Source organism: Pedobacter hiemivivus, assembly GCF_004331685.1.
Lineage (GTDB): Bacteria > Bacteroidota > Bacteroidia > Sphingobacteriales > Sphingobacteriaceae > Pedobacter > Pedobacter hiemivivus.
Map to the genome: position 1 here is coordinate 1 of NZ_SJSM01000014.1, position 57671 is coordinate 57671.

General features: G+C 39.1%; 38 protein-coding genes (1 of these 38 running past the window's edge). 16 read left to right on the forward strand and 22 right to left on the reverse strand.

All coding sequences use genetic code 11. The features are described from left to right. Positions 1-737 precede the first annotated feature (737 nt). From uxaC to EZ444_RS18860, 5 genes are all read right to left on the reverse strand, one after another. Positions 738-2138, reverse strand: a complete 1401-nt coding sequence (gene uxaC / locus EZ444_RS18840; protein WP_131610701.1) for a glucuronate isomerase — start codon at positions 2136-2138, stop codon at positions 738-740. A gap of 53 nt (positions 2139-2191) precedes the next feature. Beyond that, on the reverse strand, positions 2192-3844 hold the full coding sequence (locus EZ444_RS18845) for a UxaA family hydrolase (protein ID WP_131610702.1): 1653 nt from the start codon (positions 3842-3844) through the stop codon (positions 2192-2194). Beyond that, positions 3844-5361: a tagaturonate reductase gene (locus tag EZ444_RS18850; RefSeq protein WP_131610703.1), complete on the reverse strand. Its 1518-nt coding sequence runs from the start codon at positions 5359-5361 to the stop codon at positions 3844-3846. The genes EZ444_RS18845 and EZ444_RS18850 overlap by 1 nt, the downstream gene beginning before the upstream one ends. A gap of 138 nt (positions 5362-5499) precedes the next feature. Further along, positions 5500-7185: a glycoside hydrolase family 28 protein gene (locus EZ444_RS18855; protein WP_131610704.1), complete on the reverse strand. Its 1686-nt coding sequence runs from the start codon at positions 7183-7185 to the stop codon at positions 5500-5502. A 268-nt stretch (positions 7186-7453) separates the two neighbouring features. Then, positions 7454-8404, reverse strand: a complete 951-nt coding sequence (locus EZ444_RS18860; protein WP_131610705.1) for a pectinesterase family protein — start codon at positions 8402-8404, stop codon at positions 7454-7456. Positions 8405-8572: 168 nt separating this feature from the next. On the opposite strand from EZ444_RS18860, the gene EZ444_RS18865 reads away from it, so the two are divergent. After that, on the forward strand, positions 8573-9586 hold the full coding sequence (locus tag EZ444_RS18865; RefSeq protein WP_131610706.1) for a LacI family DNA-binding transcriptional regulator: 1014 nt from the start codon (positions 8573-8575) through the stop codon (positions 9584-9586). Positions 9587-9592: 6 nt separating this feature from the next. On the opposite strand, the gene EZ444_RS18870 is transcribed toward EZ444_RS18865, so the two are convergent. From EZ444_RS18870 to EZ444_RS18925, 12 genes are all read right to left on the reverse strand, one after another. Further along, complete coding sequence (locus EZ444_RS18870) at positions 9593-10996, reverse strand: glycoside hydrolase family 28 protein (RefSeq protein ID WP_225874772.1); 1404 nt, start codon at positions 10994-10996, stop codon at positions 9593-9595. 44 nt (positions 10997-11040) lie between these two features. Beyond that, positions 11041-12078: a pectate lyase gene (gene pelA, locus EZ444_RS18875; RefSeq protein WP_205945307.1), complete on the reverse strand. Its 1038-nt coding sequence runs from the start codon at positions 12076-12078 to the stop codon at positions 11041-11043. 25 nt (positions 12079-12103) lie between these two features. Then, positions 12104-13126, reverse strand: coding sequence for a pectinesterase family protein (locus EZ444_RS18880; RefSeq protein ID WP_131610707.1), 1023 nt, complete (start codon positions 13124-13126; stop codon positions 12104-12106). A gap of 15 nt (positions 13127-13141) precedes the next feature. Further along, complete coding sequence (locus tag EZ444_RS18885; protein WP_205945308.1) at positions 13142-14815, reverse strand: glycoside hydrolase family 43 protein; 1674 nt, start codon at positions 14813-14815, stop codon at positions 13142-13144. Positions 14816-14829: 14 nt separating this feature from the next. After that, positions 14830-16326, reverse strand: coding sequence for a polysaccharide lyase domain-containing protein (locus EZ444_RS18890; RefSeq protein WP_205945309.1), 1497 nt, complete (start codon positions 16324-16326; stop codon positions 14830-14832). 23 nt (positions 16327-16349) lie between these two features. Then, a complete protein-coding gene (locus tag EZ444_RS18895) occupies positions 16350-17102 on the reverse strand; it encodes a rhamnogalacturonan acetylesterase (protein WP_131610708.1) in 753 nt (250 codons plus the stop codon). 106 nt (positions 17103-17208) lie between these two features. After that, positions 17209-18219, reverse strand: coding sequence for a pectinesterase family protein (locus EZ444_RS18900; protein ID WP_225874773.1), 1011 nt, complete (start codon positions 18217-18219; stop codon positions 17209-17211). 17 nt (positions 18220-18236) lie between these two features. Next, positions 18237-19691, reverse strand: coding sequence for a pectate lyase family protein (locus EZ444_RS18905; protein WP_205945310.1), 1455 nt, complete (start codon positions 19689-19691; stop codon positions 18237-18239). Positions 19692-19892: 201 nt separating this feature from the next. Further along, on the reverse strand, positions 19893-21497 hold the full coding sequence (locus EZ444_RS18910; protein WP_165503662.1) for a DUF5123 domain-containing protein: 1605 nt from the start codon (positions 21495-21497) through the stop codon (positions 19893-19895). 20 nt (positions 21498-21517) lie between these two features. Next, positions 21518-23371 (reverse strand): RagB/SusD family nutrient uptake outer membrane protein, encoded by a 1854-nt coding sequence (locus EZ444_RS18915; RefSeq protein WP_131610711.1) that lies wholly within the window; start codon positions 23369-23371, stop codon positions 21518-21520. Between the two features lie 11 nt (positions 23372-23382). Continuing rightward, positions 23383-26595, reverse strand: coding sequence for a SusC/RagA family TonB-linked outer membrane protein (locus EZ444_RS18920; RefSeq protein WP_131610712.1), 3213 nt, complete (start codon positions 26593-26595; stop codon positions 23383-23385). A gap of 222 nt (positions 26596-26817) precedes the next feature. Further along, a complete protein-coding gene (locus tag EZ444_RS18925; protein WP_131610713.1) occupies positions 26818-31206 on the reverse strand; it encodes a hybrid sensor histidine kinase/response regulator transcription factor in 4389 nt (1462 codons plus the stop codon). 236 nt (positions 31207-31442) lie between these two features. Here EZ444_RS18925 and EZ444_RS18930 point away from each other — a divergent pair, with 236 nt between their 5' ends. From EZ444_RS18930 to EZ444_RS19000, 15 genes are all read left to right on the forward strand, one after another. Further along, positions 31443-33935 (forward strand): TonB-dependent receptor, encoded by a 2493-nt coding sequence (locus EZ444_RS18930; RefSeq protein ID WP_131610714.1) that lies wholly within the window; start codon positions 31443-31445, stop codon positions 33933-33935. Between the two features lie 277 nt (positions 33936-34212). Then, complete coding sequence (locus EZ444_RS18935; protein ID WP_131610715.1) at positions 34213-35142, forward strand: outer membrane protein assembly factor BamD; 930 nt, start codon at positions 34213-34215, stop codon at positions 35140-35142. 1 nt (position 35143) lies between these two features. Beyond that, on the forward strand, positions 35144-35470 hold the full coding sequence (locus tag EZ444_RS18940) for a DNA-directed RNA polymerase subunit omega (protein WP_131610716.1): 327 nt from the start codon (positions 35144-35146) through the stop codon (positions 35468-35470). A 44-nt stretch (positions 35471-35514) separates the two neighbouring features. Next, positions 35515-36714 carry a bifunctional phosphopantothenoylcysteine decarboxylase/phosphopantothenate--cysteine ligase CoaBC gene (gene coaBC, locus EZ444_RS18945; protein ID WP_131610717.1) on the forward strand — a complete coding sequence of 400 codons (1200 nt, stop codon included), beginning with the start codon at positions 35515-35517 and terminating at the stop codon, positions 36712-36714. Next, complete coding sequence (porD, locus tag EZ444_RS18950) at positions 36711-37616, forward strand: type IX secretion system protein PorD (protein ID WP_131610718.1); 906 nt, start codon at positions 36711-36713, stop codon at positions 37614-37616. Before coaBC ends, porD begins: the two co-directional genes overlap by 4 nt. Positions 37617-37714: 98 nt before the next feature. Further along, positions 37715-38098, forward strand: coding sequence for a BlaI/MecI/CopY family transcriptional regulator (locus EZ444_RS18955; protein ID WP_131610719.1), 384 nt, complete (start codon positions 37715-37717; stop codon positions 38096-38098). Between the two features lie 4 nt (positions 38099-38102). Then, positions 38103-39728 carry a M56 family metallopeptidase gene (locus tag EZ444_RS18960; RefSeq protein ID WP_131610720.1) on the forward strand — a complete coding sequence of 542 codons (1626 nt, stop codon included), beginning with the start codon at positions 38103-38105 and terminating at the stop codon, positions 39726-39728. 97 nt (positions 39729-39825) lie between these two features. After that, entirely contained in the window at positions 39826-41487 is a 1662-nt protein-coding gene (gene recN, locus EZ444_RS18965) for a DNA repair protein RecN (protein WP_131610721.1), read from the forward strand. A 60-nt stretch (positions 41488-41547) separates the two neighbouring features. Next, entirely contained in the window at positions 41548-42366 is an 819-nt protein-coding gene (locus EZ444_RS18970; protein ID WP_131610722.1) for an enoyl-ACP reductase FabI, read from the forward strand. 60 nt (positions 42367-42426) lie between these two features. Then, positions 42427-43662 (forward strand): carboxypeptidase-like regulatory domain-containing protein, encoded by a 1236-nt coding sequence (locus EZ444_RS18975; RefSeq protein ID WP_131610723.1) that lies wholly within the window; start codon positions 42427-42429, stop codon positions 43660-43662. 84 nt (positions 43663-43746) lie between these two features. Then, positions 43747-44340 carry an RNA polymerase sigma-70 factor gene (locus EZ444_RS18980; protein WP_165503663.1) on the forward strand — a complete coding sequence of 198 codons (594 nt, stop codon included), beginning with the start codon at positions 43747-43749 and terminating at the stop codon, positions 44338-44340. Between the two features lie 82 nt (positions 44341-44422). Next, entirely contained in the window at positions 44423-45415 is a 993-nt protein-coding gene (locus tag EZ444_RS18985) for a FecR family protein (protein WP_131610725.1), read from the forward strand. Between the two features lie 147 nt (positions 45416-45562). After that, positions 45563-48775 carry a TonB-dependent receptor gene (locus tag EZ444_RS18990; protein ID WP_131610726.1) on the forward strand — a complete coding sequence of 1071 codons (3213 nt, stop codon included), beginning with the start codon at positions 45563-45565 and terminating at the stop codon, positions 48773-48775. A gap of 26 nt (positions 48776-48801) precedes the next feature. Beyond that, on the forward strand, positions 48802-49887 hold the full coding sequence (locus EZ444_RS18995) for a hypothetical protein (RefSeq protein ID WP_131610727.1): 1086 nt from the start codon (positions 48802-48804) through the stop codon (positions 49885-49887). 157 nt (positions 49888-50044) lie between these two features. Continuing rightward, positions 50045-51118 carry a PA0069 family radical SAM protein gene (locus EZ444_RS19000; protein ID WP_131610728.1) on the forward strand — a complete coding sequence of 358 codons (1074 nt, stop codon included), beginning with the start codon at positions 50045-50047 and terminating at the stop codon, positions 51116-51118. Here EZ444_RS19000 and EZ444_RS19005 read toward each other — a convergent pair. The 5 genes from EZ444_RS19005 to EZ444_RS19025 form a co-directional block, all read right to left on the reverse strand. Next, a complete protein-coding gene (locus EZ444_RS19005) occupies positions 51093-52094 on the reverse strand; it encodes an FAD:protein FMN transferase (RefSeq protein ID WP_165503664.1) in 1002 nt (333 codons plus the stop codon). The genes EZ444_RS19000 and EZ444_RS19005 overlap by 26 nt on opposite strands. Before the next feature lies 1 nt (position 52095). Further along, on the reverse strand, positions 52096-53415 hold the full coding sequence (locus tag EZ444_RS19010) for a Gfo/Idh/MocA family protein (RefSeq protein ID WP_131610729.1): 1320 nt from the start codon (positions 53413-53415) through the stop codon (positions 52096-52098). 42 nt (positions 53416-53457) lie between these two features. Next, positions 53458-54423: a formylglycine-generating enzyme family protein gene (locus EZ444_RS19015; RefSeq protein WP_131610730.1), complete on the reverse strand. Its 966-nt coding sequence runs from the start codon at positions 54421-54423 to the stop codon at positions 53458-53460. 213 nt (positions 54424-54636) lie between these two features. Then, positions 54637-57180 (reverse strand): ATP-dependent Clp protease ATP-binding subunit, encoded by a 2544-nt coding sequence (locus tag EZ444_RS19020; protein WP_131610731.1) that lies wholly within the window; start codon positions 57178-57180, stop codon positions 54637-54639. A gap of 370 nt (positions 57181-57550) precedes the next feature. Beyond that, positions 57551-57671 carry the end of an FAD-dependent oxidoreductase gene (locus EZ444_RS19025; RefSeq protein WP_131610732.1) on the reverse strand. It continues 1526 nt past the right edge of the window, so 121 of the gene's 1647 nt are visible here — the last part of the coding sequence; its start codon lies beyond the right edge, outside the window — the gene reads right to left on this strand; it ends in the stop codon at positions 57551-57553.

A 57671-nucleotide genomic window follows, 5' to 3' on the forward strand; every position in this document is an offset into this window, starting at 1 on the left:
AAATAGCTTTGGTTTTCATGTACTTTGAAACTGTACTATCTTACCTCGCTATGCTTTATAAATGACATCTCTTTAATGAACTTCTCGAATCGCCTCACGGGTCTTCTTTATATTTCTTCGTTTATTATTCTTCAGTTTCGTTCCGGTCTTAATGTTCCGAATCTCAGTTTCAAATCCTCAACGTTTCAATCTTTTTTATTCTGTTAACAAACTCCGTTTGGTAACTCCCGTTCTGTTTGGGATTGCAAAGGTAGAAATCTTTTTGGTTTTGTCAAGCTTTTTATTAAACTTTATTTCTTTTATTTTTCGAGCCTTTTAAACACTCATAAAGAAACACCAATCTCTTTTTCTAACCCTTCAGTTCAACCTTCATCCTTATCCTTTTCTTACAAACCCTTCCTCCGAAGCGGGATGCAAAAGTAGGAAAATTATACGCCCCCGCAAACTTAAACACACTATTATCTCCGTTAAACCCATAAGTACCTGCAACACAACCAGAAAAACTGAAAGCTATTTTAAAAAAGAAGGATCATGAAATTAGCGTATTAGACCAACTGTATAGCGAAACCCGTATTAGACCCATTGATATTCCTTTAAAAATCCTATGACTGTAAACGCGTGCCCGAAGAACTCTCGAAGGGTACTACAGTAACCTTTTCAGCTCTATAACCTTAACCCACAAAAAAGCCCTTACGATACTTCTACCATAAGGGCCTATCTAAAATTGAAACTGAGTATTAAAAGTTGAAATACGATTTAGCGTTATTATAACAGATATCTTGCACTAACTGTCCAATCCACTCCGTATTGTCCGGCAATTCACCTTTCTCTACGTCCTCTCCAAACAGATTACATAAAATACGTCTGAAATACTCATGGCGCGGATAAGAAAGGAAACTCCTTGAATCGGTAAGCATACCTACAAAACGGCTCAATAGTCCCATATTAGACAATGTATTGATCTGTTTAATCATCCCATCCTTTTGATCCAGGAACCACCATCCCGATCCCCATTGCACTTTTCCGGCAACAGTTCCGTCGTTATAATTTCCAATCATAGTTGCCATCAATTCATTGTCGGCAGGATTTAGGTTATACAAAATAGTCTTAGCCAGTCTGTTTTGCGAATCAAGGTTATTTAAAAACTTAGAAAGCTGTTTACCCTGACTAAAATCACCTATTGAATCAAAGCCCGTATCAGGCCCTAGCTGGCTTAGCAACCTATTGTTATTGTTTCTTAAAGCACCAAGGTGATATTGTTGTACCCACCCCTTCTCATGATCCCAAAGGGCAAATTCAAACAGCAAAGCCGATTTAAACTTCAGCACCTCCTCTAAAGTTAATGCTGCATTAGCTCTAATCTTAGTAAAGATAGATTTAACCTCTGCTAAAGTATAGTCCTCTGCATAAATCTGCTCCAAACCATGGTCAGAAACCGTACAGCCATTAGCAGCAAAATAATCATGGCGCGATTTCAAAGCTGAAAGATAAGTATCCAAATCATTGATCTCCCCACCTGTCAATTCCGCAAGCTTATCGATATAAGTATTTAATCCTGCTACATCATCCGCATTCATAGCCTTATCTGGTCTAAAGGCCGGGAATACCTTTATATCTACCCCATCATTCTTGATTTTCTGGTGAAATTCCAAGCTATCAAGCGGATCATCAGTAGTACATAAAGTCTCCACCTTCATTTTGCGAAGTAAGTTCTGAACAGAATACTCCGGACGTTGAAGTTTAGCTGTACACTCATTATATATACGTTCTGCATTATCGCCAGACAATACTTCATGTATATCAAAGTAACGCTGTAGTTCCAGGTGTGTCCAATGGTATAATGGATTTCTTAAAGTATAAGGAACCGTCTCTGCCCATTTTTTAAATTTCTCCAGGTCGGTTGCTCCCCCAGTGATATAATATTCATCCACACCATTTGCCCGCATAGCACGCCATTTATAATGGTCGCCCGCCAACCAAACCTGTGTAATGTTTTCAAAATTGATGTCGTTTGCAATCTGCTCAGGAATCAAATGATTATGATAATCAATTATCGGCATTTGCTTGGCATAATCATGATACAGCATCTCGGCCGTCTTAGTTTCTAATAGAAAATTATCGTCTAAAAAATTCTTCATCTAACGCTATTTATATATAGTATATATATGTTAATTATTTATATCAGGTTTCCTTACAAGGAAACACCTCTTTTCCATGGAATAAAATCATCCTGAATATGGCGCACTGCACTTACAGTGGTTGTGCCACTTGCTACACCAATTACATAATCTAAAATTCGACTACCGGCCTCTTTAATGGTTTCATCGCCATCAATAATAGGTCCTGTATCCAAATCAATGATGTCACTCATCTTGTTAAACAATTTGGTATTGCTCGATATTTTAATCACCGGAGCAATAGGATTACCAGTTGGCGTTCCCAATCCCGTGGTAAAAAGTACCACGTTGGCTCCCGATCCGACTTCGGCAGTCGTGGACTCCACATCATTGCCTGGTGTACACAATAAGTTCAATCCCGGTTTAGATACTTTCTCTGGATAATCCAATACAGCCACAACTGGAGAGGTCCCTCCTTTTTTAGCTGCACCGGCAGATTTAATAGCATCAGTAATCAAACCATCTTTAATATTACCTGGTGAAGGATTCATATCAAAACCTGAACCAGCTTCGGTAGCTCTTTTGCTGTAAGTTTTCATCAGATGCTCAAAACGCTCGGCATCCTCCTTATCTACGCAACGATCACTCAGGTTTTGTTCTACACCGCAAAGTTCCGGGAACTCGGCAAGAATCACTGATCCACCAAGTGCAACCAGTAAATCAGAGGCATAACCAATTGCTGGGTTTGCGGATATTCCAGAGAAACCATCAGAACCACCACATTCCAAACCAATACAAAGGTTACTTAACGCAGCAGGTTTTCTTTCGTTGGCGTTGGCTTGTATCAGACCTGCAAAAGTTTGTTTAATCGCCTGTCCCAACAATTCCGATTCTTTGCCTATCGTTTGCTGATCTAGAATATAAAGTGGTTTGTCAAAATTGCGACTTCTTTTTTCTATTTCTTCTTTAAGGATGCTTACCTGTGCATTCTGACAACCTAAGCTTAAAACCGTTGCACCGGCAACATTTGGATGGGTAATGTAACCGGCCAACAAACCACAAAGGGTTTCAGAATCCTGACGAGTACCACCACAGCCACCTGTATGTGTTAAAAATTTAATACCATCCACATTTGGAAACATGCGGTTTTGCTTTGCAACGTTTTCCGAGTAGGTCAGCTCAGCATTTAAAATATCATTTACGCTGGCTCCTTTTTCGTAAAGGGACATCAATTCTTTGGCTTGCACCTGGTAGTTTTCATTTCTGCCATAGCCAAGATTGTTCATCAATGCTTCCTGTATCACTTCGAGGTTCCTGTTTTCGCAAAAAACCATGGGTATCACTAACCAGTAATTAGCCGTCCCCACCTGCCCATCTGTACGATGAAAGCCATTAAAGGTCCTATCTTTCCATTCAGTAATGTCTGGTTTCTCCCAGTTGATGTGCGCATCCGTCGTATTAAACTCCGTTGCAGCGTGTTTGATATTACCAGTAGTTATAATAGACCCTACCGGAATATCTATTTGGGCTTTACCTACCAAAACACCATACATGATCAACTGATCACCAACCGCCATATCTGTAGTGGTAAACTTATGCTTTGCAGGTACATTGTCGGTCAGCAAATAAGATTGACCTTCGTAAATTACCTCTTCCCCTTTCACAAGATCCGTAAGCGCAACCAGTACATTATCCTTAGAGTGAACCTTTAATATTCTTTGTTTCATTATTTTGATACTTGTAATGATTGATCAATACTAGCCAAGGCATTGGCCACACCATTTTTCAATATATTGTTATAATTCTCTTTTACAGTACGATTAAAACCATCAAGCACAGAGAGATCAGTTCCCCATAACGCAGCGTTGGCCAATAATAAATCTACATAATCTGCCTCACTTTGTTGGGCTACTTCATAGAAATATGACGCTTCATCATCAGTAATCAAGTATTCTTTGCCTTCGTAACTTCCAAAATACTGGTTACCTTCTTTTCTGGCTACTTTCATAAACAATAGGAATGCGGCAAAACCAAAGGCAATATGACTCGGTACTTTATTGTTTATTTTATAATAGTTTAGCAATACAGGCAGCACCCTGATTTTCATTTTCATGGTATACTGAAAAGTAATATTGATCCATAAGTGCTCAATATTGGGATTTGCAAAACGATCAATTACTGTATTTGCAAACGCTACAGCTTCTGCTTCGGCTACATCATAGGGTATAGCACCTACTATTTCCTGCATCATCAGCTCTTTGACATAGTTGCGGGTAGCCTCATTGTTCATTGCCTTAGTTACGGTATCTATACCCGACAGGTAGGCTATCCCTGAGGTCAATGTATGTGATCCGTTTAATAAACGCACTTTCAATTCTTTAAAGATCTCAATATCGGGTCTAACAATTACCCCTTGATCTGCACCTTCCAATCCTAACAAAGCAGAAACCTTCTCGTCACCTTCAATTGCCCACAAGCGATAAGGCTCGGCCATAATGATCAGTTCATCGGTATAACCAAGCGCTGCTTCTAGTTTTGCTAGTGCAGCAGCATCTGGTTTACCTGGAACAATACGGTCTACCAACGAATTGCAAAAACGAATATGTGTACTTAACCACGTCTTAAACGCCTCTTCTAATTCGTTAAAGGCTGCAAGCTCAAATACAATCGCTTCTAGCTTCTTTCCATTATCTGAGATCAATTCTGTAGCAATTACAGCAAGATCAGCTGCCGCCGTCGAGCCTAAAGCTTTATATCTGGCATATAAAACAGCTAATAGTTTAGCCGGAAATGATACCGGTGGTTTTTGAGCTATACTTTCTTTTACCAATTGTATACCCACTTCGGTGGTATTGGATACGATGATGTTTAATTCTGGGGCACTGGCAATTTCCAATATCGCATCCCAATCCTGATCTGCAGTGAGTACGCGACTGATAGCGGATGAAATGATATTTTCCTCAACCGGTTGTCCGTTTTCAATCCCTCTTACGCATATTGTATATAAACTATTCTGTGCATCAAATTCTTTTGTACCGCCTTTGCTAGTGGATTTAACTACTACTACTCTGCCATTAAACAAGCCATTCCTATTGGCTTTATCTATAAAATAATCTGGTAATCCGCGCAATAGAACACCTGTTCCAAATTGCAATACCTTTTCAGGAAGGTTAAATAGTTCTTCTTTTGGAAGGATTAAACCGACAGCTTTAATGTCGTTTAACGTATCTTTTGATAAGTTCATATTCAGTTTTTAATACGGTCGTAAAACAAGTCTACGTAATTATTATAAGTTAGAAACGTTGTTCAAGCGTAATTATTTACGCAAACGTTATCGATAACGATTGCGTAAAATCGTCGTAACACTTCTTTACTATCTTATTTATTTTTTTATTTGCAATACGCCTGCTGCAGCACCATGACCAAACTCAGTTTTCAGTTTCGACTTTGTCGTATTGGTTTCTGACAAAATAATATCTGCATTTCTATCACCATTTATCCTGAACAATAAATCAGCATTGATATAGCTTATATTTTTCAATCCAATAGATTTCCCGTTTTGGATATAGATTAAAGGTAGTGCATTCTTTATTTCCAGATGGGCATTAGAAATATGTATGTTCTTTGCTTCCTGTATGTCAATTCCGGCTTTGGCTTTAGCAATCAGATTATCTATGTAAATATCGCTGATGCTCATTTCCGGCAAGCCCCTAACAAATACCGCCTTCTCCGCACCGTCACAAACTATATTCCTGATGTAAAACTTCCTGAACACAGGTGTCTCTTCGGTAACCGGCAGCAACTTCAATTTGGGGGTTTCTCTTGTTTCGCCTGCCAAAGGTATCGGATCAACCGCAGCATAATACATATCGAAAAGAATGGCTTCACCAGCAATATCTTTCATGTTGATATTCTTGGCATAGATATTTTCTACAATACCTCCACGACCTCTGGTTGTTTTAAAACGAAGGCCAATATCTGTCCCGATAAACGTGCAATCTGAGATAAAGATATTTCTTGCTCCGCCAGACATTTCACTGCCAATTACAAAACCACCATGTGCATGGTATACTGTGCTGTTGCGAATGATTACATTTTCTGTCGGCATACCACGCTTGCGTCCGGCAGCATCACGACCTGATTTGATGCAAATCCCATCATCACCTACGTCAAATGTACTACCTTCTACGAGTACGTTTTTACAAGACTCTAAATCTAGTCCGTCGCCATTTTGGGCATACCAAGGATTTTTGGCATATACATTTCTGATGGTTAAATCCTCTGTCATTAAAGGATGAAGGTTCCATGCTGGCGAGTTTTGGAAAGTTACCCCCTCCAGCAAAACACGTTTGCAACTGGTCAGCACCATTAAGTTGGGACGTAAAAAGTCTTTAATTTCCGCATAAAAATCAGCATTCTTCTCCTTGGTAATCAGACCTGGATCTTTCATCTTAGAACCTTTAAGTGATTTTTCTGAAGGATACCAAATCTTCTTATTCTCACTCAATATTCCACCAGACGCCAACAAGTCTTTCCATTGGCTTTCAGTAAGCTTATCTTTTTTCACCATCCGCCATGCATCTCCTGCTCCATCAATAATACCAAATCCCGTAATGGCAATATTTTGCTGACCAATGGCCCATATTGGAGATTGATTACGCATCTGAGGTATGCCTTCCCAACTGCCCTCCACCAAAGGATACTGATTAAAATCTTTCGTAAACTGTAGCAAAGCATTCTTTTTTAAATGCAAGTTTACATTACTTCTCAATTCTATCGGTCCGGTAATCCATAAGCCTTCCGGGATAAGGACAACGCCGCCACCACGCTTATTGCAATCTGATATCGCTTGATTGATGCTATTCGTATTCAAGGTAAGGCCATCATTTTTTGCGCCATATTTAAGGATGCTAATGGTATCTTTTTTAAAAGAAGTTGCAGCCACTACTGGCAGGTTATCAAAAGAGTACCCTTTTGCAGCATTTGTATTTTGCGCAACGGCATTAAACGAGAAGACAAATAGAGGAACTGCGAATATAGCAGATACTACTTTTTCATACTTAAACATAAGATTTATATTTGATTTTCACTCAATAAAACAAGTCTACGCAGTTTTAGATAAGATTGAAACTAAAAAGGGGAAAATAACTGCGCAATCGTTGCCAAAGACAAAATAGGGATATGCCTCTGAGACTGCCTGATCTTAGGCTCCCTGAAAAGGGAGCAAAGCTCAGAAGGTCTCTTCGGCATACCCAATTTTGTAACTAAACTTAATTAGTGATCAGTAACTTCGTTTATCGAGTACGGACCAAATTTAAGTAGCAGGATCCCAATGTTTAAATAGTAGGATCCCACCCTCTGAATATTTGTGTGATGGTATAGTCCTTAGCTGCTTCGTCGCTGAGCTGGTACGACCAGGTTACTCTTTTTTCAGGTTGCGCTCCTATTCCTTTGTTTTTATATTCTGCATAGAAAGCTGTTTGCTCATTACTTTCTTTGCCCCAGTTGTGCCAACCTTCAAGTTTTATAACGGGGCTTAGTTCACAGTTTAAAAAAACGGTTTTTGCAGCTGGACGCCATGGCCGCCCTAGATACACTGTTCCATCTGGTGCAGAGCCACCGATTTTACAATTCATAAATACATAGCCATATTTAGTGGTGTCGGGCGTAGCAGCAGCAGTAACATAACCTTGTTTCTTGCAGAAGATTTCACATTCATCAAAGATTGCAGTGGCCGAACCAAATATAAAATCAACTGTTCCGCTGATAAAGCACTTATAAAAATACTGTCTACTTCCTTTTCCGTAAGTGTAGAGCGTATCCTGAAAACCAAGCATCCTACAATTCATAAAGCGAGCCCTATCCCCGGCAATCCAAAGGGCAACTGCCTGACCAACCGGTCCGGCACTATTCTCAAAGGTGATATTTTCAGCAGTAAAGTCATCGGCGTAAATGAAGAATGACGAGGATCCGGAAGTACCTATATTTTCTCCGAAACTATTTTTCTTTTGCGCGTAGTCATCGTAGGTAAGCACTGTTTTATCCAGACTTTCGCCTAGCAATTTCACTTTTCTCTTAGATGCTGAAAGGTTTAGTTTTTCTTTATAGACTCCATTTTTAATGAGTATGGTAGTCGTTATATTTCTAAAATCAGGAACAGCACTTATGGCCTCTTGTACGGTCTTAAAATCTCCAGTCCCATCTTTTGCCACCACAAAATCGGCTTTTTGGGCAAAAGAGGTATAAAAACACATTAGGCAGGTAAGGCATAAAAGTAATCTTTTCATTTTTCAGGTCGTAGTAAGTTTGGTTAGTTCTCTGTACAACAAATTACAGTGTTTTTGTAATAGATTGTTTAAGTCAGTCGGTTTAATTTGCGCAATCGTTCCCGATATCATTACTGCCACCAACTGATATTATAAGAATAACGTTATATTGCATCTTATTTAGTTTTTATGTTCGAGCCACCTACCTTAAAAGATATCGCTAATGCCCTGGGACTATCCACATCTACAGTTTCCAGAGCTTTAAGGGATACTTATGAGATTAGTGCAAAGACAAAAAAACTAGTCTTTGAATATGCTGAAAAGATAAACTATCAGCCTAATCCGAATGCTTTAAGTTTAAAAGAACGAAGGACAAAATCGATTGGTGTGGTGGTGAGTGAAGTCGCCAACCATTACTTTTCTCAGGCCATCAATGGCATTGAATCTATTGCATACGACAGAGGGTATCACGTCATCATTACGCAAACCCATGAATCGTATGCCAGAGAAAAAATAAACGTACAACACCTTGCATCCCGTTCTATTGATGGTTTGCTAATTTCTCTTTCTGCCGAAACCTCCGACACTGCTCATTTAAAATACTTACATGAAAGAGGTATGCCCATGGTCTTTTTTGATCGGGTTCCTAATGACATCCATACGCATAAAATCACGGCAAATAACGAACAGGGCGCTTTTGAGGCTACATCACATCTGATTATATCTGGCTACAAGAAAATTGCCCACCTTACCAGTTCTGATCATCTATCCATCAGTATTGAGCGTTTACGTGGGTATACTGCTGCGTTGAATAAATATAATATCCCAGTAAATCCTGATTATATCAAACATTGTCCACATGGTGGCATGTTTCCTGAAGAAACAGAACGGGCAGTTTTAGAACTGGTTAACTTAAAGGATAAGCCAGATGCAATTTTTATAGCTGGCGACCGCCTATCCATTGGTTGCCTTGAAGTATTGAAAAAACTGAATGTCAAAGTTCCTGATCAAATTGCACTAGCAGGGTTCAGCAACTCTGATGTGCTGAACCTGTTCGAGTACCCGATCAGCTCTGTGCGACAACCGGCATTTAAAATGGGAGAAACTGCAACAGAAATGCTGCTGCAGCTTATAGAAAGTAAATATCCCGTAACGGACTTTGAGAATAAGGTGATTGATACCGAATTATTTACCCGCAACTAACAACCTTTACTTTGTCATCAACTTACCGTTGATCGTTACATTTTCTAACTTAAAATTCTTCACGTGATCGATCTTCATCGGCGTTTTTACACCGCGAATGTTACAGTTGATCATCCTTAAGTTTTCAACCGGTGATTCTTTATAAGCGTTTACGAAAATAGCGTAGTCGCCACCTTTCTCTACATCAATATTCTCCACCCATATGTTTCTAATCACGGGCATAAAATTACCGGGCTTCTCATAAAACATATTACAAGTAACCGCAGCATCTCGATAGGCACCTACTTTGATGTCTTTCATAAACACGTTTTCAATAATACCACCTCTGCTAGAGCTTGTTTTTAATCTTAAAATCCGATCTAAATTTGGACTGTCCATGATACAATTGATAGCAAAAATGTTTCTAGCTCCACCTGATATTTCACTTCCAATTACCACACCACCATGTCCATCTTTCATCTCACAATTTTCTATAATGTGATTTTCGGCCGGTCTTCCAATTCTACGACCGTCCTGATCTCTTCCTGATTTAATAGCAATGCAATCATCGCCGGTATCAAAATAACAGTTCCTGATGAGTACATTTTTACAAGATTCTGGATTAACACCATCCGTATTAGAACCGTGGGCAATAATCCTTAGGTTTTCAATGGTCACATTTTCGCACAATACAGGATTTACATTCCACATTGGCGAATTAACCATCTTTACGTCAGCGATCAGGATGCTGTTACAGCTATAAAGCTGGATAAAATTAGGGCGTAAAAAGTCGCCTTCACCAAACACCCGAGTTTTAGGATTGGTTTGTTTATGATTTAAATCGTGTAACACATCTCTTGCTTTAACTTGCTTTGATGGTTTACCCACATTCCATGCATACCAATCTTTATAAGTTGCATTGCCATCCAATATTCCTTTACCTGTAATGGCAATATTTTTCTGCCCGTAAGCGTAAATAAATGCGGAGTAATTCATCAGCTCCATTCCTTCCCATCTGCCAAACACAATTGGATAGTGCTTAGGATTTGCACTAAAAATAATCTTTGCATTGTCTGCCAAATGCAGGTTTACATTACTTTTTAAGTGAATGGCACCTGTTAAAAAATTACCCAAAGGAACAACAACCCTTCCGCCACCATTTTTAGCACAATCGGCGATGGCTTTTTTAAAAGCTTCCGTATTCAACGTTTTCCCATCCCCTTTAGCACCATATTTAGTGATCAAAAAATCCTTAGCAGGAAAAATCGGTGCGTTGATCAGTTTTCTGATCCGCGCCATTTCCGCTAATGGCTCTGCAGTAGTTTTCCAAATTGTAACTGGTTGTTGTGCGCTTGCATCCAACACCAGCATTGCAAAAAATGTTGCCAGCAAGCCCTTCAGCTTATACTTAGCATTTGTCATAAACCCCATGATTGTACTTAATTAAAAACCATTAAAACAAAAATCTCTATTACTTATTTACTATTTCTCTTTAACCACTCTGAATAGCCCTTATCCAGCACTTTTTTGGGCCAATTCCCATACCAGGCATACCCATTACGTCGCTCGTAACCGATATCTTGAATGGAATATTTTACAATACCGTCCCTGTCACAAAAGAAAGGTCGATTGGTTCCAATCTCATAATACCTAGCCCATATCGTGGATGCCGGATCAGCTACCACTTGTCTATCTTTGCCCAATTCCGTACCTGGAGCCGGCACATCAATTACCTTATAGCCTGAGATTTTTACGGTCTGAAACCATTCTACAGCTGCATTTACAGCATCCTTGATTTGCTTTGAAGGATTTGGCTGGCTCATTAGAAACTCAACAATTTCATCACTTTCAGAGCCACTTATAGAAGGTAGCTCGTAAGCTCTGGCCTTTGCTGGTTCTAATGTCCGTTCATCATACTGTTGACACCAGGCCGTAAGTTTACCGTTTACTTTAATTTGCGTTTTTAGTATACAGTCAATCCCCTTCTTAATCGCATTGGCACTAGGCTCTATTAACTTTGGACTAACTACATCCAAGTCATTTTTACTTAGCACCACATCTTGCAGGATATTCAATGCATTGATCATAGCATTGTCGTTATAGGTAATGTGCGCTCTATAAAGATGCTTATCCGGGTAATACTGTGGCCATCCTCCATTTTGATATTGGGCTTTTAACAGATAGCGAATACCATTCTCGGCAGCAGCCAGATACTTTGGATTGTTATCTTTTTTATAAGCCTTAACCAAATACCTGATTTCTTTGGCTGTAGAGCCATTGTCAATATTGGCATCATCTCTCGCAGCTTCTTCTGCTATTTCAGATTTTTGGCTTTCCGAAAACTCAACATCATACTTAAAAGCTTTGCCTTTGAACTGTTTAGACCAACCGCCATTCCCACGTTGGAACAACAGCATATTGTCTGCCTGCAAATCCTGAGCATTAACCTCTACAAAAAACAGGCAGGCCATACAAGCCAACACAATCTTTGCTATATTTTTATACGATTTCATTGTTTTTTTTCTTTTAATAATGATTTTAAATTCCTGACAATGGGTCCCAATTATCCGCGCTGCCTAGTATATTTTTAAGTGTATAAGATTTTACTGCTTTAGCATTTAACTGGTGCGACCAAGCTACACGGGCTTTTGCAGCTGCCCCCGGACCTTTACTCCCAAATTCCGCATAATAGGCTGTTTTCTCTTTATCAGGAAACATAGCATCCCCCTTCCAAGGGTTCCAACCTTCTGATGTAATGTGACTACCTAACTCACAGTTTATAAAAACCGTTTTTGCATAAGGCCTCCATGGTCTACCCAGATATACTTTTGTTACTTTTTCTACCGCTTTAAGTGTGCAGTTAAAAAGCACAAAGCCAAATTTCTGATTCGCTCTGGTAGCGGCAGCAGTTACATAAGAATTACTCAGGCTATTGATGGTATAGTTTTGAAAAACTGCTGTTGCTTCACCAAAAATAAAATCTGTAGTGCCCTCTATGTAACAATCCTGGTAAAACTGACGGCTTTTCTCTGTCGCAGCATAAAGGGTATCCTGAAAACCCAATAGTTTACAGTTTTTGGCCACAAAGCGATCGCCCTCTACATGCAATGCTACTGCCTGTCCTACTGCACCAGCCGTATTGGCTATAGTCAGATTTTCCATACTCAAGTCATTTCCCTGTACCAATACGGTATAGGAAGTATAGGTGGTAAACTTGTCTTTACCAAAAGCATCTTTACCTTGTGGATAAACCTTCCCAGAGAAATCATTGTTAGTGATGATGGTATTTTCTTTATCCTCTCCAATCAACGAGATATTTGTCTTCCAGGTTGGAATAACCAGCTTCTCCTTATAGATTCCTTTTTTAATAAAAATCTTTACGCTCTTCCCTCCTAAATCACGTACTGAATTTACAGCTTCCTGTATCGTTTGATAATTACCACTCCCATCCTGGGCTACAGTAATCTCTTTTGGAAAAACCGCTGACTGTGCCAAGAGTTGCGTTACCCAGCATACAAGGGATAGTACAATTAATGACAAATTTTTTAATAAATATTTCATCTCTATTATATGTTTTTAGTTGACTGGTTCTATTCTGAACCAATCGAAATCAGCGTACCCTGAATCATTAATTTTCACATCTCTGGTACAGAAAAGGCCTACTTTTGCACCTATCCATTGCCCCGGCGTTGCCACAAACTCGTTCCCGGCATCTTCAAATTTCTGCCCATCTAAGCTATAGCTGAATTTACACTTCCCACCTTTAACTACGGTTACACGCAAGTAAAGTGTAGCCCCAGTCAGTTTGCTTAATGTTGTTTCTACTTCTTTCCCACCTTTGTGAGCATTTTTACCAACAGAATAAATCAGATAATTGCCATCCTTTTTACTTTTAATAGAAAGATTAGCATAACTCTGTCCCATAATGATCAATCCTGCTTTTTCATTTTCAATCTTTGTATTAGGTGAAAATGTAAGCTTTGTAGTTGTTTTAAATTCTTCTGTTGGAAATTTCTGTAGTAAAATATTAGGTACATCCCAATAATTCCTTGCACTATCAGGTACTTGATCCGAATACAACCTTAATGTACCTTTTTCAGCATTCAGGAATGACCAGGTTGCTTTTGGATTCGCCTGCCATTGCCATTGAGGTCCCAAAGCTCTGCCGTTAAATTCATCACTTTCTACAGGAGTCTGAATTGGATAAATCTTGCCTACATTCGGCTTTTTATATGTCATTACCGGCTCACCTATTCCATCTCCATCTTTGTCAATACCTATTACCGGCCAGTCGTTTATCCATTTCATAGGTTGCAGATGTACAACCCTACCATATGCATCTTTATCCTGAAAATGCAAAAACCAGTCTTCACCAGTTTGAGTATTTACCCAAGCACCTTGGTGTGGGCCATTCACAGTACTTTTACCTTGATCCATTACTACTTTACGTTGGTAAGGGCCATATATATTTTTGGAGCGTAACACCAATTGCCATCCTGTAGAAACACCACCTGCTGGTGCAAAAATGTAGTAATAACCATTGCGCTTATAAAACTTTGGCCCTTCAATAGTAGGGTCAGTTTCATGTCCGTCATATACAATTACACCAGCATTAAACGTTCTTGTACCTTCAGCATTCAATTGCTTCACCGCAATTACACTTTTTATCCCTGCACGACTACCTGCATAAGCATAGGCCAGATAAACTTTACCATTGTCATCCCACAGTGGACAGGGATCAATTAAACCTTTACCTGCTTCAATAAGTTCTGGCTTAGACCAAGGACCTGCAGGATTCTTTGCCTTGGTTACATAAATCCCAAAGTCTGGATCTGGAAAATAAATATAAAACTCATTGTTGTGGTAACGTATAGCAGGAGCCCAAACACCATTGCCATGTTGGGTTTTAGCGAAATGATCAAAAGGAGGCTGACGGTCAAAAACATGGCCAATGATCTTCCAGTTCACCAAATCTTTAGAATGAAGAATTGGCAATCCAGGGACCGCATCAAAGCTAGAGGCAACGAGGTAAAAATCATCACCCACCCTAATTGCGTCCGGATCAGAATAATCCGCATCCAAAATTGGATTCTTGTAAGTACCATTGCCCTGATCAGCTACCCATACTTTTGAAACATAGTTAGACATGATTTCTTCTTTAACAACTTTGCTTTTTTGCTGAGCATCGGCATCATGAATAGTGGCTAAAGTAATTCCTGCAAAAAGTAGTGTGTTATATAAATGGTTCATCGTTCTATTGGTTATTATTTTAATTGGTTTTCAAGAATGGTTGCTACCAGGCTATTGATGTATACTTCTATATTGTCATAAGCAGTGCTCAAATTCCGTCCGCTAGCATTGGCTACTTTAGAATCAAGGCCTTTGGCTTTTTCCCATTCATCAGGCATACCATCACCATCCGTATCTAACAAGGCTGGTAAACTTTGTAGCAATGGCCAACCATCAACGTCTCCTTGGGTATCTATAATTCCGTTAGTGCTTCCATTAGAACCTACTTTATAAAAGGTTTTATTGCGGGCATGTAAAACGGTGCGGGTATCTATAGCATCTCTTTTTAACACTGCACCTGCATAATCCAGCACCTTATCATAAGCTGCTAAAGCCGTATGTGTGGTTACATTGTTGTCAATTGCCAAAGGTGTATTAAGCTTAATCGCCAATTTATCCGCGTCCGAAACCGTACCATAGCTACTATGAAACTGATTGGCTACCCCATAAGTCCAATTGTCACCCGTAGCAGTTGCACGCTCATTTACATAATTGCCATTCACATAAAACTTACCCCAGATATCGTAAACCTCTGTACCTGGAATTTTATTCTTGTCGATAGAAACGATTCTATCTTTTTTAGTACTTGCCGGTCCTGGTTTATAATAGTTATTGATGATGTTGATGTTCATTGCTTCACCACCGTAGGCATTATTAGTCGGTCCCCAATTGTAAAAAACATTATTTCTGATATCTACCAGATCGGTTAAAGCAAAAGCCTTTCCTGCTTCTTCCCCATACCTTGGATTACGACTATCATGGTTGGCCATTAAATTATGATGAAAGGAAGCATTTTTTCCTCCCCATACTCCACCGTAACCATGCGCACCTTTACCATGTACAGAATTCCTTAAGCTTTCTGCAATCAAACACCACTGAAGAGTAAAATTCTCATTTGCATAAAAGGAAACGCATTCGTCCGTAGACCAACTCATGGAACAATGGTCTACAATAATATTTTTTTGGAATCTCCCTCCAAAAGCATCGCCTTCCTGCTTCTCTGTATCTCCCATTCTAAAGCGCAAATACCTTACAATTACATTGTCTGCACCTACGTTAACTTCATAATTTCTCAGGCAAATACCATCACCCGGAGCCGTTTGTCCGGCAATGGTGATGTCTTTATTTCTAATCACCAATCTACTTTGTAAGGCTATCGTACCCGAAACTTCAAAAACTACAACACGAGCACCAATTGCATCTATGGCTGCTCTTAAGCTGCCCGCTCCTGCATCATTAAGGTTGGTTACTTTGATTACTTTACCCCCTCTACCACCAGTTGTGTTACGCCCAAAACCTTCAGCCCCCGGAAAGGCATAAGCAGATTCAGCAACAGGCGTAGGTCCTGTTGTAGTATCCTTTTCTTCTTCTATTGAAGGAGCTATCTCTACTTTTTTCTTTTTTCCGCAATTGGTAAAAGTGAAAGCAATGAGCAGCATCACAGTGCTTAACAATAATCTTCTAACGATCATTTGAAATAATATTTTTAATAACGTTAACGTTTTACAATTCTATTGGCTAGCTCCAAATTCAGCTTTTTCAATTCTAACAAGACCAATTCGGCCATTCTACGTGCTCCGTACTCATTAAAATGCGTATTGTCATCCACTCCTGCCGGATAATTAGGATGCTGTCCGGGCGTTAGCTTATTAAACAACAACTTCGAATTCTCTGTGCCCATCTGTTGTAATAATACCATACTCTCTTTATCCAAATCAATCAAAGAAACTTGCTTGTCTTTAGCCACATTCCTTACAATTTCAGAATATACCTGGTGACTTTCCTTCACATTGCCGTCTACATCAAAACTGCGGCGGGCTACAGGTGTAATCAATATTGGAAAAGCTCCTGCTTTTAGGCTTTCGCTGACGTATTTCTCCAGATTAGTTTTAAATTCTTCTTCTGTCGTATAGGTCTTTTTTGTTTTTACCTCATCATTATGCCCAAACTGTATAAATACATAATCACCCGCTTTTAAGCTATCTGTTACCGATTTCCAACGCCCCTCTGTGATAAACGACTTGGTACTGCGACCATTCTGTGCACGGTTATCAACACTCACCGACTCATCAAAAAAGTTAGCAAAGGGCATCCCCCATCCAGTTTCCGGATATTTGGAAACTAATTTTACCGACATGGTCGAATCTCCAACCAGATAAACTTTGATCTTTTTGACAGGCATGTTAAATGCCATTAGCAGTACGCAAGTAAAAAGAGTGAGATATTTAAACTTGTTAAATGTGGTCATGTTGAATATAATTTGGTTAAACAATCATACGAACTAGAAAATGCTTATTGGCGATGTGATGATACTAAATTTGTGCAATCGTTATCGGGAAAAGCTTTCTCAATCGCTAAAAAGGCTTCCAGGTTCCTAAAATCTTTTCTAGCGTATATTCTTTTACTTGTTCGTCTGTTAACTGTTTAGACCATGATTGTCTTTGTCCTGCTTTATACCCATCGCCAGTACTTTTATATTCTGCATAAAAAGCTGTAGCTTCATTAGCCACGTCTCCCCAGTTGTTCCAACCTTCAGGCTTAATGTGTCCCGCCATTTCACAATTTACAAATACTACATTGGCATTAGGTCGCCATGGCCTACCCAGATGTACACTTGCAGTACCAGAAGTTCCCGTTAATTTACAATTGAGATAAACATAACCATATTTTTTACCCGCTGGTGTAGAAGCGGCAGTTATATAACCACTTCTTAAACTATGCAGCGTACAGCGATCAAATACAGCGGTAGAACCACCAAACATATAATCTACCGTGCCAGCAATGTAACAGTCTTTTAAATACTGAATGGTATTATCGGCTGCATAATAAGTATCCTGAAAAGCTAAAAACCTACAATTGTTAAAAGCGGAAAAATTACCTCCAATGTTAATGGCCAATGCTTGACCAGCATCTATCCCTGCGGTATTCTCGAAAGTTAAGTTCTCGGCTTTAAAGTAATCGGCCTTAATAAATACTGATGCCGAGCCAGACGTTCCATACTTTATACCATTTCCATCTAATCTTTCAGAATAATTGTCGAAAGTTAAAACTGTTTTCTCCTTATCTTCACCTTTAAAATGAATGTAGTTTTTATTCTTAGGTATGGTGAGTACTTCCTTATACACTCCATTTTTGATGGCAATTAAATAATATTTCGTCCCATTATTTGGTGCTGCATCAATTGCAGCCTGTAAAGTTGTATAATCTCCGGCACCATCTTTAGCGACAGTTTTGTCGGGTTTAGCGGAGTTATCAGGTGGCACGACTACTTCCACTGGTGGTATATATTTAGGTAGGCTATATTTAACTTCCTTTTCGCAAGACATCAAACTCAAGAGTAAAATGAAGCAAATTAAAGATCTCATATTTTTCATGTTTAGTTTTATTTGATTTGGTTAACAGTGATGTTCTTCACTAAACTGTTTATATACACTTCAATATTTGTATAGCCGGTACTTAAATCATTTCCATTGTTATCTGCTACTTTAGGATTCAATCCATTTTCAATTTCCCAGCTATCTGGCATACCATCTCCGTCCGTATCCGTAAGTGGAGTTGTAGCATTTAAAACCGGCCATCCGCCAACATCTGTCTGCGAATCTATAATTCCCTTTTTACCAGTTTTCGAACCATTATAAGTAACGACACCTTCTTTCACCTCTTTTACAATCCGAGTATCTACAGCATCTCTCTTAAAGCTTGCACCACCATACAATAGCACAGCGTTATAAGCTTGCTCGGCAGTATGAGCAGTTAATGCTTCAGCACTAAATGGCACCGTCATTTTTGCCAATGTGTAATTGGCATCTCCTAATCCCGATCCCTTATCCATCCCCCCGTTCCAATTGTCTTGAGTTACCGTTGCATTCCCATCAACATAATTACCTGTAGCGTAAAACTTTCCAAATCCAGCACCATATTTAACCAAGTCTGTTTCCATTGATATTTCCATGATCCGTCTCCTTATTGAACTTGCTGTTGCAGGACCTGGTTTGTAATAATTGGCTACCATATTGTACTCACCATTTTCACCGCCATACGAACTGTTACTTCCCCAGTTATAGATCACATTGTTACGGAAATCTACTTTATCTATTCCAAAAGGACTACTGCCGGTTCCTGTCCTATGTCCACCATCAAAACGGGCGTTTCTACTGTTATGATGTGCCAACAGATTGTGATGAAAACTCGCATTAGATCCCCCCCAGATTGCACCATATCCGTGATCATCCTTTTCATGGAAGGATTTGTTTAGACTTTCCGAAAGAATACACCATTGCATGGTAAAATTCTTATTCGCGTAAAAAGAAGAACACTCATCAATTGACCAGCTCATAGAACAATGGTCTACTACAATACTTTGATGATAGCGTCCCCAAAGTGCATCCTGTTCATTTTTGGTTAAATCGCCCATCCTGAACCGCAGGTAACGAATAATCACGTTATCTGCATCTACGTTCATTTCATAATCCTGAATGCAAATTCCATCACCAGGAGCCGTTTGTCCGGCAATAGTGACATTGCCATTTTTAATTTGAATACGGCTGGTTAATTTAATATTCCCAGACACTTCAAAAACTATTATTCGCGCTCCGGTTTCCGCAATTGCAGCTCTTAAGCTTCCCGAACCCGCATCATTAAGGTTCGTAACTTTAATGATTTTACCCCCACGACCACCCGATGCAATCTTTCCAAACCCTTCTGCTCCCGGAAATGCGAAAGCATCTTCTGTGACCTTGCCTGACTCTTTTGGTTTCAGACTTGGATCAACATATGTACCTGGTCCGGCAAACTTTTCTTGCTTTTTACAGGAAGCAAGAGCTATTGTAAAAACCATCAAGAGCTTTATTATTTTAGCTGATTTCACCATTGTCTTTATACTGATTTAGGTCGCATTTTTTATTAGTCTCTCATTAAATTATACACAATACGATTCCACATATGCACAACATGGGTACATATAAAGGTGTACAACTATCATTCATTTGTTAAAGACCGTATCATAGAACTGATACGGTCTTACTTTATATATTTGTAACTACCTCCAGCGTGGGTCTCCGGCAGTTGCCTTTCCGGCAAAAGCATTATCTATAATTTGGAAATTACCATTATCAGGATTCGAAAATAATTGCGTACTGAGACCGGAGTAAGCCGTAGCAGCAAAAGTATTCCCAGTCAAAACAGCATCCGATGTAACATAAGAATTGTTTACTACCAGATTCGTACCGGCATACCGTATTCCTTTTGCACTCGCTAAAGGCGAAAGTGTCTTACCAAAAATATTGTTATTGAAAGAGAAAGCACCAATCGTCTGCGCATTATAGTCGATAAAAATACGTCCGTTACCTGTCGTATTGTTAAACGTACAGCTCTCTATATTTAAGGAAGCTGAAGGTTGACTATTGTGTATAATAAGGCCCAATCCTATTTTATAGAAGGTACTATTCTTGATGGAAATGTTATTGATTTTTCCATTTGTTGCGCCATTTGTATTGATAAACGCATAAGTTCCATTCGCATTATTGTCGCCAATATCATAGACTAAACATTTGTTGATGGTAAACTTATCTATAGTGATGACATTAGTACTTTGTAAACGCATAGGTGTATTCACAAAGTTTCTGATGATACAATTTTCAAAGTTTATTTCTGCTGTAGTATTAGCAGCTCCTTGGTTAAAAATGTAGTTACGCTTCGCTTTTGTTGGATCTCCACTGGTATAACCAGTTAAATCGATGTTTTCAAATTTCAATGTTCCGGTAGATGCAGATAAGGTAATGCCATTAAAAGCTACTATAGGTTTATTTGGAGCATCTTCACCATAAATGGTTAGCGAAACTCCCGAAGGAATAACTACCGCTACATCAGAATTATATACAGTACCTTTTAAAAGAACAAATACAGTTCCATTGGCAGCATTTTGAATCAAAGCAGCCAAATCATCTAATGGGCCAACATTAACCACATTAGGTCCTGTTGGCAAAGTTGAAATCGTAGTGAATCCTGATGTGCCCCTAATAGAAGTATTGAAATACAATACCGCACTGTAGGCTGTCGCTGGTGTTAATCCGGTAATAACCTTTTCTCCCAACGCTACTTCCTGTGCAGAAATATCGTACTTGCTTGCGCCAATCATAATATGCGTTACCTGATTAGGTATTTTCCATTTTAGTTTTGCAGTCGTTGTGGTCAGATCAGCCAGATCAACGGGATACATAATTTGTTCTGTCTTTGTTTTGAAAGCAACAGCCGCCCATTCCGATTCCTCTTTCCCGCCACTGGCATCTACTCCTTTTATCCTTGCAGAGTATTGCGTACTTGGATCAAGCAGATCTGGAATCACGAACGAATATCCATTGCCGTCTTTTACAGCTTGAGTAGTATATGTTTTTATGATCTGAGTAAACTTCAAGCTGTCCTTACTCAATTCTACGATATAACTATTGATACCTGGCTTGCCTTTAAATGTTAATTTTGCAGTCACACCATCAACCGCAGCCAAGACTTCAGAAGGACGGAAAAGTCGGTTATAACTTTCATCCACTTCCCATTCATTCATCTTCCTACAAGAAGTAACAGCTAATCCAATTGTCATCAATAAGACTGCTATTGTTAATATTTTATATAACCTATGTTTTTTCATTTTACAGCTATTTAGCATGGTTAGAAACCGTAAGAATTTTTTAATTTACCCTGAGAATCGCTGATCACAGAGTTTGGAATTGGATACAAATGCCTGTTTTGTGCAGCACCAGCATTAAGTCCGCTACTGAAAAGATCAATACGCTCATTATAACTGGTAATTTCAGTTGCTGAATATCCTGACATCCAGTTAATTTTTGTATAACCCGGAATATCTACCGTTCCTTTATCCTGATAGAAATTGATAGCCGGTTTATCCAAAATTTCATTATTGGCTTCGTATTTATAAAAAAGCGCTTTAGGAAGTGTTTGATAAGGGGCTGCACCAGTTAGCATCTTCTTAAATTCTGTTCTTTGCTGCGCAATTTTAGTAGTCAGCAGGTTCCATCTGATCAAATCAAACTTTCTAACTGCTTCTCCACCAAATTCCCATGCTCTTTCATCTACAATAGCATTAAAGAAAGAAAGTTCCCCACCCAAAGCATCCACATAAGCATCTACTTTTAAAGGACGATCTGCCTCTGCAAAAGCCCTGCGTCTAACTTCTTTAAGTGCAAGTTTGGCATCAGCAGTAGGTCCACTATTTAAAGCATTTTCGGTCTCAGCCAACATCAATAACACATCGGAGTAGCGCATTACCGCCCAGTTAATACCGTAGCCAAATTTTCCAGCTGCAGCTTTATTCAAATTACTCCAGGTATCATTCATAAAACGCTGATCCCATTTAGCAAAATTGTAAGAAAGCGGGTTGGTCTGGAATACTTCTTTTATGTCTGCCGCACTATTACTATAAGTATAGTAAGCAATGGTATTGTCTCTTCTGATATCCTTTTGATCAAAAGAATAGAAATAATAAGCTGTTGTATTTACCACATTCGCATTGTTCCCAAAACCGTATTTAGCATTGGTATAAAATCTAATCCCTATAGAATAGCCCATCTCTCCACTCCTACTTAAACCATTTGCTACTTCGAACATATTTTCGTTAAACGCAGCGTCTTGTTCAAAACGACCTAACTTTTTCCAAACATCTATATAATTGGTATTTAACTGATGAAGGCCTCTCAGTTTGATCTCCTTGCATTGGCGATTTGCCAGTTCATAATATTGTCTCCAATTTGAACCTCTTTCTGTCGGAAAACCTGGTTTATTACGGATAGAATACCCACCTCTAAAAAGGGCAATTCTTGCAGTCAATCCTTTTACAAATCCCTTTGTTACCATCTCGACAGAAGTATAGGTACCTGTTTTTATCCAGGGCACATACTTTTCTGCTACACTTAAATCAGCTAAAAGATGATCGTAAATTTCATCTCTATCGGTTGCAGGCAGGTATACATTAGAAAGGTCGGCCTTTGAAGGTTCGGCTTTGTAAGGCACATCTCCCCAATTCTTTACCAATTCAAAATAGGCCAGCGCCCTAAGCGTAAGGGCTTCGCCCATATAACCTTTCATTATGGTAGAATCTGAGGTAGACATTAAAGGACTACTTTTTATTCCATCTATAACTAGATTCGATCGCTCTATCATTTTATAAATAAGGGTCCATTCTTTGGCAATAGAATTATTATCTGGTGTACCCAGATAATTAGAAAGACCTCTGTTCGTATTTTCCTTATAACTATTGGCATCTGCCCCTACAATTTCAATATCAGAATTTGTAGCATAGTTTAAAGATAATCGTGCTGAATACATTTGGTCTTGTGTTAACAAGGAATAGACGCCCATTAAAGCATAACTGGCATATGTTGTTGAATTATATACTACGTCTGGAGTATATTCTGATGGAGATGAGCTATCCAAAAAGCCCTTTTTACAGGCGTTTAGGGTTAAGGCTAAAACGGCTATATATGTGATTATTATTGTCTTTTTCATCGCTAATTTTATTAAAGTGATACATTAACTCCAGCCACAAAAGATCGGCTTTTCGGATAAGCTGAATAGTCTACTCCTGGAGTAACCGGAGGACTTCTTCTGGTATCTACTTCAGGATCGAAGCCCGAATAATTCGTAATTAGGAATACGTTGTATGCTGTTGCATAAAACCTTAAATTACTCATTCCTATTTTACTAGAAATTTTTCTAGGCAGCGTATAACCGAGTGTAAGTGTGTTTAATCTTAAGAAAGAACCATCTTCAATAGCCCATGAATGTAATGGCGTCTGTGTCATGATTGGGTGCCAGATGGAAGCATTTTGATTCAGTTCCATTAATCTGGCAGGGTTACCATTGGTACCAGTTGCCACATTAAAACCTGTTAATGGATCAATAATCGTAAATCTATTTGCCAGACTCATGTCGCCAACTAAATTTTGGTATTTTCTAGAAAGCAGGTAGGCTGAAAAATCTAGTTTATTGGCGTTATAGATCTTATTGCCTACAGTCCAGTTAAAGGCTGCAGATAAATCGAATGCTTTATATTTTCCGGTAAGGGTAAAGCCTCCAGTGTGTTTAGGATTGGCATTTCCGATTACCGTTTTATCTGCTGCATCAATTTTACCGTCGCCATTAACATCTTTAAACTTTAAAGTTCCAGGACCAAAATAATTTGCAGAAATTATTCCACTATTATCTGCTACACCCGGAGCAATATCCCATTTACGTGTTGTTGCATTCCAATTAAAATCATTAAATCCATACATTCCTTCTGTCACATAACCATACATTTGGCCAACAGGGCTTCCTTGTTGTACTAAATAATCATCAAGCGGTTGTGCCGATCCATTCCATCCCGAAGTATAGGTTTTAAAGTTTACATCACCGTTCCTATATTCATCCACTTTGTTCTTATTGAACGCAATATTGAAAGTACCTTGAAGAGAGAAGTCCTTTCCACTAATGATGTTTCCATCGATAGTTAGCTCGATCCCGCGGTTTGAAGTACTACCAAAGTTCTGATACTGAAACTGGAAACCTGAGTTTGGAGAAACAGGTGCCTGTACTAGTAAATCCTTAGTTGTATTCCAATAAGCGTCAATGGTTACATTCAGCTTACCTTTTAATATGCTAATATCTGTACCTAGATTCCTGTTAATGGTCGTTTCCCATTTCAATGCGGGATTATACAAGTAAGAGCCAGGAACCAGCTGTGGAGCCTCTTTTTCTCCAGGAAAATAAGGTTTACCCTCAGGACTAGAATTATAATTTAATTGCCATAGGCCACTAGGGATCCTATCGTTTCCTGTACTACCATAACTCACTCTCAACTTCCACTGATCAAGCCAGTCTGACTGAGATTTCAAGAAACCCTCTTCAGAGATTTTCCAGGCTACAGCTACAGATGGGAAGTATGACCATTGATTGCCTTTAGCAAATTTGCTAGAACCATCTGCCCTGAACGTTGCCGTTAACAGGTATTTATTTAAGTAGGCATAGCTTGCACGTCCAAAGAAAGAAGAGAGGTTATTATCTGGTGAAATATAAGTAACCGTTGGAATAGGTGAGCCATAATTCATGCTTGCCAACACTTCAGGGGCTTTCATGTTTACAGGGAAGAACCTTGATTCATTGCTGATCGTTTTATTCCAATTTGAAAGAATTTCTTGACCCGCCACAACATTCAGACTGTGGTCGGCATTGATAAACTTAGTATTGTTATAAGTCAGGTAATTGGAAATCCTATAACTGCCGCCATTAAAAGTATTAATTTTACCAATTGGCTGCGCACCGAAATTTCTGGCGTCAGGAGTTGCAGGTCCAGAAACAACATCAGTTCTTTCGTTCTTAAATTCATAGCCTGCTTCTGATCTAAATGAAAGTACGTCGATAATTTTCCATCTCAATCCTGCATTAAAATTCGTTGCTAAACGATTTTGTTTTTTATACTCATCATTTACAGATTTCACAGGATCATACAATAAGCTATTTGTTTCTGCATCGATCATATCGTCATCGACTACAGATTGCTCAAATTCCCTTAAACCTCTGGTAGGCGCATATTTTATAGAGTTCCTTAATCTGGTATTAGAACCAGAACCTGTATTCACACCTGCACCGTCGATCAGCATATAAGATAGTCTGGTATTAAAATCTACACTTACTTTAGGTGATATATCTGTATTCAGTTTAAAATTCAGGTTATTACGCTCATATCCAGAACCCAGCATCACGCTTTCTTCTTTATTTCTGGTCAGACCAAGATTAAACCTGGAACTTTTAGATCCACCATTTAGCCCAATATTATAAAATTGTTGAGGAGCATTACGTCCAAAAACCTCGTCCTGCCAGTTTCTTCCTTTTATTGATTTGTAAATATCCAGATCCTGGTACACACCATAGTAGTTTTGAAAGGTTGCTGTCTGATCCAATTCATATTGATAAAGTACATACTCGTACGGACTAAGTACACTCAATTCCTTAGTAATGGTTCTAAAACCACCGTAAGCATTTGCAGTAACGTTTACTTTACCTTCTTTACCTTCCTTTGTGGTGATTACAATTACACCATTAGCCGCTCTTGAACCATAAATAGCAGTAGATGCTGCGTCTTTAAGAAAACTAATCGATGCAATATCAGAAGAGGAAATATTACTCATGCTCTCGACCGGAAAACCATCTACGATATAAAGCGGTGAATTATCTTGGGAGATAGATCCCCCTCCACGCAATTTTACTTTAATTTCTGCGTCTGGAGAACCTTCTGTGGCCACAACCTGAAGTCCGGCGATTTTACCGATCAATGCTTCGGCAACATTCGCTACCGGTACCTTGGCAAGGTCCTCTCCTTTAACTACCCCTACAGCTCCTGTTAAATCTCCTTTTTTTACTGTACCGTAACCGATAACAACCACTTCATTCAGACCTTTTGTGTCATCCTCAAGGGTAACAGTAATCTCTGAGCGGGTTCCAACAGTTACCTCCTTAGTTACAAAACCAACATAAGTAAAAACCAGGATCGCATTACCGGCTGAAGGAATATTAATATTATAACTACCGTTTCGATCTGTAGTGGTAGCCGATGTTGTCCCCTTCAACTTAATACTTACGCCGATTAAAGGCCCTGTACCATCAGTAACTTTACCAGTTATTTTTCGGGTTTGCGCCCACGCTGTGCTACAAATAAGCAGCAGCATAAAAAATGGAAGTAGTAATTTATTCATAGTTTATATTTAGTTTCTGTTTATAAACCAAATAAGCTATTCATTCATGCATCTTAGCAAGATTGCTAAGAAATTCCGTTCAGGAGATACTCGAATGGTTTAATATTTGGTTATTCGTTTAAACAAACTTAACGAAGAATGACATTTTCGAGGTCTAAATTTTGACCAAATACATCCAAAAACTATCAATAAAGCCTTTAAAGCATTTTTTTCGGAGTCCGACTAGTTTTTTGAGACCTTTGACTTTAAATATTCTGAAGGTGAGATCCCATATTCTTCTTTAAAGCAGGTGCTGAAATATTTGGCACTGTTGAAGCCCACTGCATAGGCTATTTCAGAGATATTATGGCCATTGGCATCCAGAAACTGCTTAGCTCTTTTCAGGCGCATTTCTCTAACAAATTCTACTGGTGCTAGATTGGTCAGGCTTTTAAACTTCTTATAAAAGGTGGTTCGCCCCATCCCTATAGATTCAGCTACAGCATCAATATTAAACTCTACATCAACCATCCCATTTTCTACAATATCAATGATCTCTTTCAAAAAGGTTTCATCTCTGGAGGTAATTACTATTTCCGTTGGATTCAGTTCAACGGCTTTCTTACTCGCCAAAAGGGATTCAAACATTTTCTTACGCTGCTTTAACAGGTTATCTATCGAAGCCAGAATAAAATCTGTTTGAAAAGGCTTGGTGATATAATAATCAGCTCCATACTTTAAGCCTTCTATTTGGTTTTCCACGGAGGATTTCGCAGTCAGCAATATCACAGGGATATGACTGGTGATGACATTATTCTTTAAGCGATCCAGCATTTGTATGCCATCCAACTCTGGCATCATCACATCGCTTAAGATCAGCTCAGGGATTACTTTAAGTGCCATCTCTAATCCTTCAAGACCATCCTTAGCTTCAACCACTCTGTAAAATTCCTTTAACTGATCGGCCAGGAACTTCCTCAATTCATTGTTATCATCCACCAGCAATACCAATGGTATATCTTTATTACCTGATTGTAAGAATGGTTGTTCTACATGAGCATTTACTTCTGTTGGTTTGCTAAATACCGATTTTACTGGCCCCAAACTGTCCAAGATGATATTTTCGCCATCCTTAAAATGTGCTTTTCCTAATTTCAGCGTAAGGGTAACCGTTAAGCCACCCTCAGGATTATTTCTAGCTTCGATATTGCCATGGTGAAAGCCTACTATTTCTTTGCATAGTGCCAAACCGATCCCCGTACCCTCCAAATTGTTCCCAGGCGCTTTATCCAACTCATAGTAAAGCTCGAAGATATCGTTCAGTTTATCTGGAGGTACGCCTATCCCCTGATCAACAACGCGTATAGTAAAAGTTTCTTCAGCAGGAAGCTGATTAATTTCTATCCGAATTACTTTATTGTCTGGTGTAAACTTAAAGGCGTTAGACAATAGATTATAAATCACAATATCTATCTTTTCTGCATCTATCCAGGCGTATAATTCCTTTACATTGGGAACAACTAGCAATTCGATCTGCTTTTCCCTGGCTACTTCAGAGAAATAGGTTGTAATGTCTTTCACCAAAGCTACAATCTCTGTATGGCTTACCTTAAGGTCCATCTTTCCGCTTTGGGCTTTTCTAAAATCTAAAAGCTGATTGATAAACCTCACCATACGGTTTGCATTTCTGCGTACCACATTGATGTATTCCCGCGCTTTTGGGGATAGATTCTCGAGCCTAGATAATTCTTCAATAGGGTTTACAATGAGTGTTAATGGCGTACGCAGCTCGTGAGAGATATTTGTAAAAAAGCTCAGTTTCAATTCTGTCAGCTTTTGTTCTACGGCAATTCTATTGCGCAGTCTAATCATGGTAAACACAATTCTCCGTGCAATTTCAATCAAAACACCAAACAAAATAACATATAGAATATAAGCCCAAACAGTACGCCATGGTGGTGATGCAATTTTTATAGCAATTGTCTTTATGGGTAGATTCTCATACAAATCAGCATTCAGACTTTTCACCTCAAATACATAATTACCTGGCGGTAAGTTTGTATAAGTGGCCTTACGCTGGTTTTTCACATCATGCCATTCGGTATCAAAACCATTTAAGCGATAAGCATAGGCCTGTTTATTACTTGACCGATAATCCAATACCGTAAAATCTATACTAATGATGTTCTCGCTATATTTTAATTTAATCTCCTTTGCATCATTGATATCAACGTTTACTAGCGGACCAACCTCACCGGGATTTACATCTTTATTATTGATCTGAAAGCTGGTCAATGCCATTTTAGCTTTAATCTTTTTGTCTTTAATCTCAGCAGGACTAAAGGTGATATATCCATTTATGCAGCCAAAAAGCAAATCCCCGTTAGGGAGTTTTAAACTGGAGCCTTCCGACAATCCGGTTTTTGGCAATCCATCATAAGAATCGTAATTTCTGAATCGCTGTGTCTCAGGATCAAATTTCGAAATACCATTTTCAGTTCCAAGCCATAAAATGTGGGAATTATCTTCCACCACACTTAAAACGTAATCACTTGGCAAACCATCCTCTTTGGTGTATACCTTAAACTTTAATCCTTTATCTGACAGTTCAACAACTTTGTTTAATCCACCACCAGAAGTAGCCACCCAAATCCTATTCTTGCTGTCCTTGTAAATGTATTGCGCATCGTTATTACCCAAACTAGTCTTATCACCAGGCACTTTACCATAGCTCTTAAAAGTATAATCGTTTGGATTACCCCTATCCGGATCAAATATGACCAATCCATTGGTGGTTGCGACCCATATATTACCCAAAGCATCCTCTTCCACATGTCTTGCTTTCCATGAGCCTACAGGATAATTTTTAAAAGAATTATGAATGTTTACAAACCTCATTTCATCACCATCAGGTACAAGCAGATTGATGCCATACTGATAAGTAGCAACCCATACTCTTCCTTTTTTGTCTTCCAGGATGGAATAAATCAGATCACTACTCAAACTATTGATATCCTTTTTATCCGCCTTATAATGCGTAAGCTTATATTTCAGCGCAGTTTTATCAATAGGCATAGCTCTGAATAAACCATTCCCTTTAGTCCCCAACCATATGACTCCATCTCGTCCCTGGACGATATTATAAACCAATCCAATCCCTCCTGCAGGTTCGTTTATAAAGATATCCTTTACTTTTTCCCCATTGTGGTAAACATACAGTTTACCTGATTTTGAAGTCAACCATAAACGTTTATGCTGGTCGCTAAAAATCCCTCGGATCTCATTGTCCGACTTATTTAACGTGTATGCAACCAGCAACCCATGCTTAAAATCATTGGATTGAAATATAATCTTGTCTATCCCCCTATCTCGGGTGCTTAACCATAACACACCGGCCGGGTCAAAATAACTATAGGTAACTATATTTGAAAACTGATGATCGGGAGAACCAGGTTTATTGTAAAAATACTCAATCACATCAGCAGCTCGATTATAATAGCCAAATCCACCCCCTTTCATGCTCATCCAAACTCTGCCATTGTGGTCTTCAAAAACCTTATACTCCTTTGCAGTATTGTAAAAATTAGCATCATTCGCTTGAAAGAAGTATTTGAATGTACGCGTAACCGGATTATACTTAATAAGTCCATTCTTTTCCGGTTCTATCCACAATAGACCTGTCTTATCTTCATACATGGACAACATCGGGCCTACTCCTGGCATGTAAGCAATAACGGATTGCAGATCAGAAATATTTGTTGAGATCACGTTCCTACCAGCTGTAGCATATAGCGTCCGTTGGTTTTTACTCAGCAGTAATGCATTTACCCGATCGTCAGCTATTTTTTTCTTTAAAAACCCATGGGATGATTTATCGTAACGAATTAAACATCCGTCATTCGTACCAAACCAAACGTGCTGTCCATCTTCGGCCATACAGGTGTAGGCCATCCCTTTTGCAAAACCAACATCGAGACTTTTATTTTTGTATTGACCGGACTGATCAGAGCGCAGACAGGAAAGGCCGGCCTCCGTGCCTATCCATATATTCTTTTCTTTATCTTCCTGCAAAAAGTTAACCTTGTTTGATGGCAACTGGAAACCATCTTTCAGTCCAAAGTTATATCTGGTAATTTCAGGATTACCGGATGGGCTGTTTTTTACCGCAAACACCCCCTGATCCAAGGTAGTTAGCCATACAAAATCCTTACCTGCTACTTCAATTCCAGTAAATAAGATATTTCTGATTTTCTTTTCTTCCAGGAGACTTGATATAGCCAGAAACTTTTTACGCTGCTTATCAAAGCGGTACACCTGGTTATCGTATACTTCAAGCCATAAATAACCTTGCTTGTCCTCTATGATATTGTCAACTCTGTTGATTTTTAAGCTGGAACTATCACCCGGACGGGTTTTATAGGTTACAAAATTATGTCCATCAAAGCGGTTGATGCCATCCCAAGTCCCAAACCACATAAAACCATCGCGGTCTTTAAGGATATTCATTACCCCATCGTGGGATAAACCGTCTTCAGTTGAATAATGCTCAATCTTACATTTGATCTGTGCGGTAGCCTCTACTGTTAAAAACAGCAGTGAAATAATACCATACAGCCTCATTTTTTCAAGCATAATACAAACTTAACACATACCAGATTATAATTGGTGTTACAACAAGATTAAATACTATGTGTTAATAAAAAAAAGATATGCCCGATTAAATGTGTGCAATCGTTTTCCAGATGGAAAGCATTTGTCCATCGCTTGTCCCCACTATTCATATCTATTTAAAATTATTCTAAATAAATTTGGCGATTTAAGTTTCAGCTCTTACATTTGCCGCCGTTAGAATTAATCTAAATAAGTATATGAAAAACATCTACTCTATCTTTATTCTCAGTATTCTATTTTCATTAAACCTGCCTGCTTTTGCTCAGGAGGGTCCTTCGCAACTTGCGTCTGCCCCGATAAGAGGTGGTATTAAGGGAAAGGTTAGGGCAAATGACAGCAAGCCAGCTAGCCTTGTAACCATACAAATAGTTGAAAACAATAGACAAACTTTATCTAACGAGGAAGGAAAATTCAAATTCAACAACTTAAAAAGTGGAGAATATACTTTAAAAATCTCTTCTGTAGGTTTGAAAGTTCAAACTCAAAAAGTAACGGTAATTGAGGGACAAACAGCATATGTTGAGTTTATACTTTCAGAAAACTCTGGACAGCTTGACGAGGTGGAGATTGGTGGTTATCAAACGCCTAATCAAAAACCTATTAGTCTTGGTAAAATAGCTATTGCTCCTAGAGACTTACCTCAATCGGTTCAAATCATAGGTACTCAAGTCATTCAAGACCAGCAAGCAAATCGCTTAGCTGATGTTATAAAGAATGTAAATGGTGTTTCGTTGGGTGCTAACCGTGGAACTGTTGGCGAAAACTTTTATGCTCGTGGCTATAGCCTTGGTGCTAACAACGTACTTAAAAATGGGGCTAGAACTATCATCGGTGGTATGCCAGAAGCCAGTACATTAGAATCAGTAGAGGTACTTAAAGGTAGTTCGGCTTTACTTTATGGTGGCGTTAGTGGTGGTGCTGTGGTAAACATGGTAACCAAAAAACCTAAGTTTGAGTATGGAGGAGAGTTCTCTATGCGTATAGGAAGTTACGACTTCTATAAACCAACACTAGATTTATACGGTCCTGTATCTAAAAACATTGCTGTTCGCGTAATTGGAACTTATGAAAAAGCGGGTAGCTTTAGAGATAAAGTAAAATCTGAAAGGATTTATGTTAATCCTTCTTTACTCTATCAAATTAGCGACAAAACAGATTTACTCATCCAAGGTGATTACTTAAAAAGTGACTTCAGTCCAGATTTTGGTATCGGTACTGTCGACAATAAAATATCACCACTTGGTAGAAATGTATTTTTAAATACCGATTGGGCTTATAACAAAACCAATACCACTACTGCACAGGCTGTTTTAAATCACAAGTTTAATAACGACTGGAAATTGAATGTTTCTGCATCCCTGCAATCTTATGATAGGAACTATTTCTCTAGCGAACGTCCTTTTGTAAAAACAGATGGTATTTGGAATCGTGCACTTACCAGATCTAAAATAAACGAACTCACCTTCAACCAGCAAGTCAACTTAACTGGAACATTTAAAACAGGTTCTTTGGCACATACACTATTGGTTGGTGCAGATGCTGATCAATCGAGAACAAAAACTGGTGGTTTCAGCAATCCGAATAAATTGACCACACCTGCTCCAGAAAAGGCAAAATACTATGATACTGTAAATCTGCTTGATCTATCTTCATTCAATATCCCTAGTAACTTTAATGCCCCGGAGACAAATTTATTGGCCAATACAAAAGCTCCGATTTATCGTGTGGGCGGCTTTGTTCAGGATATGGTAACCGTTAGTGAGAAGTTTAAAGTTTTAGCAGGTATCCGTTGGACATACCAAAAAACACCGTCAACAACCATTGACTCAGTGACAATCAACAAAACTGTAAAAGGTACAACCCCAGATAAAACAGATAAAGCCTTTTCGCCTAAAGTAGGTGTCGTTTATGAGCCATTTAAAGCAACTTCTATTTATGCAAGTTACGCCAGCAACTTTACCTCAAATGCGGGTATAGATGTGACTACAAATGCCCCAATGAAACCGTCTATTATTGATCAGTTTGAAGCTGGTATTAAAAATGATTTCCTTGATGGAAAACTATCTGCTAATGTTACCTGGTATAAAATTGTTAACAACAGATTTGCACAGACAGCAGAATTAAACCTTCAAGGGGACCGTAACAGTGATACCAACTTGAAGGAATTCACAGGAAAAACGGCAAGTGATGGTATTGAGATTGACATTTCAGGAACTATTGTTGAAGGCTTAAATTTCATCGCCGGATATAGTTACAATTATATGCGCTACACTAAAACTAGTGATGTTGAAGTTATAGACCCTAAAGATCCTAAAAAATATTTGGTGACCAAGGGTATTCTTGAAGGAGAACGCTTAGTAGGAACGACTAAGAATACTGCAAACGGAAGTCTATTCTATACTTTTAATACCGGTCCAGTGAAAGGCTTAAAACTTGGTGCATCTGCTTTTTATACTGGCGACCGCAATGGTGGTAGAAACACAAATAAATCAGGTACTTCATCAGGTATTATCCCGGTAAAAGGTTTTACCACATTTGATCTATCTGCCGGTTATAGCTACAAAAAGATCAGTATCCTTGGTAAACTATCAAACCTTACCAACGAATTGAATTACTACGTCCACGAGAACTATAGTGTAAACCCTATTCCTCCAAGACAATTCATGACTACAATAGCATATAAATTCTAAGTTGATATTACTATCCCTATAAAACCGGGCTATCTGTAAAAAGGTAGCCCGGTTTACATTTAAACAACTTACGCCATGCCTCTGCTTGACCAAACAAATTACCTTCTCAGAAGCGGCCTCAGCGTTCTTCGCTTCTTCTGCGAAGCAATGCAGCCGCAGAAGAGAACGGTCATTTGTTAAATTATGTTAACGCCTTGCTACCTTCAATGCCTTTACATAGCTTAGCGTCCTATTATTTTTAATTGACGTTATCGTATTATTACCTTATCTTTGCAGAATGTTTAAAATTAAACACGTACTACTATTAAGTTTCACCATTATAGCCCTGACTATCGCGGGCTGCAAAAGCCAGTTTGAAAAAATCAGATTGAGCAACGACGTAGCCAAAAAATATCAGGAGGCCATGCGACTGTATAACAAGAAGAATTATGCAAAAGCATTGATCTTGTTTGAAGATCTTTCTCAGAAGTACAGGGGTAGAGCTGAAGCTGAAGAGCTAAACTATCACTATGCCCTAACACTATATAAATTAAAGGATTACACTACTGCAAGATATCAGTTTAAATCATTTGCAGATACCTACCCTACCAGTAAATATGCTGAGGAATGCAGGTATATGAGTGCATATTGTTATTACTTGGATTCGCCGGCTCCTAGTCTGGATCAAGAGAATACTTATAAAGCAATTGATGCCTTACAACTATTCATCAACTTTTACCCTAAAAGCGAACGTGCTATTGATGCAGCCAAATACATTGGTTTGTTACGTGCAAAGCTAGAGGATAAAGCCTATACCAATGCGAAGTTATATTACGACCTTGGTGGTGCAGGTGCTAATGCGGTGAACTACCAATCGGCAGTTATTGCATTAAAAAATGCTCAAATTGATTTCCCTGATATTAAATATGCAGAAGAAATGGATTTGCTGATTATCAAATCACAATATGAGTATGCAAGAAATAGCTATGAGATTCGTCAGGAAGATCGTTTTAATGAAGCTATCGGCTATGCAGATGAATTTATTGAAGCTCATCCACAAAGCAAACTATTACCAGAAGCCAATGCTTTAAAGAAAGCTAGTCAAAACGGTATAGACAAAGCAAAGAGTTTTCTTGCTGAAGTAGAAAAAAATCAAACAAAATATAAAGCATTGCTGGAAAAGGATGCTAAGAGAGACAGTCTTATTACAAAAACCCCCATCAAATAATATGAACACTAATAAACCCACTGTACCAAATACTACGGTTACCAGAAATGTTAATGACCTGGATCAGAAAACACATAATATTTATGAGTCTTTAGTTATTATTTCTAAAAGGGCTAATCAAATTTCTAACAACATGAAAGAAGAGCTTCACGGCAAATTAGCTGAGTTTGCTTCTTCTAACGACAACCTGGAAGAGATTTTTGAAAACAGAGAGCAGATTGAAATCAGCAAGTACTATGAGCGTTTACCTAAGCCTAGCTTAATCGCTATTGATGAGTTCTTGAACGATAAGATCTACTACAGAAATCCTGCTAAAGAACAACAATAACATTACGCATAGGGGTTATTTGCATCAATGCATTCATTAAAACCATGCTAAAAAATAAAAAAATAATTCTTGGCGTTTGCGGCAGCATTGCAGCTTATAAATCGGCTATACTGGTAAGACTACTGGTAAAAGCTGGCGCAAACGTCAAAGTAATTCTTACAGCCGATGCGGGAAATTTCATCACTCCCCTTACCCTGGCCACCCTTAGTAAGAATCCTGTTTACACACAATATTTCGAAGAAGAAACCGGCGTCTGGAGCAACCATGTAGAATTGGGCCTTTGGGCAGATTTTATGGTTATTGCCCCTGCCAGTGCCAATACTTTAGCCAAAATGGCTGGTGGTCTTTGCGACAACCTCCTTACAGCCGTCTACCTATCAGCGAAATGCCCTGTATTTGTTGCTCCGGCAATGGATCTGGATATGTGGAAACACGAAAGCACACAAAGCAATATTGATAAGCTACTATCCTATGGAAACCAGGTGATTAAACCAGGTAATGGTGAGCTGGCAAGTGGTTTATATGGGGAAGGCAGAATGGCCGAACCAGAGGAAATTCTTACTTTTCTCGCAAATGTGGTAAGCGCTTCGCTTCCTCTATTGGGAAAGAAAGTAATGGTTACCGCCGGTCCAACTTATGAAGCTATTGATCCTGTCCGTTTTATTGGAAATCACTCTTCCGGTAAAATGGGTTTTGCTATTGCAGATAGGTTTGCCAGTTTAGGTGCGGATGTAACACTGATTACGGGCCCGACTGCAGAAAAAAGTATTTACCCATTAAAACGTATTGATGTAGTAAGTGCTGCTGATATGCTACATGCTTGTAAAGCGGAATTTAGCACCGCTGAGATCACAGTCATGAGTGCCGCTGTGGCAGATTATACACCTGTACAGAAGGCCGATCAGAAGATCAAAAAAACAAGTACTGAATTTAGTCTGGAGTTAAAAAAGACTGAAGATATTCTGGCTACACTTGGACAGTTAAAAAAAGGCGGACAAATATTAGTTGGCTTTGCCTTGGAAACTGAAAATGAGGAAGAATATGCAAAAGGAAAATTGGTTAAGAAAAACCTAGACCTTATTGTACTCAATTCGCTGAATGATAAAGGTGCCGGCTTTAAAATGGACACCAATAAAATAACTATATTTAATAAGGCTGCTGAAAAAACCGTTTTTGAAATGAAATCGAAGACAGAAGTGGCAATCGACATCTGTAACGAAATATTAAAATTGGCTAAAGCATGAAAAAACGCTACTCTCTTATTTTCTTGATCCTTCTGTTCTGCAATACTTACAGCATTGCACAAGAGTTAAATGCCAGGGTACAGATACTGGCTCCTACTGTTCCGAACATCAATAAAAGGAATTTAGAGATCCTTCAAAATATCATCAGGGAGTTTTTGAACAACAATAAGTGGACTAATGAAACTTATACACCTATTGAGCGCATCGAGTGTAATTTTGTGATCACCATAACGGCCTGGGACGGGGGGGCTGGCTATAAAGCTGAGGCACAAATTCAATCGAGCAGGCCAGTTTACAACACTGCATACAACAGTACTTTACTAAATATCAGCGATAAGGATTACGATTTCAATTACAATGAGGGGCAATCTTTGGATTTCTCTGATCAGAACTTTATCTCCAATTTAAGTTCCTTACTTAGTTTTTATGCTTATACCATTATTGGCCTCGATAAAGACAGCTTTAATAAATTGGGGGGCACCTATTTTTACAATAAAGCTCAGAATATTTTAAATGTCGCTCAGGTATCTGGAAACAAAGGCTGGAAAGCTTTTGACGGTTTAAAAAATAGGTATTGGTTAAATGAGAACCTGCAGAACAAAGGTTTTGAGGAACTGAGACAGTTTATATACGATTACCATCTGAATGGCCTGGACCTAATGCAGGAAGATCCCATTGCTGGAGCTAAAAGAATCATTACTCTATTGGTCGGCCTAAAAAAAATGGATAAGCAAAAGCTAGGTTCTATATTCCCTAACATGTATTTGGCTACCAAAGCTGATGAACTGGTAAATATCCTTTCGGCTACCAATCCGCAGGATAAAATCCAAGCATACAATCTGCTTTCTGAAATTGATCCTGCCAACATCAACAAATACGAAGCCTTAAAAACCACTCGCTAAGTCCTTAATTACAACATATTAAAAAAATATGTTAAATTATTTTTAATCTACGAACAGATTCGTATATTTGATTACGAAACAATTCGTAGATAAAGATTATGGCAGCGATAAACAACCTTAAACCTACAGAAAGCGAACTCGAAATCTTACAAATTCTGTGGGAAAAGGGTAACTGCACGGTTAGGGATGTACACGAGATTTTAGAGAAGAATAAGGATGCCGGCTATACGACTACACTTAAACTGATGCAGATTATGCTGGAGAAAGGTTTAGTTGCTCGAGATGCTTCTTCTAAAACTCATATCTACCGGGCCTTAGTGAACCAGGAAAAAACCCAGCAACACCTGGTTGATAAAATGATAGACAATGTTTTTAATGGTTCGGCAGCGCGCATGGTGATGCAAGCGCTGGGTAACCATACCGCAAGCAAGGAGGAGATTGATTCAATAAAAAAGTATTTAGATGGACTAAGTAATCAATAAAAAAATGGAAGCAATTGTAAACAACCTGATCAAAGCGACAGGATGGAGTATTTTTCACTCCTTATGGCAAGCGGCAATTATTTACGGACTATTGTTGCTGCTGGTTGCGATTTTACCTCGCGTAACCGCAAAATTAAAACACAACCTCGCCTATGGGGCCATGTGTATAATGTTTACAAGCTTTGTCATCACATTTTTCTACTCCTTTAAATGGCCCAGTACTGCAAAATCAACTCCAGTAGCGGATATTGGTCATCAGCTCATCAACAATCCGTATTTATCAGGTTTCTCTGAAACTATTGGTAACCGTACTGAGCAATTTTTTCCTTTCCTGGTAGGCGCTTATACAATTGGTTTGCTTTTGCAGCTGATCATCCTTTCTGTTGGTTACAGAAAAGTGCGATTACTAAAGCAATCTGGTAAGGAAGTAGTGCCTCTAGCTTGGCAAAACGCTTTTGAAGAACTAGTTTTGAAGCTAAACCTACGTCGCCAAATTGGTTTTTATTTATCCGAACATGTAAATATGCCTCTGGTAGTCGGTTATTTTAAACCCGTTGTTCTTTTCCCAATCGCCCTTGTCGCTCAACTCGACATTAAGCAAGTTGAAGCCATCCTCATCCATGAACTTTCGCACATTAGAAGAAATGATTACCTATTAAATCTAATAAAAACAGCCATAGAAACGATTCTCTTCTTTAACCCTTTTGTATGGCTAAGTGGCAAATTCATCAATATAGAACGCGAACATGCTTGTGACGACCGCGTCCTTCAACTAACTGGAACTCCATTAACCTATGCGCATGCGCTTTTAAAGCTGGAGATCCTTAAAGATAAATCTACCCCTACCCTTTCCATGGCGGCATCGGGTAAACAACAACACTTATATCAACGCATAAAAAGAATTACTGATATGAAAACAAATTACAGGAATGCAAAGCAACAGCTTTTTGCAACTATGCTGGCCGTAGTTACGATACTTTCATTGGCATGGATCAGTCCGGCAAAAACAGCAGCACCCAAACTTAAACCTAAGTCAATCAAATTGGTTGTTACAAATCGGACAGATCACAATTTGAGCATTACAACTACAGCACCCTGGACTAAATCGCGAGTACTGAAAACAAACATCGACACAGCAAAGAAAAAGCTCAAAGTTAAAACCATATGTATTAAAGGAAATGGTATTGAACACAAATGTAAGGATACCCTCGCCCTTGTTAATGATTTTCAATTTAACATAGACTCGACGATTAACCAAAGCCTGGCATTCTTAAAATCTCCAAAATGGCAGTCAGATGTTAAAAAAATGGCCGAGGGCTTCAGTAAAAATTTCGATGCTAAAGCAATGGAGCTACAAGCTAAAGACCTGGAAAAACAGGCAATGAAGATTGAAAAGTATTTTAATTCTGCAAAATGGAAACAACAACAAGTGCAAATTGAAAAGCAAGCCAAAGAGATCGAGCAACGATTCAACTCGCCAGAATTTAAAAAAAGCATAGAGAAAGAAGTTGAAAAAGCAAAAGCGCTTCAAAATTCTGCTGAGTATAAAGAATTAAAAAAGAAATTTGATGCTGATGTTGAAGCCATCAAAAAGAAAAACCAATCCCCAACAGATAGCACAACTCATTAACAACAACATACACAATGCAATCGAAAGGCAGGAGATAATCTTCTGCCTTTTTTTGTGGAGTTCATCGCTAAGTTTTCATAATTTAGCAACATCATATATGCTACAAAAACTTTCCATCCGTAACTACGCTTTGATAGACAGTGTTGATCTGGAACTCGACAAAGGTTTAAACATCATCACTGGTGAAACTGGCGCTGGTAAATCAATCATGCTTGGTGCGTTATCTCTTATACTTGGACAACGTGCTGAAACAAAGTATTTTTTTAACCAGGATAAGAAATGTATTATAGAAGGCTGGTTCTTACTGGCCGATACCCAGCTACAATCCTTATTTGAAGAAAACGACGTCGACTTTTACAAGGAAAACACGTTGAGAAGGGAAATTTCTACTGATGGGAAATCGAGGGCTTTCATCAATGATACCCCAGTAACGCTTACAGTGATGAAACAGATTGGTGAGCGACTGATCGACATTCACTCACAACATGCTACGCAAGAAGTTAGTGACCCTTCATTTCAATTGTTAGTGGTGGATACACTTGCAGGTCATCAGCCATTGCTAACCGAGTACCGCAGCAAATTTAAACTGTACAAACAGCAGCAGCAGCATTTGGCAGAACTGCAAACAAAAGCCAATGAAGCGCGGAACAAGCAAGATTATGAGCAGTTTCTGTTTAATGAGCTGGAAAGCGCGAGCTTACAAAGTGATGAACAGGAAAAAATGGAGACGGAATTACAAATGCTGAACAATACGGAGAGCATTAAAAGGAGTTTGCTTACCGGTTACAATTTATTAAGTGAAGAAGAAAATGCGGTCCTACCTATTTTAAAAGAAGTAGTAGGTCAGCTGCAAAGTATAGAAAAGTTTAACCCTGCATATGAAGCTTTAAATGAGCGACTACGTTCGGTTTTAATTGAGGTAAAAGACATTGCTGCCGAAACAGCTGGACTAGAAGAACATATCGTTTTCAACCCTTCCAGAATTGATGAGATCAATGCCCGCCTAGATCTTATATATGGATTACAGCAAAAACATAGGGTAAACAATATTGAAGAATTACTCAGCATTCAGAATCAATTATCTGATAACCTAGCCAATCTTTTGAGCGGCGATGAGGAAATTGAAAAACTAGTCAAAGCATTAGAACTGCTACAGGCTGATCTGGAAATCATGGCTGGAAAGCTATCTACAAACAGAAGTAAGGCGATCGTTAATACCGAAACTAGTGTTGGCAAGATCTTGCATCAAGTGGGAATGCCTAATGCAAAAATAAAGATTGACCAATCGCAGGCTACAGCGCTTAATAAAGACGGAAAAGACCTCATCAGCTTACTCTTCTCTGCCAATAGCGGTCAACCCCCTGCCCCAGTGGGTAAAGTAGCCTCAGGCGGCGAGCTTTCGCGTTTAATGCTAGCCATAAAATCCATCATGGCAAAACACACCTCTTTGCCTACTTTAATATTTGATGAAATTGATACCGGAATCTCCGGAGAAACCGCTTTACGCGTTGGTGATGTAATTGGTGAGCTGGAAAAGAACATGCAGGTAATTTGTATTACACATTTGCCACAAATTGCAGCCAAAGGTGATGCACATTATTTTGTTTATAAAAATGAGCAAAGCGAGCGTACCACAACAGGCATCCGCAAGCTGAGTAATGGGGATCGGGTAAGCGCCATTGCGGAGATGCTGAGTGGCAAAACACCCGGTGCTTCGGCTATGGAGAATGCTAAAGACCTACTGGGTTATAAAAACTAAATGCCATATTCTGCAAAGAAAAAAATCATTAACTTCGGCCTGTTTTAAAACAGACATACTATGTATAACTTATTAAAAGGTAAACGCGGCATCATCACAGGCGCATTAGATCAAAATTCCATTGCCTGGAAAGTTGCAGAAAAAGCACATGAAGAAGGCGCAACATTTGTTTTAACAAATGCCCCTATCGCTATGCGTATGGGAGAGATTAATGCTTTGGCTGAAAAGACAGGATCACAAATTATTCCTGCTGATGCAACCAATGTAGATGAGCTAACCAACTTGTTTACCCAATCACAAGAAATATTAGGCGGTAAAATAGATTTTGTATTGCACTCTATCGGTATGAGTGTAAACATTCGTAAAAAGATACCTTATACGGAATCAAACTACGATTACTTTATGAAAGGTATCGATGTTTCGGCCATGTCCTTTCACAAAATGCTTGCTGTTGCTAAAAAACTAGATGCAATCAGTGAAGGTGGTAGTGTGGTAGCGCTTACTTATATGGCTGCTCAACGCACTTATCCATTCTATACAGATATGGCTGATATTAAAGCGATGTTGGAATCCATTGCACGTAGCTTTGGTTACCACTATGGTTTAGAGAAAAAAGTACGTATCAATACCGTTTCTCAATCACCAACAAAAACTACTGCCGGTACTGGTATTAAAGGTTTTGGGGATTTCTATGATTATGCGAATGCCATTGCTCCACTAGGGAATGCTGATGCTGAATCATGTGCAGATTACTGTGTAACTTTATTCTCTGATTTAACCCGCATGGTAACTATGCAGAACCTTTTCCATGATGGTGGCTACTCTTCAACTGGAGTGAGTGATGTCGTGATGCAGAAAATGGGTATCGAAGAACAATAATTATAAACAAATAAAAGGGCCAGGATGTAAATTCTGGCCCTTTCTTGTATATTCGTATTCATGACAAAATCCCTGTTCATATTCTTCCTTACCTTATTTACAGGGCTTCATAGTTACTCCCAAACCTCGTTTTCGATAACAGGGATAGTTAGGGATCAAAAAGAAAGTCTACCTGGTGCTGGTGTGTATTTAAGTGGCTACAAGGTATCCACTGTGGCCGATAGTGAAGGTAAATTTAAAATCAGCAACCTCAAGCCAGGCAATTATGATCTTTTGGTACAAATGGTGGGTTATCTCCCCTATTCAAAAAGCGTCATCATATCCGACAAATCGGTTCAGGTTGAATTGGTTTTAAAGGAAAGCACCACTACTTTAAATGAGGTGGTGATACATGCTGATCCAAATAGAGCTAAATACCTCAAGCAATTTAAGGAGTACTTTATAGGCACAAGCCCAAATGCCGCGCAGTGCAAAATATTAAATCCTCAGGTATTAGACATCGATTATGATGTGACCAAAAGTCTACTCAGCATCAAATCATCTGATTTTTTAATTGTAGAGAATAAAGCATTGGGCTATCGTTTAAAATATATGCTTGATTATTTTGAGTATAATTCAAGAACGAGGATCATTTACTTTTCTGGACATCCATTTTTTGAAGAACTAAAAGCTTCTGGTTCAAAAATGAAAAAGTATATCGATAGGCGTGAAACGGCCTATTATGGATCTTCACAACACTTTTTCAGATCGCTTTACCAGGGAAAGGGTAAAGAAGAAGGATTTATCATCAACAAAATGATTAAAATACCTAACCCTTACCGCTATCCCGATAGTATCATTTATAAAAATCTCGTTAAACTAAAAACTCCAGGTAAATCATCCCTGATCAGCAAAAGCGCAGCACCCAGAGATACAGCTAGGATTGCCTTTTGGTTAAAACAACAGGATATGCCTAAGTTTATTGACTGCCTGGATCGCAAAGAGATTTCTCCCGACAACTTGATTTACACTTACAACAAGAACCTAAAATTACTAGACGGGACAGGTGCATTGGCAATCAGCTATACACGGGAAAAGGAATCATTAGGTTATTCTAAAACTAGCTTCTGGATCTTCCGCCCACTTGATGTGCCTGATTATGAAATCTCTGTCGCCAATTTAACGCAGGGCCCGGTACGTTTTTACGAAAACGGTAGTATCTACGACTCCAGAGCTATGCTGTATGAAGGCTTTTGGGCATATGAGAAAGTGGCCGATATGGTTCCGATAGATTATGTTCCTCAGACAAAAAGGTAAACACACAATTACACTTGATCTAATTTTAACATTGAGTTAAAATACAGCATCTACATTTGAAGCATAGATTTATGCTCAATTACTGTGGATCAGTTAGACAAAAGCCTGCTAAAAGAATTAATTATCTTATTAAAGAAAAGTGACACCACTGCTTTTAACAAGGTGTATGCACTTTACAGGGCCAAAATTCACCGTTTTGCATGGCGTTTTGTAAGATGCGATGAATCAGCTGCAGAGCTTACTCAATTGGTTTTTGTTCATTTATGGAAGTACAAAGACAGCATCAACGAGGAGAAGGATTTTAACGCGTATCTGCTCACCATTACCAAAAACCTGGTCTACAAAGAATTTCAACGAAAAGCTAAGCTCGCTGCCTACCAGCTCTCACACGATAAAGCAGAACCGGATTATGATCCGATAGGTAGTGTAATGAATTTTAAGGACTACACCAATCTAGCCGCAAAAGCAATTGACGACTTACCGCCGCAAACTAAAAAAGTATTTAAGTTAAGTCGCGATGAAGGCGCTTCTTACGAATCTATAGCAGAGCAACTCAATATTTCTAAAAACACGGTTCACAGTCATATAGCCAAGTCTTTAAGCCACATCAGGGCTTATTTTAAGATCCACACCCCAGAAACCGTACTAGCAATTTCCATCTCTTTGAATTTATTTTAAAAATAATTCGTCTTCGACTAGACACTTGGTCATTTCGCGAGATATATGCTTATATACAGGAGGCATCAGCCCCACATAAGTAATGAAACCGAATACCGAAGAAGAGATAAAAGAAATATTTAAGCTATACCTGAATCAGCAGAGCACGCCGAAACAAGAAGCTGCGCTTTTTGATTATATCAATAAGCATGAAAACACGCAGGGCCTGTTTGATGAACAGATCAACAATGCTTGGAAGGAAGATATTGCTGAGCCCGCCACTGAAAGAATTACAATAACCAAAAACCGTACCCTTCCAATCTGGATAAAATATGCAGCATGTTTATTCCTGTTTTGCAGCCTTGCCTTGTCATGGTATGTGATTCAACAACGTCCGGAATACAACAATTCTGCTATCGTAGAGATCACTAAAACTACCAGACGTGGTGAAAAGTTGAAATTATTACTTCCCGACAGTTCTGTGGTTTACCTAAATGCCATGAGTAAGCTCAGCTTCCCAAAGCGTTTTGAGCCTGGTAAAAAAAGGGAAATAAAATTAGAAGGTGAAGCTTTTTTTGAAGTTAAACATGACACTAGCCGCCCCTTTATTGTCCACAGTGGAACTTTACAGACCCGAGTACTGGGCACGTCATTCAATATTAATGCTTACGCCGACAACAAAACATACAGTGTTTCTGTGCGAACAGGTAAAGTTGGTGTATCCGAAGCAAATAAAGATGGGCAAAAACAACTCTCGCTACTGCTCCCTGGAAAGCATTTGGTATACAATTTAGCCAGCAAGAAGTATACGATTATGGAGCAGAGGACTACAGATTTTAACAGCTGGACGACAAACCGTTTCATTTTCAAAAACGAAACATTGGGTAACATATTAACCAGCTTAAAACGAAGCTATCTTGTCGATTTTAAAATCAACAGCCCTAAGCTATTGAGCTGTCGTTTTAATGCCACCTTCACTAATCAGAATATCAAAGAAATTGCCGATCAGCTACAAACGATGAGTGGCGGCGGTATACATTACAAATTTAACCAAAATAACACCATAATTACCTTTTGGGGGGAGGCCTGTCAATGATCAAATAAAGACCATTTAGAAAAGAATGGCTATCCATTCTTCATCATTTAAACAACAAGAATAAAAAAATAAAGCCCCCCTGCTGTAACAGGGCGGCTCTTATAAAACGTTTCGTAACTCGTGAAAATTAAAAAACCTTTTGAAACTATGAAGTTAATGCTATACTTTTTAATAAAAGAATACTTTAATAAAATTAACATACAATACGCCATTATAACGCTACTCCTCGCATCTTTTTGCTCTTATAACGCATCTGCAAATCCAACCAGACAAAATATTGATGAGATTCGCATTAGCTTAAAACTAACAAATACCGACCTAACCAGAGGGATCGGCATTTTAGAAGAAAAGGCTGGTTGTGCCATCAACTATAACCCGGCAATATTTAAATCCGAACTACTAATCAGCATCGACACTAAAGAAATGCCTCTAGGTATTGTATTGAAAAAAATGCTGGAAGGAACTGGTGTAGCTTATAAAATCAATGATCCTAAAACCATCTTGTTATATAAAGTGCCCGAACCGGTAAAACCGGGTAAAATCAGCGGCCGGATAATGGACGAGAAAGGTGAAGCTTTACCTGGCGCAGGAATTAAGATTATCGGACTGGAACGTTCTGTGAGCAGTGGTGTTGATGGTTCATTTAGCATAAATGCTGATCCAGGAACTTATACCCTAGAAATCAGCTATGTTAGTTATCAAACCAAACGAATTACGGGTGTAATTGTAAAAAGCGGACAGAATACAGCGCTAAACATCAGCATGAAACCAGCTTCGGCAACATTAAACGGAGTTGTAGTAACTGCGGATTATAAAAAGACTTCGGTAGAGGGCTTGTTGACCCGCCAGAAAAACGCATCAGAAATGACCAATGGCATTAGCGCCGAACAAATTGGCCGTACACCGGATAAGCACATCGGTGAGAGCTTAAAACGCATCAGCGGCGTTAGTACTATGGATAACAAGTTTGTGGTGGTACGTGGTATTACAGCACGTTATAATGCTGCTGTATTAGATGGAACCGCCTTACCTAGTACTGAAGCCCAAAGTCGTAGCTTTTCTTTCGACATGATCCCTTCAAATCTGGTTGACAATGTAGTGGTGAGCAAAACCATTACCCCGGACATGAACACCAGTTTTGGTGGTGGATTGATCCAGATCAATACTAAGGATATGCCAACAGAGAACTTTACGAGTTTTTCTATTGGTACATCATACAATGATCAAACGACAGGAAAGCCTTTTTATAGTCACGAACGTGGTAAGTATGACTTCCTTGGTTTTGACGATGGAAGGCGCAGTGCACCCGATAACTTGTTGATCACAGACCGTTCAGTTAGAGGCCCTGGAACCATCGGTGGATTTGAAACGATAACAGACCTGGAATTTAGGCAACGTGTTAGCGAACAAAGTAAACGTTTTAAGCACGATAATTTTACGCTTTATCAAGCTCCTGCCATGCCCAATCAAAATTACCAGTTTACAATGGGTAGGTTAATGTCATTAAAAGCAGATAAGCAATATAAACTAGGCTTTACAGGTGCTTTGAGTTACCGCAATACACAAAGCAATGTTGCTTTTGGTGATTATCATAGAGGGAAATGGGCCAACGAATACAACAACAATGGTAATACTTATGGTTTCAATACCACTTGGGGTGCCTTGTTAAACATGGGCTTACAGCTAGGTCAACATCGTTTTAGCTTCCGTAATACTTACACCCGGGTGTTTGATAATGATCTGGTACGTACAGCAGGATTTTCTAGTGATCAAACTGACGAACTGACTTCTCGCCCACCAACCATACGCGAGAATGACGACCCTACCTTTACAAGTCTGATGCAAAATAAACTAATGGGGCAGCATCAATTGGGCAAAGTAAAGCTGGAATGGGATGCTGCTAGAACAGCTATTAAACGTGAGGAAAAGGCTATAACAACTGCCGAGCAAGCACCTAAGTTGATTGATGGTAATTTCTTGTATTTGTATTATCCAGGAGTATACTCAGAGCCAAAGGCAGCGCCATTATCTAGCCAATACTCCAACAATAATGAAAGTCATTATACCTGGAATGTATCTGGAACGCTACCTTTTAATGTTTTTGGTTTACGCAATACCCTTAAAGCGGGTTTATATGGCAATCGTAAAAAAGGAGGCTTTGATTGGAAAATTGTGCCATTTACGACCAGTTCTAACCAAATGGATCCAAAACTGGCATTCATTTCTATAGCCGACATGCAAAAACCAGAAAACATGCGTGTAGATGGTTACGGATTCCAAATGTGGTTTAATGATAAATACTCAGGAAAAAGTCGCAATGATGCTGGTTATTTAATGCTTGATAACCGATTAGGAGAAACATTACGCTTAGTATGGGGTGTACGTGGTGACTACTATAAATATACAGAAGGCAGTAACCCAATAATCCCTGGTAATCCAACCGTCTTTGAAGCTAAACATGATCCAGCTTTTAGATTGTTGCCATCTGCCAATTTAACGTACAGCGTTACGCCTAAAATAAATGTACGAACGTCCTGGTCTATCGCTGTGGTACGCCCGGAATTGATGGACAATACCCAGTTTTATCGCTATAGCCCCTATTTAGATGGCATGATCCACAATGTAGGTATTACAAGTACCAAGATCACTAGTTACGATGTTCGTGCGGAATGGTTCCCATCTTTAGGTGAAACATTCTCGGTAAGCGGATTTTACAAATACTTTGATAAACCGGTAGAACTTAGTCAGGCAGCCTCTTCAAATATCTATTACCAAATTTCAAATTCGGAATGGGCTAAAGTATATGGTTTGGAATTTGAAATGCGCAAAAGTCTGGACTTTATTGCCGAGAAAAAATGGCTAAGTGATTTGACTTTGTTTGGAAATGCCACCTTGCAGAAATCTCAGGTAGAAGCCCAGTTCGACCCATTGGTTAAAACTGATGGCAAGATTATTTCGAAACTAAAACGTCCTATGTCGGGCCAAACCCCATACCTAGTAAACATAGGCTTACAGTATCAGGCAACGCGTTTTGGCTTTAATGCTGTGTACAACAAAACCGGCATAAAAACTTACATCGTGGCCTCACAAGAAAGCCTGATTGACTATGAAGCACCGAGAAGTCAAACCGACGTCCAGATAAGCTACAAATGGTTAAAAAATAGAATGTTGGTTAAACTTAACGGGGGTAACTTATTTAATGAAGCTTCCTCTTTTTACAAAAACTCTCCAGATCCGGTCGAAGCTAAAAAGGAAGATTTCAAAGCCGGAACTTCAGATAAATACGAGCCCGGAGAACAAAAAACATTTACCCGACGTTTTGGTCGCACATTTAGCTTACAGCTGAACTATAATTTTTAATCCTAAAACTGCATAAAATATTAAATATGAAACAGTTATTAAAAACCAATAAAATAACGCTTACTGTTGTTATTGCCATGATTTCATTCCTACTTTTCAGTTGTAAAAAACAAGAAAAGGTAGTTCCAGACCCACCTCATATCATCAAGTTAGAGATTAGAGGAAGTACGGTAAATGATACGCTCCAATTCGTAAAAAGCGGAAAAGTAATTGCTGAATCCGGAAAATCTGAAGGTGAATTTGGGATGAATCTTCTGCTTACATTAGATGAACCGGAAGCAGAAATACAAATCCGAAAAAAAGGACAAACAGACATTTTAGCCACCAGAAAGATTGTAGCAGATAAATTTGAGCAGGTCATCAGATGTTACTATAATGGTGAAAAAGCTTATGATGAAACTATACTACTTAAGTTCAAGGGCTATTCCGGTTCATCTACTCTTCAGGTACTGATGGATGGTCGAGTTATCTGCGAAGGTGGGAATTCTGTTTACTACTCACCATCTGAAGTCAATATAGGGTTTGAACCAAATCAGAAGCATCAGATACAAATCCGTAACAAGGCAACCAACGCCATACTATTGACAAAAGAGATTTCTGGGGGGGAGGCCATACAAAATTTAAGATTCTACTTTGACGGTTTTAAAGTACATGAAAGCATCAATTTTCCCAAACCATCAAATCCAGCTAACATACTCTTTACCGCTAAATTCACAAGTGCTTTAGATGTATATAATGGTCCGATTGATATTGTATTTTTCAGCGGGATTTCGACAACAAAGCTTTATGAGCATACGGCCACCAACATCCGGATTGAAATTCCTACTGACGGTAATTTTAGCCAGGCAATAGAATTACCTCCTGCAGAAAAAGGTATAACGTATTCTTATAAACTAGTTAAAAGAGGTACATTAAATGATTTGCCATATATACTTACAAATGAACTTATGCCAATAAAACCTGAAAGTAGTTACAGAATAGTAGATTTTAGAGCAGGCTATACATTGATGGCCGATATTATGGATCGTAAAAATGTCAGAACTTCCGGTATCACTAAGGGCACTAGTTTCAGCGTAATTGAAACAGATATTAAATTCTTTTTTGACAATTAATTTGTTGCTCAGTCTAAAAATCTGATGCTTTAATACAACAATGAGGCTGTCCGAAAAGGTAAAAATGTGCTATTTTTCTACGTACCTTTTTAGACAGCCTCTTTTAAATTCTAAATCACGTCTTGCTTATTACTAATAATATTAGTAATTTTAGCTAATGAATTTAGACGAGGAAAAACCGGACAATTACGTTAAAGGGCGCGGTGCACAGTTTAATCCGCACAACCGTTTCGCCAAAAACGACTATGTAAAAGAGCATGATGAGGGAATTGACGATTGGGAGGAGGAAGATCATAAGACTACTTTTATCCTCGGAAAATCTAAATCCATCGTTAACAAAGTAGATAGTCCTGATGTAGGCATGGCCTATTCCTTAAACCCTTATCAGGGCTGCGAACATGGTTGCACCTATTGCTATGCGCGCAATGCACATGAATATTGGGGCTTCAGTGCCGGACTCGATTTTGAGCGCAAGATCATCGTAAAAACAGATGCGCCAGCTTTATTTAAAAAGTTCCTGGAACGTAAAGCCTGGGATGCCTCAGTCATTTCCCTATCCGGCAATACCGATTGCTACCAACCTGCCGAACGGAAATTCAAGATCACCAGACAATTGCTGGAAATTGCCTTGGAATACAAGCAACCCATTGGCATGATCACTAAAAATGCTTTGATATTAAGAGACATAGATCTACTGACTGAGCTAGCTAAGCAAAACCTCTGCATGGTATACGTTTCCATTAATAGCTTAAATGAGCAATTGCGCCAGAAAATGGAGCCCCGTACCACCACCGCAAAGCAACGTTTAAAGATTGTTGAACAATTGAGTAATGCTGGGATTCCTATGGGCGTAATGGTTGCTCCGCTGGTACCAGGTCTAAGTGATCACGAAATCCCTGCTATTTTAAAAACCATTGCCAATTGCGGAGCCATAGCGGCAGGTTATACAGTAGTGAGGCTAAATGGTGCCATTGGTGGAATATTTGAAGACTGGCTGCGTAAAAACTACCCTGATCGCTTTGAAAAGGTATGGCATATGATTCAATCTTGCCATGGTGGTAATGTGAATGATAGCAGGTTTGGCGACAGAATGAGAGGTGATGGTAACATTGCCAAGCTCATCAAAGACAATTTTAAATTGCATTGCCGCATAAACCACCTTAACGAGCAAAAGATAGAACTAGACTCCAGCCTTTTCAAAGTGCCTAAAGTCCAACTATCATTTTTTTAAACCCCTTTGTCAAGGTATCTGCTACACTTCCATCGCTTTTGTGATAAATGATATACGCTTCCAAATCTCTTTTTGATGCAAAATCAAGCGCTTCATGAACACTCATCGCCATTAATGGGCTGTCATATCCATCAGCCGTAACCGCATCTTTAGCATAAACGGTTACGCTGATTAAAGAATTATCCAAAGGGTAACCTGTTTTTGGGTCAATGAGGTGTGCTATTTTTTTCGCCCCTTTTTGCAGATACTTCCTGTAATTACCGGCAGTTGTGATTGCACCACTGTTAATACTGATGACATGCCTGATCACAGGTTCCCCATTTGCTGATGTCGCCGGGCCTTCAATACCAATGCGCAATGCAGTGCCGTCAGGTTTAGGCCCCTTCATCCTCAGCTCCCCACCTATCTCTACCACAAAAGACGCAATGTCTTTTTTACTTAAATAATCAGCAACCGCGTCAACACTATAGCCTTGAGCTATCCCATTCAGATCTATCTTTACACAAGGTTTGCTTTTTTTAAGGTGATTCCCTTTTAAACTGAGGTTATTCATGCCTACACAATTAAGCAACTGTTTAACCTCCAGACTATCCGGAAACTTACTTATAGGCTTAGGACCAAAACCCCAGGCTTGCACCAAGGGAGCTACGGTTACATCAAACTTACCTTTGGTGGCTTTGTAAACGACAAAAGATTTGTGCATTACCGCAGCAAAGTGGGGATCCAGATCTAGCCCCTCAAGAGATTCATTGAACTTATTGATCAATGAATAAGGTTTATAAAGTGACATAGAAGAATCTATAACACTTAAAATACTATCTACCGATCGCTTAGTCACCACACTATCCCGGGCAAAATATTTAACCGTATAATCTGTCCCCTGCGCATAACCACGAATGGTAAATTCCTGCTGATCTTTTCCCTTAAAAAGGAAAGAGATCAGCAGGGGAAATATCAATAAAATATACTTAACCAATTTAAATCACCTTTGTTTTACCTGGAGTAGGAATTGGATAAAGGCCATTTGCATCAGGCATCAGCTTTGGATTAGCATCCCAACTCAACTGATCCGGAAACAAACTGTTATCCGCTTTTAAAGCATCATCCCATTTAATCACCTGCCCAGAATAAGTAGCATACCGACCAATTATTGCCGTAAAGCAACTCTTCGCCGCACGTTCTGCATCCTGAAATTTAAACTGCCCCTTGCTGATTGCTTCAAACAACTCATCATGTTCAGTTTGGTAAGGATTAGCATTACCCTTGGTAGGATGATTAAATATTTGCTTGCCTTTACTATCCCATAGTACACCATTATGACCTGCCGACAAATAAGTACGGCCTTTAGTCCCCTGGAATGTTTCATCAACCCGGTTTGCAGTACCCTCATAATGGCGGCACTGACTATAAATCACCGCACCATCGGCATAAGTAAGCTCTACCGCATGATTATCGTAAATCTCACCATAATCTTTACCTGTTCTCCAGGCGCGACTACCTGTCCCCTGTATCGAAACTGGATAAGCATTTTTAACCCAGTTGGCAATATCTATATTATGCACGTGCTGTTCTACAATGTGATCCCCACATAACCAGTTAAAATAATACCAGTTACGCATTTGGTATTCCATTTCCGTTTGGTTGGGCTGACGTTTTTTTACCCAAACCCCACCACTATTCCAATACACCTGTCCACCAACAATATCACCTATAGCACCGTCCTCAATGCGTTTTAAGGTTTCCCTGTAATTCGCTTGGTACCTGCGCTGCAAGCCAACTACCACGTTTAATTTTTTCTGTTTCGCCAATTCAGCGGCAGCCAATACCTTACGGATTCCTGGCGCATCAACAGCTACAGGCTTCTCCATAAACACGTGTTTACCTTGTTTTACGGCCTCTTCAAAGTGCATTGGCCTAAATCCTGGAGGCGTTACCAATAAAACCACATCCGCAAGCGCAATTGCTTTAGCATAACCATCAAAACCTACGAATCTGCGGTCCTGAGGTACATCAACTTTATCTTTAAACCGTTCCGAGAGCTTCTGATAACTGCTGTTCAATCGGTCTTCAAAAGCATCAGCCATGGCTACCAACTTTAAATTCTGCTTCGTACTTAAAGCCTGAAAAGCAGCGCCTGTACCCCTATCTCCGCAGCCAATTAAAGCTATTTTAATGGTATCATCAGTTGATGAATGTCCACCTGCAAAAGCAAACTGGTTTAACATTATTCCACCTGCAACCAGGGCTGAGGCTTTTAAAAATTCGCGACGTTTATCGCGTAGTTCTTCATTGTTCATGTTCGATTGATATTTGGTTCTTTGGTTTGTGAGTTTTTGCTTTTAATAATCCGCAATCGGAGCCCTGTTGTAATAGGCATCAATATCTGCTTTTGATGGTGTTTTTACAGGTCTTACCAATCGCATACCGATAAATGGAGCTTCTGGAAACCACCAATTACTTTTAGGAATCTGAGGATCCAGTTGTTTCCAAACAGGATCAGAAGCCATTCTAGCCGCTGAGCGTAATTCTTTAGCCTGATCATCATACGATCCCCCTCGAATTACATTTGCATACAACTTATCAGGAACAGAAAGCGGGTTAATGGCTTTATCTCCTTTCACTGTAGCATAAAAATCCGCTTTATATTGATCGTAAGTCCATTCCGCTACATTGCCATACATATCATACAAACCCCATTGGTTAGGCTTCTTTTGTCCTACTGGGTGTGTTTTATCTTCGCTGTTGGCTTTATACCAGGCATATTCCTTCAATTGAGTCGCATCATCTCCAAAAGCATACTCAGTTGCATTACCTGCACGACTTGCATACTCCCATTCAGCTTCCGTTGGCAAGCGATAAAATTCGCCTGTGCGGGCATACAACCATTTGCAAAATTGAATGGCATTATAATGAGTCATGGCAAGTGCTGGGTGATTCTCCTTGCCCATGCCAAAGGTCATGTCCAGATAAGGTTTTGTTGGTCGGGTAACTGCATCTACATTGGCTGGTACTACACCAATACTGTGTGTGGTTTCGTAATCTTTATATAAAAAAGGCTCGTAAATATCCCAGGTAACTTCGACAGCGCCCATCCAAAAAGGCTCGAGTTTAACCGTATGAACAGGCTGTTCATCACCTTTACCTTTTTTACTGCCCATCGAAAACTCACCAGCGGGAATAGCTTTCATTTCAAAGCTCAATTTTGTGCCGTTGATTTGTTGTGTGTAGGCCTCCTGCTTTTCCTGCGAAGATGCCTTAAAGGCAAATAAAATCAGGGGCAATGCCAATGATAATTTAAACTTCATTGATAATAATTTTGATACTATTGATATTTCAAACTAATCTATTTCTATCTAAAATAGAGGCATTTATCTTAATAACCAAAATCTTCTGACGCATAATTTCACAAAATGTGTAAAAAGCACACTAAGTTGCCAATATTGACTAAAATCTGGTCAAATAAAAAACCCTGATCAGCTTATCGCTCATCAGGGTTTTCCGCTATACCATCCCAGGTATTATTCTATACTTCCTTCTTCTTTTTTCTTCTTCTTATTACCGGGACTCTTATTCTCTACCACAATAACATCATTTTCTTTATCATAGTCAATCTCCAGCGTATCACCCTCATGGATTTCTCCTTTAAGGATTTCCTCCGCAATCGGATCTTCCAGATATTTCTGAATCGCACGTTTAAGCGGTCTCGCACCAAAGTTTGCATCAAAGCCTTTATCAGCAATAAAGTCTTTAGCTTTCTCAGTCAGCTTCACCTCATAACCTAAGTTATGAACACGGCCAAACAATGATTTCAATTCAATATCAATGATTTTAAAGATTTCTTCTTTACCCAATGAGTTGAATACCACTACATCATCTACACGGTTTAAAAACTCAGGTGCAAAAGCACGTTTCAAAGCGTTCTCAATCACTCCTCTTGAATGCGAATCTGCCTGATTTGTTTTGGCAGCAGTAGAGAAACCTACTCCTTGTCCAAAGTCTTTCAATTGACGTGCACCAATGTTGGAGGTCATGATGATGATTGTATTTCTAAAATCTACCTTACGACCTAAGCTATCAGTCAGCTGTCCTTCATCCAATACTTGCAATAAGATATTGAATACATCAGGGTGTGCTTTCTCAATCTCATCCAGCAAAATTACTGCGTAAGGTTTTCTACGTACCTTTTCAGTCAGCTGTCCACCTTCTTCATAGCCCACATATCCCGGAGGCGCACCCACTAAACGTGATACTGCAAATTTCTCCATATACTCACTCATATCAATCTGAATCAGCGAATCATCACTGTCAAACATAAAACGAGCAAGCTCTTTTGCCAATTCAGTTTTACCTACACCAGTTGGGCCAAGGAAAATAAACGAACCAATTGGTTTTTTAGGATCTTTTAATCCCGCTCTGGTACGCTGAATAGCTTTTGTTAATTTCTTAATCGCTTCATCCTGTCCAATAATTTTGGTAGCCACCGTATCGTACATATTCAGCAGTTTTGCACTGTCGGTTTGTCCAACACGTTGTAAAGGAATACCGGTCATCATCGAAACCACCTCAGCAACGTTATCTTCCGTAACAGTATAACGTTTTGTTTTGGTTTCGGCTTCCCATTCTGCCTTTGCACGATCAAGCTCTTCTAAAAGGTTCTTTTCAGTATCCCTTAATTTTGCAGCTTCTTCATATTTCTGGCTTTTTACAACCTTATTTTTCTCTACCTTAATTTCTTCGATCTTGTTCTCAATCGTAATGATGTTCTCAGGAACATGAATATTAGTTAAATGCACCCTTGATCCAGCCTCATCCAGAGCATCAATAGCTTTATCTGGCAAGAATCTATCGGTAATATACCTCGAAGTTAAAGCCACACAAGCATGGATCGCTTCATCGGTATAAGTTACACCGTGGTGTTCTTCATATTTTTCTTTAATACGATTCAAGATCTCGATGGTTTCATCAGGAGTTGCTGGCTCAATCATTACCTTTTGGAAACGACGATCCAGGGCACCATCTTTTTCAATGTACTGACGGTACTCATCCAATGTTGTTGCCCCGATGCATTGTATTTCGCCCCTAGCCAAAGCAGGTTTAAACATATTCGATGCATCCAAAGAACCCGAAGCACCACCGGCACCTACAATGGTATGAATCTCATCAATAAACAGAATCACATCCGTAGATTTTTCCAGCTCGTTCATCACAGCTTTCATACGTTCTTCAAACTGTCCACGGTATTTAGTGCCTGCAACCAATGAGGCCAGGTCTAAAGTTACCACGCGTTTGTTAAACAATACTCTCGAAACCTTACGTTGAACAATACGTAATGCCAATCCTTCTGCAATTGCAGATTTACCAACACCCGGCTCACCAATCAGGATAGGGTTATTTTTCTTACGGCGTGATAAAATTTGCGACACGCGCTCAATTTCTTTCTCACGTCCAACAATTGGGTCTAAACGACCTTCCTCAGCAGCTTTCGTCAAATCTCTTCCAAAGTTATCCAAAACCGGAGTTTTAGATTTAATATCAGAAACCTTTTTAGGGCTGCTAAATGCTTCTTCTTCGCGATAATCATCATCACCACCGGTTGATGCGCTATTTTGCGTTTCGTCTCTAAAACCGTTTTTATTCACTTCAACCTCCTGTTTAAATATCTCGTAATTGATGTTAAACTGTAGTAAAATCTGTGAGGCAATGTTATCATCATCGCGCAGGATAGAAAGCAATAAATGCTCCGTACCTATCAAATCGCTTTTGAAGATCTTTGCTTCCAGATAAGTGATCTTTAATACTTTTTCTGCTTGTTTGGTTAATGGAATATTTCCCAAATTAACCGTAACACTCGATGTACCTCTAACTGAATCTTCTATTGAACGACGAAGTTTTGAAGTATCAACACCCAGTGATTTTAATATCTTAATAGCCATACCATCGCCTTCGCGAATAAGGCCTAACAACAGATGTTCAGCCCCTATGTAATCGTGACCTAATCTCAGGGCTTCTTCCCTGCTAAAGGAGATCACATCTTTGACTTGTGGTGAAAATTTAGCTTCCATATATACCTTTCTAATTCGGGAATGCTCTAAACTATAAAATTTGTTTTATAAATGAGCACCCGTATTTTTTTTAATTTATCAACAATTACGCCATAGCGACTAAAATAGATGTTGTAACTGCCGTTATTGCATAAAACTTACCAAGTTCTGACTTAATTTGCGGCAGGCCTCATTAAAATAGATAAAGTTAAGAAGCTTCAGGAGCCGAATTAAACAAATTATAAAGGTCTAAAAACTGGATTGTCCACAAATTGTAATCATTATCTCTCTTTCCTCCTGCCTGTCAAAAATGCCCAACAAAAATAATTTATCTAGCAAAATGGCAGGTTCCTCCGTATATCTCATATAAAGCTACCAAATAAATATCTAATTATCTTGCACGAAGTCGTTGCTTTTGGTTCAAAAGCAACTTTTCCAATTGTACATAAGGCACTTTCTGCACACTTAAGCCACCATCAATAGCCAGTGCAGCAGCGGTAGCCGCAGATTCG

Excerpts from the sequence above, each read along its gene's own strand:
- uxaC (WP_131610701.1), bottom strand. The coding sequence starts at position 2,138 with ATGAAGAATTTTTTAGACGATAATTTTCTATTAGAAACTAAGACGGCC.
- EZ444_RS18845 (WP_131610702.1), bottom strand. The coding sequence starts at position 3,844 with ATGAAACAAAGAATATTAAAGGTTCACTCTAAGGATAATGTACTGGTT.
- EZ444_RS18850 (WP_131610703.1), bottom strand. The coding sequence starts at position 5,361 with ATGAACTTATCAAAAGATACGTTAAACGACATTAAAGCTGTCGGTTTA.
- EZ444_RS18855 (WP_131610704.1), bottom strand. The coding sequence starts at position 7,185 with ATGTTTAAGTATGAAAAAGTAGTATCTGCTATATTCGCAGTTCCTCTA.
- EZ444_RS18860 (WP_131610705.1), bottom strand. The coding sequence starts at position 8,404 with ATGAAAAGATTACTTTTATGCCTTACCTGCCTAATGTGTTTTTATACC.
- EZ444_RS18865 (WP_131610706.1), top strand. The coding sequence starts at position 8,573 with ATGTTCGAGCCACCTACCTTAAAAGATATCGCTAATGCCCTGGGACTA.
- EZ444_RS18870 (WP_225874772.1), bottom strand. The coding sequence starts at position 10,996 with ATGGGGTTTATGACAAATGCTAAGTATAAGCTGAAGGGCTTGCTGGCA.
- pelA (WP_205945307.1), bottom strand. The coding sequence starts at position 12,078 with ATGAAATCGTATAAAAATATAGCAAAGATTGTGTTGGCTTGTATGGCC.
- EZ444_RS18880 (WP_131610707.1), bottom strand. The coding sequence starts at position 13,126 with ATGAAATATTTATTAAAAAATTTGTCATTAATTGTACTATCCCTTGTA.
- EZ444_RS18885 (WP_205945308.1), bottom strand. The coding sequence starts at position 14,815 with ATGAACCATTTATATAACACACTACTTTTTGCAGGAATTACTTTAGCC.
- EZ444_RS18890 (WP_205945309.1), bottom strand. The coding sequence starts at position 16,326 with ATGATCGTTAGAAGATTATTGTTAAGCACTGTGATGCTGCTCATTGCT.
- EZ444_RS18895 (WP_131610708.1), bottom strand. The coding sequence starts at position 17,102 with ATGACCACATTTAACAAGTTTAAATATCTCACTCTTTTTACTTGCGTA.
- EZ444_RS18900 (WP_225874773.1), bottom strand. The coding sequence starts at position 18,219 with ATGAGATCTTTAATTTGCTTCATTTTACTCTTGAGTTTGATGTCTTGC.
- EZ444_RS18905 (WP_205945310.1), bottom strand. The coding sequence starts at position 19,691 with ATGGTTTTTACAATAGCTCTTGCTTCCTGTAAAAAGCAAGAAAAGTTT.
- EZ444_RS18910 (WP_165503662.1), bottom strand. The coding sequence starts at position 21,497 with ATGAAAAAACATAGGTTATATAAAATATTAACAATAGCAGTCTTATTG.
- EZ444_RS18915 (WP_131610711.1), bottom strand. The coding sequence starts at position 23,371 with ATGAAAAAGACAATAATAATCACATATATAGCCGTTTTAGCCTTAACC.
- EZ444_RS18920 (WP_131610712.1), bottom strand. The coding sequence starts at position 26,595 with ATGAATAAATTACTACTTCCATTTTTTATGCTGCTGCTTATTTGTAGC.
- EZ444_RS18925 (WP_131610713.1), bottom strand. The coding sequence starts at position 31,206 with ATGCTTGAAAAAATGAGGCTGTATGGTATTATTTCACTGCTGTTTTTA.
- EZ444_RS18930 (WP_131610714.1), top strand. The coding sequence starts at position 31,443 with ATGAAAAACATCTACTCTATCTTTATTCTCAGTATTCTATTTTCATTA.
- EZ444_RS18935 (WP_131610715.1), top strand. The coding sequence starts at position 34,213 with ATGTTTAAAATTAAACACGTACTACTATTAAGTTTCACCATTATAGCC.
- EZ444_RS18940 (WP_131610716.1), top strand. The coding sequence starts at position 35,144 with ATGAACACTAATAAACCCACTGTACCAAATACTACGGTTACCAGAAAT.
- coaBC (WP_131610717.1), top strand. The coding sequence starts at position 35,515 with ATGCTAAAAAATAAAAAAATAATTCTTGGCGTTTGCGGCAGCATTGCA.
- porD (WP_131610718.1), top strand. The coding sequence starts at position 36,711 with ATGAAAAAACGCTACTCTCTTATTTTCTTGATCCTTCTGTTCTGCAAT.
- EZ444_RS18955 (WP_131610719.1), top strand. The coding sequence starts at position 37,715 with ATGGCAGCGATAAACAACCTTAAACCTACAGAAAGCGAACTCGAAATC.
- EZ444_RS18960 (WP_131610720.1), top strand. The coding sequence starts at position 38,103 with ATGGAAGCAATTGTAAACAACCTGATCAAAGCGACAGGATGGAGTATT.
- recN (WP_131610721.1), top strand. The coding sequence starts at position 39,826 with ATGCTACAAAAACTTTCCATCCGTAACTACGCTTTGATAGACAGTGTT.
- EZ444_RS18970 (WP_131610722.1), top strand. The coding sequence starts at position 41,548 with ATGTATAACTTATTAAAAGGTAAACGCGGCATCATCACAGGCGCATTA.
- EZ444_RS18975 (WP_131610723.1), top strand. The coding sequence starts at position 42,427 with ATGACAAAATCCCTGTTCATATTCTTCCTTACCTTATTTACAGGGCTT.
- EZ444_RS18985 (WP_131610725.1), top strand. The coding sequence starts at position 44,423 with ATGAAACCGAATACCGAAGAAGAGATAAAAGAAATATTTAAGCTATAC.
- EZ444_RS18990 (WP_131610726.1), top strand. The coding sequence starts at position 45,563 with ATGAAGTTAATGCTATACTTTTTAATAAAAGAATACTTTAATAAAATT.
- EZ444_RS18995 (WP_131610727.1), top strand. The coding sequence starts at position 48,802 with ATGAAACAGTTATTAAAAACCAATAAAATAACGCTTACTGTTGTTATT.
- EZ444_RS19000 (WP_131610728.1), top strand. The coding sequence starts at position 50,045 with ATGAATTTAGACGAGGAAAAACCGGACAATTACGTTAAAGGGCGCGGT.
- EZ444_RS19010 (WP_131610729.1), bottom strand. The coding sequence starts at position 53,415 with ATGAACAATGAAGAACTACGCGATAAACGTCGCGAATTTTTAAAAGCC.
- EZ444_RS19015 (WP_131610730.1), bottom strand. The coding sequence starts at position 54,423 with ATGAAGTTTAAATTATCATTGGCATTGCCCCTGATTTTATTTGCCTTT.
- EZ444_RS19020 (WP_131610731.1), bottom strand. The coding sequence starts at position 57,180 with ATGGAAGCTAAATTTTCACCACAAGTCAAAGATGTGATCTCCTTTAGC.